The 57,229-nt window shown below is 64.3% G+C and carries 52 protein-coding genes and 1 pseudogene (2 of these 53 cut by a window edge); 29 read left to right on the top strand and 24 right to left on the bottom strand.

Features of this window, described 5'->3' with window-relative positions:
* From HPT29_RS23640 to HPT29_RS23625, 4 genes are all read right to left on the bottom strand, one after another.
* Positions 1-126: the start of a sugar phosphate isomerase/epimerase family protein gene (locus HPT29_RS23640; protein ID WP_173949415.1), read on the bottom strand. Its footprint begins 936 nt before the window's first position; 126 of the gene's 1,062 nt are visible here — the first part of the coding sequence; its start codon is at positions 124-126; the stop codon falls past the left edge of the window.
* A gap of 135 nt (positions 127-261) precedes the next feature.
* The gene (locus tag HPT29_RS23635; RefSeq protein ID WP_173949414.1) at positions 262-1,212 is read right to left on the bottom strand and encodes a substrate-binding domain-containing protein; all 951 of its coding nucleotides are present in this window, start codon (positions 1,210-1,212) and stop codon (positions 262-264) included.
* Positions 1,213-1,276: 64 nt separating this feature from the next.
* Positions 1,277-2,275, bottom strand: coding sequence for an ABC transporter permease (locus HPT29_RS23630; RefSeq protein WP_173949413.1), 999 nt, complete (start codon positions 2,273-2,275; stop codon positions 1,277-1,279).
* Positions 2,272-3,792, bottom strand: a complete 1,521-nt coding sequence (locus HPT29_RS23625; protein ID WP_173949412.1) for a sugar ABC transporter ATP-binding protein — start codon at positions 3,790-3,792, stop codon at positions 2,272-2,274. The genes HPT29_RS23630 and HPT29_RS23625 overlap by 4 nt, the downstream gene beginning before the upstream one ends.
* Before the next feature lie 254 nt (positions 3,793-4,046).
* Between HPT29_RS23625 and HPT29_RS23620 the strand changes: the two genes are divergently transcribed.
* Positions 4,047-5,108, top strand: a complete 1,062-nt coding sequence (locus HPT29_RS23620; protein ID WP_173949411.1) for a LacI family DNA-binding transcriptional regulator — start codon at positions 4,047-4,049, stop codon at positions 5,106-5,108.
* A 3-nt stretch (positions 5,109-5,111) separates the two neighbouring features.
* Here the strand turns inward: HPT29_RS23620 and HPT29_RS23615 are convergent, their stop codons facing one another.
* Positions 5,112-5,492, bottom strand: coding sequence for a hypothetical protein (locus HPT29_RS23615; RefSeq protein ID WP_173949410.1), 381 nt, complete (start codon positions 5,490-5,492; stop codon positions 5,112-5,114).
* A gap of 349 nt (positions 5,493-5,841) precedes the next feature.
* On the opposite strand from HPT29_RS23615, the gene HPT29_RS23610 reads away from it, so the two are divergent.
* Positions 5,842-6,255, top strand: a complete 414-nt coding sequence (locus HPT29_RS23610; RefSeq protein WP_173949409.1) for a VOC family protein — start codon at positions 5,842-5,844, stop codon at positions 6,253-6,255.
* A 6-nt stretch (positions 6,256-6,261) separates the two neighbouring features.
* Here the strand turns inward: HPT29_RS23610 and HPT29_RS23605 are convergent, their stop codons facing one another.
* Positions 6,262-7,893 (bottom strand): alpha-D-glucose phosphate-specific phosphoglucomutase, encoded by a 1,632-nt coding sequence (locus tag HPT29_RS23605; protein WP_173949408.1) that lies wholly within the window; start codon positions 7,891-7,893, stop codon positions 6,262-6,264.
* A gap of 220 nt (positions 7,894-8,113) precedes the next feature.
* A complete protein-coding gene (locus tag HPT29_RS23600) occupies positions 8,114-8,371 on the bottom strand; it encodes a hypothetical protein (RefSeq protein WP_173949407.1) in 258 nt (85 codons plus the stop codon).
* A 213-nt stretch (positions 8,372-8,584) separates the two neighbouring features.
* On the opposite strand from HPT29_RS23600, the gene HPT29_RS23595 reads away from it, so the two are divergent.
* Positions 8,585-9,571 (top strand): Bug family tripartite tricarboxylate transporter substrate binding protein, encoded by a 987-nt coding sequence (locus HPT29_RS23595; protein ID WP_173949406.1) that lies wholly within the window; start codon positions 8,585-8,587, stop codon positions 9,569-9,571.
* 24 nt (positions 9,572-9,595) lie between these two features.
* Here HPT29_RS23595 and HPT29_RS23590 read toward each other — a convergent pair whose 3' ends face one another.
* Complete coding sequence (locus HPT29_RS23590; protein WP_173949405.1) at positions 9,596-10,393, bottom strand: DUF1194 domain-containing protein; 798 nt, start codon at positions 10,391-10,393, stop codon at positions 9,596-9,598.
* A 250-nt stretch (positions 10,394-10,643) separates the two neighbouring features.
* Between HPT29_RS23590 and HPT29_RS23585 the strand changes: the two genes are divergently transcribed.
* From HPT29_RS23585 to HPT29_RS23565, 5 genes are all read left to right on the top strand, one after another.
* Positions 10,644-11,063, top strand: coding sequence for a DoxX family protein (locus HPT29_RS23585; protein WP_173949404.1), 420 nt, complete (start codon positions 10,644-10,646; stop codon positions 11,061-11,063).
* 246 nt (positions 11,064-11,309) lie between these two features.
* Positions 11,310-11,600 carry a hypothetical protein gene (locus HPT29_RS23580; RefSeq protein WP_173949403.1) on the top strand — a complete coding sequence of 97 codons (291 nt, stop codon included), beginning with the start codon at positions 11,310-11,312 and terminating at the stop codon, positions 11,598-11,600.
* Positions 11,601-11,971: 371 nt separating this feature from the next.
* Positions 11,972-14,272, top strand: coding sequence for a putative bifunctional diguanylate cyclase/phosphodiesterase (locus HPT29_RS23575; RefSeq protein WP_173949402.1), 2,301 nt, complete (start codon positions 11,972-11,974; stop codon positions 14,270-14,272).
* Positions 14,273-14,553: 281 nt separating this feature from the next.
* A complete protein-coding gene (locus HPT29_RS23570) occupies positions 14,554-15,318 on the top strand; it encodes a LuxR C-terminal-related transcriptional regulator (protein ID WP_173949401.1) in 765 nt (254 codons plus the stop codon).
* 245 nt (positions 15,319-15,563) lie between these two features.
* Positions 15,564-15,779 carry a hypothetical protein gene (locus HPT29_RS23565; protein ID WP_173949400.1) on the top strand — a complete coding sequence of 72 codons (216 nt, stop codon included), beginning with the start codon at positions 15,564-15,566 and terminating at the stop codon, positions 15,777-15,779.
* A gap of 103 nt (positions 15,780-15,882) precedes the next feature.
* Here HPT29_RS23565 and HPT29_RS23560 read toward each other — a convergent pair whose 3' ends face one another.
* From HPT29_RS23560 to HPT29_RS23545, 4 genes are all read right to left on the bottom strand, one after another.
* The gene (locus tag HPT29_RS23560; protein WP_173949399.1) at positions 15,883-16,083 is read right to left on the bottom strand and encodes a hypothetical protein; all 201 of its coding nucleotides are present in this window, start codon (positions 16,081-16,083) and stop codon (positions 15,883-15,885) included.
* A gap of 96 nt (positions 16,084-16,179) precedes the next feature.
* Positions 16,180-17,070, bottom strand: a complete 891-nt coding sequence (locus HPT29_RS23555) for a LysR family transcriptional regulator (RefSeq protein WP_173949398.1) — start codon at positions 17,068-17,070, stop codon at positions 16,180-16,182.
* Between the two features lie 76 nt (positions 17,071-17,146).
* On the bottom strand, positions 17,147-20,764 hold the full coding sequence (locus tag HPT29_RS23550; protein ID WP_173949466.1) for a CheR family methyltransferase: 3,618 nt from the start codon (positions 20,762-20,764) through the stop codon (positions 17,147-17,149).
* A gap of 120 nt (positions 20,765-20,884) precedes the next feature.
* Positions 20,885-21,913 (bottom strand): chemotaxis protein CheB, encoded by a 1,029-nt coding sequence (locus tag HPT29_RS23545; RefSeq protein ID WP_173949397.1) that lies wholly within the window; start codon positions 21,911-21,913, stop codon positions 20,885-20,887.
* A gap of 142 nt (positions 21,914-22,055) precedes the next feature.
* Here HPT29_RS23545 and HPT29_RS23540 point away from each other — a divergent pair, with 142 nt between their 5' ends.
* Together HPT29_RS23540 and HPT29_RS23535 are read left to right on the top strand one after the other, a co-directional pair.
* Positions 22,056-22,343, top strand: coding sequence for a hypothetical protein (locus HPT29_RS23540; protein WP_173949396.1), 288 nt, complete (start codon positions 22,056-22,058; stop codon positions 22,341-22,343).
* 85 nt (positions 22,344-22,428) lie between these two features.
* The gene (locus HPT29_RS23535) at positions 22,429-23,169 is read left to right on the top strand and encodes a Crp/Fnr family transcriptional regulator (protein ID WP_349774707.1); all 741 of its coding nucleotides are present in this window, start codon (positions 22,429-22,431) and stop codon (positions 23,167-23,169) included.
* Positions 23,170-23,196: 27 nt separating this feature from the next.
* On the opposite strand, the gene HPT29_RS23530 is transcribed toward HPT29_RS23535, so the two are convergent.
* Entirely contained in the window at positions 23,197-24,384 is a 1,188-nt protein-coding gene (locus HPT29_RS23530; protein ID WP_173949394.1) for a hypothetical protein, read from the bottom strand.
* A gap of 190 nt (positions 24,385-24,574) precedes the next feature.
* Positions 24,575-25,369 (bottom strand): response regulator transcription factor, encoded by a 795-nt coding sequence (locus HPT29_RS23525; protein ID WP_173949393.1) that lies wholly within the window; start codon positions 25,367-25,369, stop codon positions 24,575-24,577.
* A 790-nt stretch (positions 25,370-26,159) separates the two neighbouring features.
* Here HPT29_RS23525 and HPT29_RS23520 point away from each other — a divergent pair.
* From HPT29_RS23520 to HPT29_RS23510, 3 genes are all read left to right on the top strand, one after another.
* Positions 26,160-27,500, top strand: a complete 1,341-nt coding sequence (locus HPT29_RS23520) for a hypothetical protein (protein WP_173949392.1) — start codon at positions 26,160-26,162, stop codon at positions 27,498-27,500.
* A gap of 119 nt (positions 27,501-27,619) precedes the next feature.
* Positions 27,620-29,428, top strand: a complete 1,809-nt coding sequence (locus tag HPT29_RS23515; RefSeq protein WP_247654740.1) for a type I secretion system permease/ATPase — start codon at positions 27,620-27,622, stop codon at positions 29,426-29,428.
* Positions 29,428-30,777 carry an HlyD family type I secretion periplasmic adaptor subunit gene (locus HPT29_RS23510; protein ID WP_259060318.1) on the top strand — a complete coding sequence of 450 codons (1,350 nt, stop codon included), beginning with the start codon at positions 29,428-29,430 and terminating at the stop codon, positions 30,775-30,777. Before HPT29_RS23515 ends, HPT29_RS23510 begins: the two co-directional genes overlap by 1 nt.
* An 84-nt stretch (positions 30,778-30,861) precedes the next feature.
* Here HPT29_RS23510 and HPT29_RS28950 read toward each other — a convergent pair whose 3' ends face one another.
* A complete protein-coding gene (locus tag HPT29_RS28950; RefSeq protein ID WP_432807311.1) occupies positions 30,862-31,230 on the bottom strand; it encodes a ClpB D2-like domain containing protein in 369 nt (122 codons plus the stop codon).
* A gap of 72 nt (positions 31,231-31,302) precedes the next feature.
* Positions 31,303-31,850, bottom strand: a pseudogene (locus HPT29_RS28945) (AAA family ATPase); the annotation flags it as partial.
* 466 nt (positions 31,851-32,316) lie between these two features.
* Here HPT29_RS28945 and HPT29_RS23495 point away from each other — a divergent pair.
* On the top strand, positions 32,317-33,429 hold the full coding sequence (locus HPT29_RS23495) for an NADH:flavin oxidoreductase/NADH oxidase (RefSeq protein WP_173949390.1): 1,113 nt from the start codon (positions 32,317-32,319) through the stop codon (positions 33,427-33,429).
* 46 nt (positions 33,430-33,475) lie between these two features.
* On the opposite strand, the gene HPT29_RS23490 is transcribed toward HPT29_RS23495, so the two are convergent.
* From HPT29_RS23490 to HPT29_RS23455, 8 genes are all read right to left on the bottom strand, one after another.
* On the bottom strand, positions 33,476-34,837 hold the full coding sequence (locus HPT29_RS23490; protein ID WP_173949389.1) for an NAD(P)/FAD-dependent oxidoreductase: 1,362 nt from the start codon (positions 34,835-34,837) through the stop codon (positions 33,476-33,478).
* 245 nt (positions 34,838-35,082) lie between these two features.
* Entirely contained in the window at positions 35,083-36,033 is a 951-nt protein-coding gene (gene rocF, locus HPT29_RS23485; protein WP_173949388.1) for an arginase, read from the bottom strand.
* Positions 36,034-36,165: 132 nt separating this feature from the next.
* The gene (locus HPT29_RS23480) at positions 36,166-37,581 is read right to left on the bottom strand and encodes an adenylate/guanylate cyclase domain-containing protein (protein ID WP_173949387.1); all 1,416 of its coding nucleotides are present in this window, start codon (positions 37,579-37,581) and stop codon (positions 36,166-36,168) included.
* Between the two features lie 212 nt (positions 37,582-37,793).
* On the bottom strand, positions 37,794-38,615 hold the full coding sequence (locus HPT29_RS23475; RefSeq protein WP_173949386.1) for an alpha/beta fold hydrolase: 822 nt from the start codon (positions 38,613-38,615) through the stop codon (positions 37,794-37,796).
* A gap of 24 nt (positions 38,616-38,639) precedes the next feature.
* Positions 38,640-40,271, bottom strand: a complete 1,632-nt coding sequence (locus tag HPT29_RS23470; RefSeq protein WP_173949385.1) for an MFS transporter — start codon at positions 40,269-40,271, stop codon at positions 38,640-38,642.
* Positions 40,268-40,717 carry a DoxX family protein gene (locus HPT29_RS23465; protein ID WP_173949384.1) on the bottom strand — a complete coding sequence of 150 codons (450 nt, stop codon included), beginning with the start codon at positions 40,715-40,717 and terminating at the stop codon, positions 40,268-40,270. Before HPT29_RS23465 ends, HPT29_RS23470 begins: the two co-directional genes overlap by 4 nt.
* A 10-nt stretch (positions 40,718-40,727) precedes the next feature.
* Positions 40,728-42,698, bottom strand: coding sequence for an amidohydrolase (locus HPT29_RS23460; protein WP_210272326.1), 1,971 nt, complete (start codon positions 42,696-42,698; stop codon positions 40,728-40,730).
* A gap of 100 nt (positions 42,699-42,798) precedes the next feature.
* On the bottom strand, positions 42,799-43,482 hold the full coding sequence (locus HPT29_RS23455; RefSeq protein ID WP_173949382.1) for a hydrolase: 684 nt from the start codon (positions 43,480-43,482) through the stop codon (positions 42,799-42,801).
* Between the two features lie 194 nt (positions 43,483-43,676).
* Between HPT29_RS23455 and HPT29_RS23450 the strand changes: the two genes are divergently transcribed.
* From HPT29_RS23450 to ctaD, 15 genes are all read left to right on the top strand, one after another.
* Positions 43,677-44,645: a VOC family protein gene (locus HPT29_RS23450; protein WP_173949381.1), complete on the top strand. Its 969-nt coding sequence runs from the start codon at positions 43,677-43,679 to the stop codon at positions 44,643-44,645.
* Between the two features lie 87 nt (positions 44,646-44,732).
* Complete coding sequence (locus tag HPT29_RS23445; protein ID WP_173949380.1) at positions 44,733-45,656, top strand: helix-turn-helix transcriptional regulator; 924 nt, start codon at positions 44,733-44,735, stop codon at positions 45,654-45,656.
* A gap of 112 nt (positions 45,657-45,768) precedes the next feature.
* Positions 45,769-46,743, top strand: coding sequence for an ABC transporter substrate-binding protein (locus tag HPT29_RS23440; RefSeq protein ID WP_173949379.1), 975 nt, complete (start codon positions 45,769-45,771; stop codon positions 46,741-46,743).
* 8 nt (positions 46,744-46,751) lie between these two features.
* The gene (locus HPT29_RS23435) at positions 46,752-47,513 is read left to right on the top strand and encodes an ABC transporter permease (RefSeq protein WP_173949378.1); all 762 of its coding nucleotides are present in this window, start codon (positions 46,752-46,754) and stop codon (positions 47,511-47,513) included.
* Entirely contained in the window at positions 47,510-48,154 is a 645-nt protein-coding gene (locus HPT29_RS23430; RefSeq protein ID WP_173949377.1) for an ABC transporter ATP-binding protein, read from the top strand. Before HPT29_RS23435 ends, HPT29_RS23430 begins: the two co-directional genes overlap by 4 nt.
* Positions 48,151-49,323, top strand: coding sequence for an ABC transporter substrate-binding protein (locus HPT29_RS23425; protein WP_173949376.1), 1,173 nt, complete (start codon positions 48,151-48,153; stop codon positions 49,321-49,323). The genes HPT29_RS23430 and HPT29_RS23425 overlap by 4 nt, the downstream gene beginning before the upstream one ends.
* Positions 49,311-50,273 carry a PQQ-dependent catabolism-associated beta-propeller protein gene (locus HPT29_RS23420; RefSeq protein ID WP_173949375.1) on the top strand — a complete coding sequence of 321 codons (963 nt, stop codon included), beginning with the start codon at positions 49,311-49,313 and terminating at the stop codon, positions 50,271-50,273. Before HPT29_RS23425 ends, HPT29_RS23420 begins: the two co-directional genes overlap by 13 nt.
* Positions 50,270-50,986: an ABC transporter ATP-binding protein gene (locus HPT29_RS23415; RefSeq protein ID WP_173949374.1), complete on the top strand. Its 717-nt coding sequence runs from the start codon at positions 50,270-50,272 to the stop codon at positions 50,984-50,986. The genes HPT29_RS23420 and HPT29_RS23415 overlap by 4 nt, the downstream gene beginning before the upstream one ends.
* Positions 50,983-51,792, top strand: a complete 810-nt coding sequence (locus HPT29_RS23410) for an ABC transporter permease (RefSeq protein ID WP_173949373.1) — start codon at positions 50,983-50,985, stop codon at positions 51,790-51,792. The genes HPT29_RS23415 and HPT29_RS23410 overlap by 4 nt, the downstream gene beginning before the upstream one ends.
* 70 nt (positions 51,793-51,862) lie before the next feature.
* The gene (locus tag HPT29_RS23405) at positions 51,863-52,030 is read left to right on the top strand and encodes a hypothetical protein (protein ID WP_173949372.1); all 168 of its coding nucleotides are present in this window, start codon (positions 51,863-51,865) and stop codon (positions 52,028-52,030) included.
* Positions 52,031-52,146: 116 nt separating this feature from the next.
* Positions 52,147-53,955: a methanol/ethanol family PQQ-dependent dehydrogenase gene (locus HPT29_RS23400; protein WP_173949371.1), complete on the top strand. Its 1,809-nt coding sequence runs from the start codon at positions 52,147-52,149 to the stop codon at positions 53,953-53,955.
* The gene (locus HPT29_RS23395) at positions 53,936-54,760 is read left to right on the top strand and encodes a substrate-binding domain-containing protein (protein WP_173949370.1); all 825 of its coding nucleotides are present in this window, start codon (positions 53,936-53,938) and stop codon (positions 54,758-54,760) included. Before HPT29_RS23400 ends, HPT29_RS23395 begins: the two co-directional genes overlap by 20 nt.
* Positions 54,757-55,317 carry a c-type cytochrome gene (locus HPT29_RS23390; RefSeq protein ID WP_173949369.1) on the top strand — a complete coding sequence of 187 codons (561 nt, stop codon included), beginning with the start codon at positions 54,757-54,759 and terminating at the stop codon, positions 55,315-55,317. The genes HPT29_RS23395 and HPT29_RS23390 overlap by 4 nt, the downstream gene beginning before the upstream one ends.
* Positions 55,318-55,324: 7 nt before the next feature.
* Positions 55,325-56,329, top strand: a complete 1,005-nt coding sequence (gene coxB, locus HPT29_RS23385) for a cytochrome c oxidase subunit II (RefSeq protein ID WP_173949368.1) — start codon at positions 55,325-55,327, stop codon at positions 56,327-56,329.
* Positions 56,330-56,412: 83 nt separating this feature from the next.
* Positions 56,413-57,229: the start of a cytochrome c oxidase subunit I gene (gene ctaD, locus HPT29_RS23380; protein WP_432807310.1), read on the top strand. It continues 1,109 nt past the right edge of the window; only the first 817 of its 1,926 coding nucleotides appear in the window; the start codon lies at positions 56,413-56,415; its stop codon lies beyond the right edge, outside the window.

Below are 57,229 nucleotides of genomic sequence, written 5' to 3'. Positions count from 1 at the left end.
GGGGATCTGAACGCCCTTGTAGCCGAGGGACGCGGCCCAGCCGCAGATCGCGTCGAGCGAGTTGAATGGAGCCTCGTCGCCTGCGAACTGCGCAAGGAAGAGGCCGGGGCCCTTCATGGTCTTCATGGGTGAACTCCCGATATGGCGTGAGTGAAGGCGGAAAACCGGCAAGGATCGGCAAGGGAAAGCCGCGCGGCGGTCGAGCGGCTTGCCGTTGCCTCGCCTCTCCCGGGCAGGAGAGGCGAGAGCCACGTCGCTTTGTTAGAACGGCGAGTTCGGGAAGTAGTGCTCCTTGGCGTTGTCCTTCGTGATCAGCTGGGCGTTGAGCACGTAGGTGCCGCGCATGGGAGCGTTGGTGTAGAAATGCGCCGCGGTGACGCCCATGGCGGTAGAGATCATGGACGGCGGATAGGACACGTCGGCCGGGATCATCTTGTCGCCGTCCATCACCTTCTTGATCATGTCCTTCATGCCGGCGCCTCCGAGGACGAACTTGATGTCCTCGCGCTTGGCCTGCCGGATCGCCTCCATGATGCCGAGAGCCATGTCGTCGTCAGACGCCCAGACCGCGTCGATCTTCGGGTGCTTGGACAGGAAGTCCTGCATCACCTTGAAGGCATCGTCCCGGTTCCAGTTGGCATATTGCTTGTCGATCACCTTCACGCCCGAGCCTTCGAGAGCCTTCTCGAAGTTCGTCACGCGCTCCTCGTCGATCACGGTCGGGATGCCGCGGAACACCACGACGTTGCCCTGCTTCAGGTTGTCCACGAAGTACTTGCCGGCGACGCGGCCGAATTCCGGGTTGTTGCCGGCCACGTAGATGTCCTGGATCGACGGGTCCTTGAGGCCGCGGTCGACCACGGTGATGAGGGTACCGCGCTTCTTGATCTCGCGGACGGGGTTCGTCAGCTCGTCCGAGTTGAAGGGCAGGACCACCAGGGCATCGACCTTCTGCGAGGTCAGGTCGTCGAGGGCGTTCGCCTGCGCGGCGCCGTCCGGCGAGGTCTTCACGATCACCTTGAGGCCCGGATAGCCCTTCTCGAGCTGCTTGGCCGTCTCCTGCGCGTGGTAGACGACGCCGCCGGTCCAGCCATGGGTGGCGGCCGGGATCGAGACGCCGATCGTCACGTTCTTCTGCTGGGCCATCGCCCCGGTGGCGACGCCGGCCATGAGGCCCGCCGCGACCGCGATCTTCAGTACCGTTGCTTTCATCTCATTCCTCCCTGAAGGGTTGATTAAGCCTTTTCTCCCTCGTCCGGTGGGCTTGGCACCGGTTTCATCGCCCTCGGTGGACTGACCTCTGCACGAGCATGGCGATAATGATGATGGCACCCTGAACCGCGCCCACGAGGAACTCGGAGACGAAATTCGACAGCACCATGATGTTGGCGACGAGCTCGAGGATCACGGCTCCCACCACCGTGCCCCAGATGCGGCCGATGCCGCCCTTCAGGGCGGTGCCGCCGATGACCACGGCCGTGATGGCCTGTAATTCCCACAGAAGGCCCGTGGTCGGCGTGGCCGAGCCGAGGCGCGGCACGTAGACCAGAACCGCGATGCCGACGCAGATGCCCTGGATGATGTAGGTCAGCGTGCGCACCCGCCAGATCGGCACGCCCGAGTAGCGTGCCACGTCCTCGTTGGACCCGAGCGCCACCACGTGGCGGCCGAAGGAGGTGCGATAAAGGATCAGCGCACCGATGGCGGCCACCACGAGGAACGCGATGATCGGGATCGGAATGCCGAGAATGCTGTCGAAATAGATCGGCCGGTAGAGCTCGCGCAGCTCGAAATTGCGCATGGTGATCGTGCCGCCGGCCGCAAGCCAGATCACGAGCGAACGATAGATGCCCATGGTGCCGAGCGTCACGATGAAGGGCTCGATGCGCCCGAAGGTGACGATGAGGCCGTTCGCCAGGCCACAGGCTGCGCTCAAGGCAATCGCCGCGAGCATGCCGAGCGCCAGGGTGCCCACGTCCCCGCCACCCAGATTGTTCAGGGTCAGGATCATGACACCGGCCGTCAGCGCCGCCATGGACCCGACGGAGAGATCAAGCCCGCCGCCGGCGATCACGAAGGTCGCACCCACGGCGATGATGGCGATGAAGGCCGAGCGCGTCACCACGTTGAGCAGGTTCGACGCGGTCAGGAAATCCGGGTTGATCAGCGCGCCCGCGATGATGAGCACCACGAGCGCGATGAAGGGGGAGAGAGCCCGCATGTCGATGTTGAACCGGCGCTTTTCAGCGCTCGAGCGAAGCACGGTTTCGGTCATGCGTGGCCTGCGGCGATTTCCGCCGCCCTTTCCTCATGGACGCCGGTGGCGAGATAAACGATGGAATCTTCCGACAGATCGCCCTGAGCAACCTCGCCTGCGACGCGCCCGTTGCGCATCACCACGACGCGATGGCACAGGCCGATCAGTTCCTGCATTTCGGACGAGATGACGACGACCGCGCGGCCTTCGGCGGCGAGGGAAGCGATGAAGCGGTAGATCTGCTCCTTGGTGCCGATGTCGACGCCACGGGTCGGCTCGTCGATGATGACGATGCGGGGCTCGACCAGCATCATCTTGGCGAGCAGCAGCTTCTGCTGATTGCCGCCAGACAGCTGCCCGGCGAGAAGATCGCGCCGCCGGGTGCGGATGTCGAAGTCCTTGATCGCCCTGTCGAGCGCCTTCTCCTCGCCGCCGCCATCAATGAAGGACCCATGGCTGAACTTTTCGAGGGCTGCCAGGGTCAGGTTGACCCGGAGGTTCTGCTGGAGCAGCAGGCCTTTGCCCTTCCGGTCCTCGGAGAGATAGACGATGCCCGCTGCCATCGCTTCGCGCGCATCGCGGAAATGAACCTGCTTGCCGTCGAGGGTGATCGTGCCATGGCCCGGACGAAGCCCCACGAGCGCTTCGAACAGTTCGGTACGGCCGGCGCCGATCAGGCCGCCGAAGCCGAGGATCTCGCCGCGATGCAGGGTGAAGGACGCGTTCTCCACATAGCCGGGCACCACCATGTCGCGAACGCCAAGAAGGGGCTGGTCGGAGGCGGTCGCCGGCTTGTCCGGATAGAGCTTGGACATGTCGCGGCCGACCATGAGACGAGCCATCTCGAGCGGCTCCAGGCCTTCGATGTCGCGGGTCGCGATGTGGCGCCCGTCGCGCAGCACGGTGACACGGTCGGCAACCGCCTTCACCTCATTCAGGCGGTGCGAGATGTAGAGGACGGAGACGCCCTGGGAGCGCAGCTTCCGGATGATCTCGAACAGACTCTCGGCCTCGACCGGCGTGAGAACCGCGGTCGGCTCGTCGAAGGCCACCACCTTGTGCGGCACCAGCAGCGCTCGGGCGATCTGCACCAGCTGCCGGTCGGCGATGGACAGGCGACTGACCTCACGGTCGGGATCAATGCCGGTGCCAAGTTCACGCAGGATCGCCCGTGTCCGATCGCGCATCACCTTGTCGTCGACGAAGCCGAAGCGCCGGATCTCGCGGCCGAGGAAGAGGTTCTGCGCAACCGTCAGGTCGGGCGCAAGAAGGATTTCCTGGTGCACGAGAACGATGCCGTGGCTCTCCGCATCCACGGGCCCAGAGAAGGTGATCGGCTGGCCGTTCAGATGCAGGCTGCCTTTCGTGGGCGCGATGTGGCCTGACAGGATCCGCATCAGAGTCGATTTGCCGGCTCCGTTCTCGCCGATGACGGCATGGACCTCGCCGGGCTTCAGATCCAGTGAAATGCCGCTCAGGACCTCGATCGGTCCGAAGGATTTCGAGATGTTCTCTGCGCGAAGAACGGATTCCATGAACGGCTCCGGATGAGCGGCATCGCTCGCCTCCCCTCGGAAGACGGGCGTCAGGGGCTTGTGCGGGCGAGGATCAACTGGACGGCGCGTGAGCTGGCATTCGTTTCCTCCTGGTATGTCGGCCTGTCCTCTGCCGGGACATTGGGCGATGTAGAGCTGACATGGGGGTCGGCAACGCCCCTATGTAATCGTTTACATAAAACTTTACCGAAACCTCAGCTTCTGTCAAACAGAACCATGGTAGGGGGAGGTCGATGGACGACGTCGGGCAGAAGGACGAACCGGAGCAGTCAGGGTTTTCGGCCCGCGCTGCGCGAATTCAGGACGTCGCCAAACTCGCCGATGTCTCGACAGCCACGGTCAGCCGGGCTCTCGCCACGCCGGAACGGGTTTCTCCCGAGGCTCGGGCGCGGGTTCTGGAGGCCATCGCCAAGACCGGATACGTGCCCAACCCTGCCGCGCGCACCCTTCGGTCACAGAAAACCTACATGGTGCTGGTCGTTTTGCCGGACCTTGCAAACACCTTCTTCTCAAAGATCCTGCGGGGCATCGAGGAAACGCTCTTCGAAGCCGGATACGGTATGATCATCAGCGATCTCGACGGCTCGCCCGAGAAGGAGGCGCATTTCGCGGCCTTTACGGCGGCGGGACGGGTCGATGGCGCCATTCTCCTCAACGGCCACCTGTTCGGGCAGAGCCGCGACGGGGAGGGAAGTCCGGCTCGCCTGTCGATCCCGCTCGTTGCCCTCTGCGAAGCAATCCCGAACGCCGATATTCCTCAGATCGAGATCGACAATCGCGCGGCAGCCTCCCGCATGACGCAGCATCTGGCCGCGTTGGGCCACAAGCGCATCGCCTATGTGAGCGGTCCGGCCGGCAACATCCTCGAGCGTGAACGCTTTCAGGGATATATGGGCGGGTTGGAAAGTGCCGGCCTGCCGTTCGATCCCGCCCTCGTCATCCCAGGGGACTACACCATCGAGGCGGGCGTCAGGGCAGGGCAGTCCCTGGTGGGGCGGACCACCCGGCCGACAGCCGTGTTCTGCACCAGCGATGAAATGGCCATCGGTTTGATGCGCACCGTCTTCTCGGCTGGGCTGAAAGTCCCCGACGACATCTCGGTGGCCGGCTTCGACGACATCGAGTTTGCCGCCGTGGCCGAGCCGTCCCTGACCACGATCCATCAGCCGCGCCGGGAACTGGGACAGGCCGCGGCCTCGGCCCTGATCGATCTGCTGCAGGGGCGGCCTTCGCCCAAGCGGATCCGTCTGGAGACCGACCTGGTGATCCGGGACAGCGTCGTGCCGCTTCGATGATGATCAGAACATCGAGAAGGCGCCCACGAACAGGACGAGCACCAGGCCGATGAAGCCGACGAAGGCATAAAGAGCCTTGCGGGAATCCTGATGGGCGTAGCTGTCCTTCTCGGCGCCGTCTTTCCAGCGCACGGAGGATTCCTGGTGACGGGCCTGATCGACCTGCTCCGGCGTGGGCGGCGTGCCGCCAGCCTCGTCGTCGGTGCCGAGCGGGGAGAGGCCCGGATCGAACACCGCGTTCTTGTCACCTGTGCGGCCGCTGTTGATGTCACCCTTCAGCTGCGCCGTGGTCGAGCCCTCGGTCAGGGGCGGCGCGTCCATCGGCTTGACCGTGCGCGTCGGAGGAATGTCGGCGTTGCGTGGGGTATCTGGACGGGTGGACATCGGTGTCTCCGGGGCTCCGCTGAGGGAAAACCGTCGGGGTCACCCGATGTTCCGGGTTTCACGGCCGGTGCAGAATCCACCTGCTGCGCCCAAGAAAAAAGGCCGTTGTTGCCAACGGCCCGAAGTTTAGGGAGGAAACGCCCAAGAAGGGCAGCAACGCTGCGACGCCAATCGCCGTGTTGCATTGCAATAATTAAGCGCCCCGCCGCCCTGTTTCAAGACTAAAAGGTCAGCACCATTGCCCAATTTTTCGCCGCCGTGAAATGACGGACTTTCAAGGCGAACGGGCGGTGAAAAACGGCGCAGGAGGACAAAATACAGGCAGGCGAGGATCCTCAAGAGGCCAGAGATGCCCCAGCTGAATGCCATTCTCGAGACTGCGCTTTATGTGGACGACCTGTCGCGGGCCTTGGCCTTCTACGAGGACGACCTCGGCCTGAGGCTGCTGTTCAGCAACCGGCGCATGTGCGCCTTCGACGTGGGCGGCAGGAGCGTGCTGCTCCTGTTCCTGCGCGGCGGCTCCAACGAGCCGATGCCCACCCCGGGCGGGACGATCCCGGCCCATGATGGCGCGGGACCACTCCATATCGGCTTCGCCGTTTCCGTCGATGAACTGGGCGCATGGGAGGCGCGGCTGCAGGAGCGGGGGATACCGATCGAGAGCCGCACCACCTGGTCCCGTGGTGGGACCAGCGTGTATTTCCGCGATCCCGACGGGCACCTGCTCGAACTGGCGACGCCGGGGCTTTGGGAAACCTACTAGGCGGCGTCAGGTGACGACGCTGGGCTCGGTGCGGCCGGTGCGGCTCGCGATCTCGGCAATCTCGTTGGCTGCCTGGACGACGGGCGCCAGAACCTCGGCGGTCGTTAGGTCGTGCCGGTCGGCATGCGGCTCGAAGCGCTCGAGATAGACCCGCAGCGTCGCGCCCGACGTGCCCGTTCCCGACAGGCGGAACACCGCGCGGGCATCCTCGGCGAAGAGGATGCGGATGCCCTGCTTCGGCGTCACGGAACCGTCGACGGGATCCGTGTAGGCGAAATCGTCGGCCGCCTGGACCGTGAGACCGCCGAAGCGCTGCCCGGGCAGGGTGGAGAGCTTCGCCCGGAGAGCATCCATCAATGCGTTGGCCGGCGCGGTCTCGAGCTCCTCGTAATCGTGGCGCGTGTAGTAATCGCGCCCGAACGTGGCCCAATGCTCACGCACGATCTGATCGGCCGGCTTGCGGGCGACGGCCAGGATGTTGAGCCACAGCAGCACGGCCCACAAGCCATCCTTCTCGCGGATGTGGTTGGAGCCCGTGCCGGCGCTCTCCTCGCCGCAGAGTGTGATGAGGCCCGCATCCAGGAGGTTGGCGAAGAACTTCCAGCCTGTGGGCGTCTCGAAGCAGTTGATGCCGAGCTTCGCGGCCACCCGGTCGGCGGCCCGGCTCGTCGGCATGGAGCGCGCCACCCCGGCAAGGCCCTTCGCATAGCCGGGGGCGAGATGAGCATGGTTTGTCAGGATGGCGAGACTGTCGCTCGGCGTCACGAACAGCTTCGGCGCCACGATCATGTTGCGGTCGCCGTCGCCGTCGGAGGCGGCTCCGAAATCGGGCGCGTCGGGCCCGTACATCAGCTCCATGAGGTCATGGGCGTGGACGGGGTTCGGATCGGGATGGTGGCCGCCGAAATCCGGCTTCGGCTCGCCGTTGACGACCGTTCCCGCCGGCGCGCCGAGGCGGTCCTCGAGAATGGCCTTCGCATAGGGGCCCGTGATGGCGCTCAGGGCATCGAAACGCATGCGGAAGCCCGACCGGAACAGCTCGGCGATCTTCTCGAAATCGATGAGCTGCTCCATCAGCTCCGTATAGTCGGCCACGGGATCGATCACCTCGACGGCCATGTCGCCGACCCTGGTCGACCCGATGCGGCCGAGGTCGATGTCGGCCCCCTCGACGATTGCGTATTCCGTGATCGCGCTGGCGCGCTTGAACACGGCCTCCGTGAAGGATTCCGGCGCCGGCCCCCCGTGGGCCATGTTGAACTTGATCCCGAAGTCCCCGTCGGGGCCGCCCGGATTGTGGCTGGCCGAGAGCACGAGGCCGCCGATGGCCTTGTGCTTGCGGATCACGCAGGAGGCGGCCGGCGTGGACAGGAGGCCTTTCTGTCCGACCAGAACGCGCCCGAAGCCGTTCGCCGCCGCCATCCGGATCGCGGTTTCGACCACGGATTCATTGAAGAAGCGCCCGTCGCCGCCGATCACCAGGGTTGAGCCATCCTTGTTCTCGACGGTGTCGAAGATCGCCTGGATGAAGTTCTCCACGTACCGGGGCTGCTGGAAGACGGTGACCTTCTTGCGCAGACCGGACGTGCCGGGGCGCTGGTCGGAGAACGGGGTCGTCGGAATGCGGGTGGTCGCCATCGGTGCAGATCACTTCCTTGAGGCGGGCCCTGACAGGCCTCTTGTCGAATGCTTCGCCGATCCCGGGCGGGATCAAGGACCATTTTAGGGTCACCTCGTGCAGATGCCACTGCCAAGATGAAGGCCGCATGAAAGTGTGAGAATCGGCTGGTGGAATCCACCATGATCTCCGGCATGCGCCGTCACCAGGAGCATGCCGGAGACCTGTCGCATGCGCAGGTCAGGGATTGTTGCCGCCGGAGTGCTTCTTCGGCGCGGCGCCGGACTGGGCAGGATCCGTGCCCTCAGGGGCATCGCAGACCGGCTTCACCTCGTCCGGATCGGACACCGCCTTGGTGACGGGCTCCCGCGCCGGCTCCTTCTGCGGCGGAGGGCCGGCGACGGCCGAGCCGCCCATATAGGAGGGCGGATCGCTGGCCGGGAACGAGTATTCCGAGCCGGCATCGACCAGGTCGTCTTCTTCCTTTTTCACGCCCATGCGTCATCTCCTGTCATGGAGGGTTTTTCGTCGCTCAGGGGGAGAATGCAGGGAATGCCGCCATGTTCAGTCGGGACGGCAAAAAACTGAGCGGGACCGCCGGTCTGGCGAGCCAATCCTCAACCTAAGTCGACCTTGGTCACGGACATCGGGTCCGCTATCTGCAGCCCGAGGCCCGAACCCTATAACAGGACCCATGTCCGGGAGAACGCCATGAATCCGACCCGCCGCAGCATCCTCAGGACCCTGGCCGCCGCACCGGCGGCCGCGGCTCTGGCACCCTGGTCCGCCTCCGCACAATCGGCCTATCCCACCCGGCCGGTTCGGGTCATCGTCCCCTACGCGGCCGGCGGCGGAACGGACTTTTTCGCCCGTCTCGCCTTCGGGGCCATGGGCGAGCAGCTCGGCCAGCAATTCGTCATCGAGAACAAGCCCGGAGCCGGCACCAATATCGGGGCCGAGTCGGCCGCGCGAGCCGAGCCCGACGGCTACACGCTGCTCCTGGGCGATACGGCGACCTTCGCGACCAACCGCACCCTGTACCGGAAGCTGTCCTTCGATCCCACCAAGGATTTCACCCCCATCTCGCTGACCGGACGCTTCGCCCTCGTGCTCCTCGTCAACACCAACAAGCTGCCGGTGAAATCGATCCGCGAGCTCGTGGCCGAGGCGAAGAAGAATCCGGGCCGCATCAACTATGCGACGCCGGGCCTCGGCAGCCCGTTCCACCTCGCCACCGAGCTGCTCTCGCAGGCGGCCGGGATCAAGCTCACCCACGTGCCCTACCGGGGCGCCGCCCCGGCCGTGCAGGATTTGGTCGCCGGGCAGGTGGACATGATGTTCATCGACTTCGCAACGGCGCGTTCACAGCTCTCCGGTCCGATCCAGGCCATCGCGGTTGCCTCGCCTAAGGAGTTTTCCGGGCTTCCCGGCGTGCCGCCGGTGGCGGCCGATCACCCGGGCTTCGAGGCCTGGGCCTGGCAGGGCTTCGTCGCGCCGGCCAACACCCCGGCCGAGATCGTCTCCAAGCTCAACGACACCTATCGCCGTGTCGTGGCCAATGCGGAGATCCGCGACAAGCTGATCGGCGCCGGCATCGACGTGCTCCAGAGCTCTCCGGCTGAAATGGCCGCCTACATGCAGGATGAAGGCGCGAAGTGGGAGAAGGTCATCCGGACCGCCAATATCACGCTCGAGTAGGGCCTCTGCTGGGACGCAGATCCGTCAGTTCCGGTCCCAGCGATACATCCCGCGCTCGCCATCCAGGCAGTTGGCCGGCACCTCCGCCTGGATCGTCCGGATCAGGGAACGGTCGGGAAGAGCCGCGATCTCGCGGATGATCTTGGTGCGGATGGCGTCGGCGAATTGCTGGCGCTCGCGAACGGGGACAAGGAAAGCGCCTTCGCCTCCGATGACGCAGCCCTTGTAGTAGAGATCGAGGTTCTCCATGTCGCCGAACCCGCTCGGGCGTTTGAGCATGATGGGAAGCCCGTTGATGGTGATCCCTTTCGCGACGGCCTCGTCTCGGGCCGCAGCGACGCCTCGCCCGCTGCTGTTGGGACCATCGCCCGAAATGTCGATCACGCGCCGGACGGGCTCGACCCCGGTCTGCTCCAGCAGCTTCGCCCCGAAATCGATCGCGCCCGAGATCGATGTCCGCCGCAGTCGTCCGATCGGATTGTCGTGCAGACCGTCGGCGAATTTCAGGGCCGTCTCCGGGCTGTCGATGATCGTCCATGGGACGATGACGTTCTGGTAGTCGACGCCGGACCATTCGAAATAGGTGACGATGATCCGGCCGAGCATGCCATTGCGGATGGCGTCATGCACCTGGGGTGAGCGGAAGGCCTCGATGAAGCCCTGGCGCTGGAGCTCCTGCTCGTCGGGGTCCATGGAGCGCGAAACATCCACCGCTAGGACCAGAGCAACGTCCACCTCCGTCTCCGCCCGCGCGTCGGGGATCGGCAGCCAGAGCCATGCCGCCATGAGAGCCGCGACCATACCCAGACGCCTGACACCCATCCCGACCTCCATTCGTTTGAACAGAAGCTGACACGAATCCACCCCTCGGCAAGGTTAGATCGTCTCAGGAACCGACGGGGAGGCCTCACTTTAGCGTGAAGGCTCGGTAATCATGTTGCGGTTACCGGAATCTTTGAGGAGGGGCGCCGCTGCGAGGCGGTGGCCCTCCTTCCTGACTGCGTTATAACCCGGACGGCGAAACCCTGGCTCGCCTCGACGGGCCGATCACAAGCAGAAGGTTCTGATCCGCATGTCCGCTACTCTCGATCGTTGGTCGCCCTACGCACTCGCAATCCTGAGGATCGTCACGGCGCTGATCTTCATGGAGCACGGAACGCAGAAGCTCTTCGGCTTCCCGGCCCCTCCCGAGGGCGGGATGCCGCCGCTCCTCTCCCTCTTCGGGATCGGAGCCGTACTGGAACTGGCCGGAGGCTTTCTGATCCTGATCGGGTGGTTCACCCGGCCCGTCGCCTTCGTCCTGGCCGGCGAAATGGCTGTGGCGTACTGGATGTTTCATGCGCCCCAGAGCCCATACCCGGCCCTGAACGGCGGCGATGCGGCCATCCTGTATTGCTTCGTGTTCCTGCTGTTCGTCTTTACCGGCCCGGGCGCTTGGAGCGTCGACAGGGCAAGGCAGCCGACAGGGCCGCGTCATTCGTGGGAGCGCTGACGGGCACGAGGGCCGCCATGGCGTCGGGCCCTTTCTGCGGTGCCGGCAACGGAGCGGCGCCGTTCAGACGCATCCGGCATGATGCGGGCTCAAAGATCGTAACCCGGAAGAGAAAGGTCACATTGCCGGCGCCTGCGATTATTCTTGGGAACGGTTTTCATGAACCGCCCGTTTTTCGGATAAGCCCCATGACCTCTGCATCAGAAGAGGATAAGGCGGGGCCCCGTGTATTGCGTGGAGTAGGAAATGGCCGAGATCATCGCGTTCAAGGATCTCAAGAAGATTGCCGATCGGTGTGAAGTGTTGACGCTGTTCGAGCCCAAGCGCCCATCACGATCCGAGCCCCGATCCGAGGCCAAGGCCTTCGATTTTCCGAGCGCCCGTCCCTTCATCTCCGGAAACCTGACCGATCTGTTCGAGCAGGCGAATGCCGTCGCCATGCGCCACTACCACGGCGACCCGAAGGTCTCTGCCATCGTGGCGGAGAAGTGCATGGAGCTCATCCAAGCCCTGGAAGATCACGCGCAGCCCGAGTGAGCTGAGCCCGGCGAGCCTTGAAGCCACGGCCTTCCGATGATCCTTCCGCCACCGGCATGATGGGGTCCGAAGCTCCGGGCGAGCCATACCACGCCGGGCCAGGTGCGAAATTTAACCATACAATCCAAGTCTTCTGGCGGCTTGCCCCCGTTCATGACATCGTAGGGTCGCCGTAGAAGACTACGATTGCCGGCATGATACCCGTGGCAGGTTGAGTCGCTGTCCGCACAGCGCGCGGCTCAAAGGCATGATGCCCTCCTGCCAGGTCGGTGAGAATCCGACGGTTTCCGTTCCTCAGAAATTCTTTCAACGCGATCCCGTCGCGACCTTTTGGTCGAGCAAGCGCCGGCGATCGCTCTGGTGCCGACGTGTTGAAGAGTATTCTTTCGATTCTTTCCGTTCATCGTGCGGGCCTGCCTTTCATCCGCAGCGTCATCCTGCCCGTTCTGCTCGTTGCCGCGGCGACCCTTTCCCTCGGAGCCGCTTCGATCCTCTGGGCGGTCAACAAGAGCAACGACGTCTCCGCCGAGCGCCAGCTTCGTGTGATGGACCGCAGCATCCGCGCCGTGGTCCATCAGCTCGCGCGAGAGCAGGAGATGGTTGCCATCTGGGACGATGCCATCATCGAGCTCGCCAAGAGCCCGATGGATCTGAAATGGATCGACGCCAATATCGGGGTCTGGCTCAGCCGCACGTTCGGGCAGGAGGAGGTCTACATCCTCGACGGCCGCAACGAGCCGGTCAATGCGGTCATCGATGGAACGCGTATTTCGAACCACGAATTCGAGCGCGTCCGGGACAGTCTCGGCAGCCTCGTCGCGGGAATTCGCGGGGCCCCGGAGTCTCCGCACCGGGATCATGTCGCGGAGAACGCCGAGGCGCCGCACCTGATCACCGGAAAGGCCGTTTACGACGCCCATCTTCTCGAACTGCTCGGCCGGCCTGCGGCCGTCAGCATCATGAAGATCGTTCCCGAGTCGGATGCCGTGGCCTATCCTCAGGACAAGGAGTTCCTCCTGGTGGGAATCCGGTATCTCGACGGGAACTTCATCAAGCGGATCTCCGAGCAGAACCTGATCGAAGGGTTGCGTTTCTCCGTCGTCGATAATCCGGGACAGAGTGAGATATCGGTGCCGGTCCGATCGGACGTGGGCGATCTCATCGGCTACTTCGTCTGGAAGCCGGAACTTCCGGGGAACCGGCTCCTCAAAGCTGTCGAACCCGCCATGGCCGTTGCGGCGACGATCATTCTCCTCCTGCTCGGCGCGCTCGTGCGACGTCTGAGACAATCGATGTCGGCGCTGGAAAGAACTGTTCTCGAACTGAAGGCCAGTGAGGCTCAGGCTCATCATCTGGCCTTCCATGACGTGCTGACCGGACTGCCCAACCGGGCGCTGTTCGAGGACCGGCTCAACCATGCCATCGCACGCCGGCAGGATGGCGAGAGGATCGCCGTGCTGATGCTGGATCTTGATCGCTTCAAGCATGTCAACGACACCCTTGGACACCCTGCGGGTGACAGCCTCATCCGGGAGTTTTCGATCCGCCTGTCCAGACTGGTCGGAAGGAACGACACCATTACCCGCCTGGGAGGCGACGAGTTTGCCATCGTGCAGGTCTGTGCCCCGGGAATGGAGGGACCGGAAACCCTGTGCGAGCGGATCCTTGCGCTGGCTCATGAGCACTATGACATCATGGGCAACCAGATCTTCGTCGGGACGAGCATCGGTCTCGTGCTCGCTCCCGACGCTGGAACGGACCGCAGTGAACTTCTGCGAAAGGCGGATATCGCGCTCTACCGCGCCAAGGCCGAAGGGCGAAACTGTTATCGGGTCTTCACGCCTGAGATGGATGAGACCGTCACTCTGCGCCGGATCGTCGAAGAGGAGCTTCGCGTTGCGCTTGCGACCGGTGAAGGGCTTGAGGTTGCTTATCAGCCGCAGATCGCCCTCAGCGGAGATACGATTGTCGGCGTGGAGGCTCTTGCCCGCTGGCGGCATCCCACGCGTGGATACATCCAGCCGAGCCAGTTCATCCCGGTCGCGGAGCAAACAGGCTTGATTGTCCAACTGGGGGATTGGATCCTGCGTGAGGCCTGCCTCGCCTCGAGGCGCTGGCCCGATGTCTTCGTGTCGGTCAATCTTTCGCCGGTTCAATTCCGATCCTGCGGCTTTGCCAATCACGTGATCTCGATCGTCCGCGAATGTGGAGCGGATCCAGGACGGATCGAGCTTGAAGTCACCGAGAGCGTTCTGCTGGACGAGGAATGTGGGTCGACCGACACGCTCCGCGCGCTGAGAGATGCCGGGTTCCGCATCGCTCTCGACGATTTCGGCACGGGCTACTCGAGCCTGGGTTATCTTCACCGCTTCGAGGTGGACAAGATCAAGATCGATCGCTCCTTCATCCAGAGCCTGGGACAGGGAACCAGGGCCGCAGCCGTCATCAAGGCGATCGTATCGCTCGGGCATGCGATGTCCCTGACCGTCACGGCTGAAGGTGTGGAAACGGAGATCCAAAAGAAGTTCCTGCACACGGCAGGCTGCAACGAGATGCAAGGACATCTGTTCTCCAGGGCGCTCTCGCAGGAACAGATAACGCGATTGCTGAACCGTCCTGACGCGAAGGCGCTGCAATGTTACTTCGACTCTTCGGCCTTCACGGCCGGCTGAACAGCGGATCGCCGGGAGAATGCAGCAACCTCGTTCGATGGACAGAAGGCAGCACGCCTCCGCCGCCATGCTTCGACATGCGGAGAGTTACCCCTTTGGGGACGATCGCCTCAAGGAACTAATGCCTCTACCGAATGTTGTCGCCACGCTTGATCCGATCACGGATCGGCTACCTGGATCCGACACCTTTCGACCAAGGCTCACTCGCCCCACGTCACATGTGAACGGCGAAACGATCCGACATGGTACATCGCAGAACGTTACTCGGGGGCATAGCAAGTATGAGACACGATGTTGTCTACAAGGAGCAGATTCTTCCCATTGCTCAGGACCCTTTCCAAAATGTCGCTACTGTCCTGATCTGTCAGAATCTCCTCCTGCGCACCGGCATCAGCCATATCCTTTCAGGGACGCGCTTTACCCTTTCGCGAGAGTCATTTGAGGATCTCTCGAACCTGCCAGCCTTCGCCGACGACGAGCCCGCGCTGTTCATCATCTGCGACAGCCGGTCGATAGCCGAGTATGCTTCCGCCGCGGAGGAACTGAAGGCACGCCACCCATCCGCCAAGGTGGTCGTTCTGGCGGACGCGATGGAACCTGAATCGGTCATGGAACTCTGCCGCGCCGGTCTGGATGGCTTCTGCCCGACGAGCATGGATCGGCACGCCCTGGTCAAGGCTCTTGAGATCGTGATCCTCGGCGAGACTTACATCCCGGCCTCGATCGGGCTCACGCTCCTCGAACAGGTCCGACAGGGTCGGGCCCGTTTCAGCCACAGCAGCGCCCCCGCACCCGCCAATGATCCCGCAGCGCTCCAGAACAAGCTGTCGGATCGGGAGGCCCAGATCCTCCGCTGCCTCACTCAGGGGGCGTCGAACAAGATAATCGCGCGGGAGCTCGGTGTCGCCGAGGCCACGGTGAAGGTCCACATCAAAGCCATCCTGAGGAAGGTCAAGGCCTCCAACCGCACTCAGGCGGCCATGTGGGCGACCGGAAATCTCGACTTCGCACAGGAAAATTCACGCTCCCTGGTTCCGCGGGAGTAAAGATAATTCGCCGACCCCTGACTTCTTTCTGGCTGAATTCCGCGAATCGCCTCATGGACTTAGGTCGTCGCCGCGCACGCTACTCCCAAGGGGGTAGCCCATGTGGCGAGTTGCGGATCAGTCGAGCCCGGCTGTAAGCCTGATCTCGTCCTGACGGCGGACCACGCGGCCAACGATGTAAAAGCGTATTGGCGCCGCAGGATCAGACTGAAAACAAATCACCAGAACGGTGCAGTGGGGCATACATGGATTATCAGGTCGAGCTGGTCGCTCGTGCGTTTTACGATGCCGAGCATGAAGACTTCCTTTGGGATGGCGAAGCTGAAGTCATCAAAGACGAGTTTCGCGAATACGCTCGCAACGCTATCAATCTTCTTCATGAAGACATCGGAGTTCTTTTGATGGCGCTTGAGCGCGCGGTGGCGGAAGAGCACCCGGATCGATCGCGCGCCGCGGCCTAACTCATTCCCCTATCGAAGTAGAAGACCTGAGGATCGCGCGTTGAACGCCCGGTCCTCTTTTCATTTGGGCCGGGTTCCCCCTGGCGGCCGGCGGAACCGGAACTCAATGGGCATCCGGGGGCAGATCGGCGATCCGCTTGATCTCGAAGACGACCAGCATCAGGACCACCGACATGACCACGAGGCCAAGCGCGTTCGTGAGCACGCTCGCGCTGACCCCTGAAGCCGAGGAGACGAGGGCCAGGAGAATGAGAAACGGAAGGCCAAGGGCAATGCTGAGAACAGCAACGAAAGACCGTGACATGGGAATGGAGCCCCGAGAATATCTGGAAAGGTTCAAGTAGCCTAAGAATCGTGGAGAAAATGAGGTTGAGCCTTTCCTCCGCTCGAACCGCTCGGGTCAGAAGTCCCAGCGCTGGGCCTTCGAGACGAGAAAGTCGCGGAAGACCTGGACGCGCGCCACCGAACGCATCTCTTCCGGATAGACGAGATAGCTGTCGAGGGTCGGCATCTGCTCGTCACGAAGAACCTGCTTGACCCGTGGGTTGTTGCTCATGGCGTAGTCGGGAGCCATGCCGATCCCCGCTCCGTTCTCGATCGCCTGCCGGAGCGCCAGGCTGTCATTGACCACGAACCGGCTGGGACGAGGATCCTTGGGGTTTCGGCCCAGGCTCGTCAGATGATGCAGGTTGAGGATGAAGGGTGGCTGATCGCCGCCGAGGCAGACGATGGAGTGCCGGTCGAGGTCGTCGATGCTCTCGGGCTCCCCGAAACGCTCGATATAAGTGTGGGCCGCGTAGGCGTGATACTGGATGGTGAAAAGGCGGCGCTGGATCAGATCGGGCTGAGCCGGCAGGCGCAGGCGAATCGCGATGTCCGCCTCCCGCATCGCAAGATCCAGTTCATCGTTGGTGAGAATGAGCTGGATGTGCACTTCCGGGTAGAGATCGAGGAATTCCGCAATGCGCCGCGCGAGCCAGATGCCGCCGATGCCGACGGTCGCCGTGACCTTGAGTTCCCCTGCCGGACGCTCGCTCGTCTCGGTCAGACGCTGGCGTGTTTCGTCCAGGCGGACGCGGATGTCCTGAGCGGCCCGGAAGAGCACGTCGCCGTGCTCCGTCAGGACGAGGCCACGGGGGTGCCGATGAAAGAGCGGGACCTTCAGTTCATGCTCGAGAGCGCTGATCTGCCGGCTGATCGACGACTGGTTGACACCGAGCTTCTCGCCGGCGCGGGTGAAATTCCCGGCGCTGACGACCTCGTAGAACAGTCTGATCTTGTCCCAGTCCAATGCGGATCCCTTAGGCTGGCGGCGCGACGTGCGGCCAAATGGAGAACACGGTAGCCTGTCAGGTCAAGCCCAATCTTCAAGAGGGATGGTGCGGGGCATCGGTCTGATCGTCCTCGGGGCGCCGACGCGATGAGGATGGGGCATCCGGAACCGCAGTCCGCTGGTTGAGCGGAAACTCGATCACGCAGCGAACGCCGCCTGGTGTGAATTCAAGTTCCGTCGTCGCGTCGACCTCGTAGGGGAGGGTGCGCTCGATCAGCTCGGTGCCGAAGCCGCGCCGGCGCGGGGCCGAGGCTGCCACGCGAACACCGCTTTCCCGCCATTCCAGCCGCAGCTTGCGGTCGCCGTCGACCGCCTCGATGCGCCAGGTGATGTCGATATGGCCATCGGTCTCCGAAAGAGCCCCGTATTTGACCGCATTGGTGGCGAGCTCGTGGATCGCCATTCCCAGCTTCTCCGCTACGGCCGTCTGGAGCCGGACGGGCGGTCCGTCCACATGAGCCTTCTCGTCGTCCCGAACCGCATGGGCGAGCAACTCGTCCCTGACCAGCTCTTCCAGATTGATTCCGGCATCGGCCGTCCGGGTGGCCATGGTCTGGGTGCGGGCGAAGGCTTCGATGCGCCCTTCGAGATGCATGGCGTAGTCGTCGACCGTCTCGCTGTTCGCGGCCGTTCGCCGTGTGATCGATCGCACGACGGCCAGGGTGTTGCGGACGCGGTGCTGGAGTTCGGCGAGCAGGAGCTTGGTATGCTTCTCGCTCGCCCGCAGCGCCTCCTCTGCACGAACCCGCTCGGTGAGGTCGATTGCCACGGTCAGGCCGCCGACCACCTGTCCTGCGGCGTCGCGTCGAGCGCTGACGTTGTTCCGCACCCAGACGAGCGAGCCATCCGGGCGAAGGTGGCGGCCCTCCTGCACGAACGATTCCCCGCTGGAGACCGCACGCTCGAGCAGCCCTCCGTTGCGTCCCGCTTCCTCCGGATTCGTCAGCTCCTGAACCGTGCGGCCGACGATCTGCTCACGCGTCATGCCGAGGATCGTGCAATAGCGATCGTTGACATAGATGACACGGCTCTCGCGATCCGTCATGACGATGCCCACCTCGGCCTGCTCGGCCATGGCGCGGAAACGCTCCTCGCTTTCGCGCAGGGCCTGCTGCGCCCGGGTGAGCGGCGTGACGTCCATGAAGGTGACCACCGCGCCCCCGATATAGTTATCGACGCTGCGATAGGGCAGGACGCGGATCATGTAGCGGGTGCCCGTCGTCGGATCCTCGATCTCGCGATCGACACTGCCGAGCGTCCGTATCACGCGCCGGGCATCGTCCTGAAGCTCGTCATAGGCCACACGCGACTTGATATGCGCGATCGGACGCCCGACATCCGTCTCGACGAGGTGGAAGATCTCGGTGACAGCCGGTGTGTAGTTCATCACCCGGATGTCATTGTCGAGAAAGATCGTTGCGATCTGCGTGCTCTCCAACAGGTTCTTCAGATCGCTGTTCGAGCGACCGAGTTCCTGAACCCTGTGTGCGAGCTCGCCGTTGACGGTGGTCAGTTCCTCGTTGACGGATTGCAGCTCCTCTTTCGAGGTCTCAAGCTCCTCATTGGCGGATTGGAGCTCCTCATTCAGGGACTGGTATTCCTCGTTCGATGATTTCAGTTCCTCGTTGGTGCTCTCGAGCTCCTCGATGGTGGCCTGAAGCCTTTCGCGGGTCACGCGCAGTTCGGTCTCAAGACGCTGCACATGCTCGTCACGGAGGAAGGAACTGCCAGCCGTGGTGCTGGCCTCCTCGGCGACGGGAGCGGCGCTGTCCTTGAACACGACGACGAAGCCCGGTGCCGCGTTGGGCTGATCGCGCAGGGGCTCGACGACGATGTCGACGATCAGGCTCTTGCCGTTCGAGCCCATCCGGAGACCGTCGATCTGGATCGTCTTGTGGTCTTCGGCCGCCTTGGTCAAGGCTGCGCGGAGGTCCAGGCGCAGGTCGCTGTGAACGAGGTTCAACAGGTTGAGCGTCGCCGTGCCGCCGGCCGGCTCGATGTAGCGCCCGGTTCGCCCTGAGAAATGCATGACGTCGAAGTTCTCGTCCGTCACCACATAGGCCGGGGCGTAGCGCTCCGCGATCATCTCGGCCTGACGCGCGAAGCTGCCTTCGATCCGCCGCGGCCGCAGGAGCGACGGGCCCTCGGCGGGCTTGCGGTCGACCGCCGTGAAGGGGAAGTCCGGTAGGATCCGGGCACTCGTTTCCAGGCGTTGGAAGATGCGATAGCCGCGATCGATCGGTGCAAAGAGCCTCGTATGGCGCGAGATGTTCTCGGAGTTGCCGAGGAACAGGTAGCCTCCCGGCCTGAGCGCGAAATGGAAGAGGGGGATGACCCGGTCCTGAAGATCCGCATTGAGGTAGATCAGCAGGTTGCGGCAGGAGATCATGTCGAGGCGCGAGAACGGAGCGTCCTTGATGACGCTGTGCTGCGAGAAGATGCACATCTCCCGCAATTCCTTCACCACGCAATAGGTGTTGCCCTCCTTGACGAACCAGCGGGCCAGCCGTTCGGGGCTTACGTCCTTCGTGATGGCTTCCGTGTACCGGCCAACCCGGGCGGACGCGAGGGCGCGGCCGTCGATATCGCTCGCAAAGATCTGCACATGCGGCACGGCGTCCAGCCCCGCCATGTATTCGCGCAGCAGAATGCCGATGGAGTAGGCCTCCTCGCCCGTGGAACAGCCAAGCACCCAGATCCGGATCTGATCGCTGCGGGTCTTGCCCTCGAAGAGCTTGGGGACCACCTGCGATTCCAGAAGCTCGAATTCCCGGCGATCCCGGAAAAATTGCGTGACGCCGATGAGAAGATCGTTGAAGAGGCTCTGAGCCTCCTCGGCATGGACGCGCAGAAACTCCACGTAAGCGTCGATCGTCTCGGCCTGGACGACCTGCATGCGGCGTTGGACGCGGCGGAGGAAGGTGTTCGGCTTGTAGCCGTGGAAGTCGTGGCCGGTCTGGTTGCGCAGGATCGTGGCGATGCTGGCCAGGGCGCCCGAGATCTCGGCGGCCTCCGCCTCGAGATGGGCCGCCTCGCTGTAGCGCGCGAGATGGCTCACATAGAGCTGCACCCTCTCCGCCAGTTCCTCCGGAGGCAGGACGAAATCGACGAGAGCCGCGGGGCTGTGGTTGGGGACGATCCCTTCTCCGGCCAGTTCAGGGCTTTCTTCCGCGAGCGTGAGGCCGCCCGCTTCCTTGAGAGCCGTGACGCCGAGCGTCCCGTCCCCGTCCGTCCCGGAGAAGATGACCCCGATGGCCTTTTCTTCCTGATCCTGGGCAACCGAGATGAGGAAGCTGTCGATGGTGCCCCGCTCGCCCGGTGGCTCCTGCGCGGCACGGATATGGAAGCGACCGTCCTCGACCGTCAGGATCGTGTTGGGAGCCGACCAATAGATCTTTCCGGGTTCGACGAGGGCTCCGTGAGCCGCCGAGGTCAGGGTCAGCCCCTGCTCCGAGAGCGCTGATCTGAATCGCTCTTCGTTCAACGCCTCCCGCTGCTGGAAGACGAGAACGACCGACATCTCCTCGCCCACCTTCAGCCCGGTGAGGAAGCGCTCAAGGGAATGGCTGTCGGCCCCGGACGCTCCTGCTGCAACGACCGAGAAGACGCCCCGCCGCCCGGCTTCGCCAGTTCGGACGGATTCTGAGGAGATTGTCTTGTTGTTCTTGGCGTTGTTCTTAGCGGCCACGGTGACGATTCCCAGCTCGGGGAGGGGTTTGCCATACTATAGAGGATTGCACCACCTCTCAAAGTTCTGTCATGACGCTGCAGCCTATTCCTGGTTGTCCTGTCCGCCTTCGTCGACGCGCGGCGCGAGGGGGGTCATCGACTGGAGGACGGCCTGGCGCAAGGTGTCGGCGTAACCACGGTATTCGAGAGCCCTCTCATCGTACATCTCTGCCACCGCCTTGCGACCGCTTCGGCGTCCGTCCTCGGCCATGCGGGCGACCAGCTCGGCCCGCTCCTCGATGATGCGCAGAGCGACCCGCAGGGCTTCATCCACGGCGTTCTCCTGCTCCTTCGCGACCAGGTCGGCCGTGAAGCCGTGGCCGACCTGACAGCGGAACCGGAGCGGCTTTCCTCCGCGCACCTTGGACAGGACCCCACCGCAGGAGGGGCAGGTGAGCGCCGCAGGATCGGCGAACTTTCCGATGACCTCGCTGTCGACCCGTTCCCCGGCCGCGATGTCGACCTCCAGGCGGATGTCCGGCGGAACGGGCAGGCTTGGGCCGGCGGGCTCCCGGACCAGATCGGAGAGCACGTCGCCGATCCGGATGCTCGGCACCGACAGATCCACCGACGTCGCCTCCAAGGCGCTCCGCGGCATCTCCTCGGCGATGGCCTCGGTCGGATCCTGCACGATGGCGACGCCGCCGCAGCGCTTCACGGCCTCAAGACCCGAGGCCCCGTCGTTGAGCAATCCGCTCAGGATGATCCCGATGACCCGGGATCCGTAGGCGGCGGCGGCGGAGCGAAACAGCGGGTCGATGGCGGGGCGGGCCAGGTTTTCCCGCGGTCCCCGGCCCAGCTTGATGCACCCTTTGGTCAGGATGAGGTGATGATCCGGAACGGCCAGGTAGACATGGCCGGACGTGATCGGCATGCCATCGGCGGCGGCATGCACGGGCAGGGGCCCGGCCGCCGATGCGACCGTCGACAGGATTCCGATGCTCCGGGCCGGGATGTGCAGCACGATGAACACGGCGGCGGGCAGATCCGGGGAAAGCGCGCCCAGGATCGTCTTGAGGGGGGCCGTCGCTCCCGAGGATCCGCCGATAACGATGATGTCGCGATTGCTCATAGACGGCTCTCGGATTGTTCTCAGGGAGTGAACATCCGGTCGACGCGTCTGTTCCCGAAGGGCAGGGTGGGATGCAGATTTTTCCAGTGTTGACGGGAACTTAAGTCTTGGGAGCCGCGTCGGTAGGTGGGACGCCAACACAATGGACGCGAGCGTGGCCATGCTGGGTCGTTCAGCCGAACAGGAGGCTCTCGCCAGGGCCGAGCGCGATATTGCCGATGGGGAAAGGCGAGTGACCGACCAGATCGTCTTGATCGAAGCCTTGCGTCGTGACGGCCACGATGTGAGCGAAGCAGAGAAGCTGCTGCAAACATTTCTTGAAACGCTGGTGGCGTGGCATGGCCACCGGGACGAGATCCTGGTCGAGCTGGCGCGGCAAGGAGCATTACCCTCGACCCATGTCCAGCAAAGCCCCATGACGAAGGAATGAGGGGGAGCGATATCGCACGGGGGAGGGGCGTTTCCCGAGCCCCGAACTGGGCAATATCGTTCTGCAAAGAAGGTCTGGAGGTGCTATGATGAACCTTGCCATGCACAAACAGGCCAGTCTCAATCCTCTTCTCTGGAAGCTGGACGCCATTGCGGATCTGTCCGATCAGGACAAGCAGGCGATCTTGGACCTGCCGATGAGCGTCAAGGTTTTCGAAGCGGACAGTGACATCGTCCGTGACGGTGACCGGCCTTCGGAATGCTGCCTGGTCCTGAGCGGGTTCACCTGCCGATACAAGATCCTTTCGGACGGCAAGCGGCAGATCATGGGCTTCTATATTCCGGGCGACATTCCGGATCTGCAGAGCCTTCATCTGAAGGTGATGGACCACAGCATCGGGGCTCTCGCGACGAGCAGCATCGCGTTGATCCCGCACGAGAGCCTTCACGCCGTTCTGGAGCGGCACCCTGGCCTCGATGCTGTCATGTGGCGGGACACACTCATCGACGCGGCCATGTTTCGCGCATGGATGATCGGCATCGGGCGGCGTTCGGCTTATCAGCGCATCGCCCATCTCTTGTGCGAACTGCAGATGCGCCTCAAGGCGGTCGGGCTTGCCGGTGAGAACGGTTACGACCTGCCGGTCACCCAGAATGAGCTCGGCGATGCCCTGGGACTGTCCACGGTCCATGTCAACCGGGTGCTTCAGGATCTCAGAGGCGAGGGACTGATCGTCCTGCGCGGAGGCACGCTTCACATTCCCGACTGGGAAGCCCTTCAAGTGGCCGGCGACTTCGACCCCGCTTATCTTCACCTCAAGCGCTGATACGGCTGTCTGGGTCTGCACGACGCGCTATACGACAGAGAAGTCGATCCTGAGCGTAGTATCCTGGTCGATCGTCGCCGTCTGTACTGCGTCGACATCGACACCGATAGCACCATCGGCATAGCTGACATCGATGTCGGCGTCCTGGTCCACATCGATGGCCTGTTTCACGCCAATCGCGACCTTGATCGCGAACTTCTCCTCGAGTTCATCGTCGATATCGACATCCACATCGACGTCCTGCCGGATATCGAGATGATTGTTGACGACGAACTGGCTCTTGCCGTGCCAGCCGTCCATCATCAGGTCGAGTTCCGTATCCTGGACGATATCAACCTCGTTCTTGAGGTACAGGTCGACATAGAGAACGCCCTTGACCTCGTAGATGTCGAGATCGATCTCGGTGTTCTGGTCGATCGTCATCGACTGGTCGAGGCGCAGGAAAACACGATTGTTGGCGTCGACATCGAGCCGAATATCGGCGTCCTGCTCCATGTCCGCATCGTTGTCCATGAAGACACGGATCTTGCTTTCACCCATCCAGCCGTTGAGCAGAACGTCCGCGTCCTGGTCCACGAAGGCGGTCTGGACGATGTGGATGTCGTCGCTGTCGGGAACGGCTATCGGAATGCCGGCCGGGGTCGGCGGATCCGACGGGAGCCCGGCTCCCGGGACCGTTGCAGTTCCTGCGGCGGTCTCGGGAAGCGGCGTATGCACGCCCCCGCTCTCCAGGGCAGGCCCTGGATCCTTCTGTCCCTCGTCGGTCGCAGCCTCCTCCGGCATGCGATGCGAGGCGCCGCTCGAGGCGCCTGCTGCCGCATGAGGAGCTGCTGTGGGAGATCCGACAGAAGATCCAAAGACTGAAGACTGACCTGACTCGGTTCCGTTGTCGTCGATCTCCACGCCGGACCGGGCATGTCCGCTGATGCCATCCGTTGAACCCTTTGGCCCCGGGGACGAGAACGCATGCGAGGCCGAATCGTGTACCGCCGGAGCCAGGTCCGTTCCAAAGGGCGACGTGGCAGGCTGATGGGCCGGCTCGATGCGGGACGGTGCCGGATCGCTGGTCGGATTGGACGAATGGGAGGCCGATAGCCCAGGATCCGAGGCCGGACGGACTGGGCTGCCCTCGTCCTCGGCCGCCTGAACGATTCCATCCTGCTTGTCAGCCAGGAGCGGGAGCAGGTTTCGTGTTCCCTTGTCGGGAGGCAGCATCAGGATCGACCTCGCGCGGCCACTAAGGAAAAGACAGTGTAGAGCGCCGGTGGACCGCTGCGCCAGTCACCCATTCAGGCGCCTTACCCATCTGCCTAGACGATCCTGCATCCTTCGGCTGGTGCTCAAGCGCACAGGGACTCCGTCTCATTCTCATTCAAATGGACGACACCAGATGGGATTACGAGCCTCAGCTCAAGCCGTTGAGCTGACGGTGCCGGATGACCGCCTCCGTCCTGTTGGTGGCGTGCAGCTTTCGCATGATACGCTGGATATGCACTTTGATCGTGTTCTCGGAGATGTTGAGTGAATGGGCAATCCATTTGTTGGACCATCCCTTCTGAAGGGCCTCCAGGACATCCAGCTCCCGCGCCGTGAAGATGACCCCTGATCCGTTCGCCTCTGTCTTGAGCACGTCTCCGGTTTGCTCCACGATCTCGAAATAGGATCGCTGACCGGTATGGGGCAGGACAAGCCGTGTGGGCACCTCCGGATGTAAGTCGTGCCCATCCTTGGTTTCGGGGACGACAGGCAAGTCTCCGTTCGCGAAACGAGGGAAATATGTACCGCCAACCATCACGAGCTGAAGGGCCGCGACCGCAACCTTGAAGGAGGTGGTCATCGGGATGATGCCGCGGACGCCCATGGCAATCGCATCCCGGACATCCTTCGTCTTCATGCACATGGAGAGGATGACGATGGGCACGTCCGGACGGTTCTGGAGGATGTCTCTGGTGTCATCATTCAGCTGGCTTCCTGAGGGTGAATGCTGCTGAGACCTCAGCAGCACCAAGCCGACTGCCAACTCACCAGCATGAGCAAATTCGCTGGCCGATGAAAATCCTACGACGGGGGTGCGCGGGAACGCACTGCCGATCGCGTGGACGAGACATTCCTGCGAGAACGGCTCGTCATCGATGATGACGAGAGCCTCCTGCCTCATACCATTCGGGTCACCATCGGGCGTTGCGTACGAAAAATGCATCACAACCCTCCTTCATGTGAGGCCAATCTCATTGAATGGGTTCCCAAGAATTTTTGTGTTCCCTAGGGCGATTGATATCTACGCAACGATGGGGCACCACGATCAGGCAGGCACTATTAACAGGCCTATCCTGCCATTGATCTTCCAAACGGCGGAACTTGGCACTCGACGCTCAAGACGCAAACGGCGCGCGCTGGATATTCTCCAATAATCGTGTGCCTAGTTTAACCGTTTTTCATGGCAGTTTCTAGTAATCGAACTGCCAGGCTTAGCTTCAATTCGATCATCCCTTGAAGCATCAGCCGAGATTATTGCTCACGCTCCCTCAGGTCAGAAATCTCCAGAGCCACTCTGAATAGGTCAATTGTCACAGGTGCCTCTCCGGCATGATGAGAAAGGAAGCTTTCCCATCCTCCAACTGCCTCGGCATTCACACGGATCAAGTGAATGGCATGCACCGGGAGGCAAATTAGCGGTACGTCCTACGAGCCGCCGACGTGGAGTGCCGAAGGCGATGGTTTGCGTAAACAAATCATTGTCCTAGCCAATCCAAGACGTTCCTACCTCTTAGGGGTTACCCCATCAAAAGAGCTACCGGTTCGGCTGATCCGGCAGGTGCTCTGATGCATGTGAAAGGAGACGCGTCACCCGAATGGGCGACCGGAACCTTCTCCTCACCCATTCTGCGGCATGCAAATCGGCAACTTTCTCTCATGCCGTGCATGCAGGACTCTCTGCCAAACCGCCTCGCAACTCCACGAGGCGGCTGCAACTACTGAGGAGCGCGAGAATGGCAGACCTATCAGACCTGCTCAGCGGATTCGGGTTCGATTTCGATCTCGACGTTGAGTTGAACAACACCCTGGATCAACTGCAGAGGCAGAACACGGAGACGAATGCCAGTCAGACCTCGGCCATTGACCAGGACAACGACAACGAAGCCGCGGTCGACTACAATCCGGTTCAGCTGGCCTACAACGATGCCAGCGCCAACAACACTGCCGATACGAATGTCACCACGGACAACGACTCGGGCGTCGACTCGACCGTGACGACCGGTGGCGATTCGATTGCCACAGCCGCCAACAGCGCCAATGGCGGCGCCGCCACGGGCGGCACGACGACCGGCGGGTCCGCCACAGGCGGCGACACCGTAGGCGGTTGGACCGATAGCGGCGACTCCACGTCCGGAGACACGGCAGGAAGCAATGCGGGCGCCGTGGGCGGCGCAGGCGGATATGGGACCGGCGGGGACGGCACGAGCGGGCCGATTTATTCCGGAGACGCGGACACTGGCGATGGATCGGGTGGCAATGGTCCTGGCGGTGATGGGTACTCGGGCGATGCGGCAAGCGGCGACTCTGCCGCGACCGGCGGCGCCGGAGGCGATGGTGGCGACGGCACGGGCGGCTATGGCCGTGGCGGCTACGCGTCTGGTGGCGATGGCACTGGCGGTGACGGAGACTACGGTGCAGGCGGCGCCGGAACAGGCGGTGACGGGACGGGCGGCGCCGGCACCGGCGGTGACGGCACCGGTGGAGCGGGCGGCTATGGTGGCGCCGGCACAAGCGCCAGCGGCGACGGCACCTCAGGGGCCGGCACCGGCGGTGCCGGTTCAGGCGGCGCCGGCACGAGCGGTGCGGCGACATCCGGCGCTGCTACGGGCGGCGACGGCACGGGCGGCGCCGGCGTGGGCGGTGCGGGCGGCGCAGCTACGGCGGCTTCCGGCGATACCACGGGCGGCAGCTCCACGTCCGGTGCAGCCACGGGCGGTGACACGGCCGGCGGTGCCACGACTGCCGGGTCCGCTATGGGCGGGAATGCTTCCGCCAATGGCGGCACGGCCGCGGGCAATGCCGGGGCTCACAGCGACAACGATGCCGTGGCCGACATCGACTCCACGGCCAGCGGCAATGCCGGGGCCAGCGTGAACCAGGGCGGCGGTGGAACCGCAGCCTCCGATCAGGACATCGGTGACTTCAACTTTGGCCAGAACAACGACTCCGACGCCACGTCCACCCAGGATCAGGCGGTGACGGTCGACCTCGACCAGACGATGGATGCCACGCAGGATGCGAGCCTGGCCTTCACCTTCGACTTCGGCGACTTTGACTTCGGCTTCGTCGTCTGAGCCCCGATAACGGCGGTCCGGGGCTGCGGCACTCCCGCGGCCCCGGAGTGGCGCATGCGCGATCTTCCCCGGACGTGCGAGCGCCAGCCCGACTCCCCTGATGGTTCCGGAGATCGCGTATGGCCCTGAACTGGATGAAGGCCCGCCATCAGACAGAGGTGGAGCACGCCTTCCGGCTTTGTCGCTACTCGCTGGCCCTCGTCGCGGGCTTGAGCTTCTTCGTCAATCTGCTCGCCCTGACCATGCCGCTCTACCTGCTGCAGGTCTACGACCACGTCTTGTCGAGCCAGAGTCTCGACACGCTCTTCATGCTCACCCTCATCGTCATCTTCGCGCTGGCGCTCCATGCGGTTATCGAGGCCCTGCGCCGCGAGATGCTCGCCCGCGTCGGTGGCTGGCTCGAGGAACGCCTGCAGGCTCCCGTGCTCACCGCAGCCGTGCAGGCCGCGCTGCGGGCCGATCCCGCGGGAGCCGCGCAGGCATGGCGCGATCTCGGCACCCTGCGCCAGTTCTTCGGCGGATCGGCATGCACGGCGCTGTTCGACCTGCCGTGGACCCCGATCTTCCTGCTCGCCATGACCCTCGTTCACCCGCTGCTGGGTGCCATTGGGATCGTGGCTTCCCTCATCCTGTTCGGCTTCGCATGGCTCAACGAGACCGTAACCCGGGCTCCTTTCGCGCGGGCGTCCGCAGCCTCATCCGAAAGCCAGCACCGCTTCGAGTCGCTGATGCGCAACGTGGAGGCGATCACCGCCATGGGCATGCTGCCTGGCGTGGCACGGATCCTGGCCGACGAGCAGGCGCATGCCAAGGCCGCCCAGCTGACGGCCGGCTCGCGGGCTTCGGCGATCCAGGCGCTAGCCCGCTTCGTCCGTTTCCTCGCGCAGGTGCTGGTGATGGCGGCAGCCTCCTTCCTCGTCATCAGGCACGATGTCAGCCCGGCCGCGATCTTCGCCGCCTCGATCCTGCTCGGCCGCTCCCTCGGCCCCGTCGAGGGAGCCATCGGCACCTGGAAGGCCGTCACCAACGTGCGGCTCGCCTATGACCGCATCCGGCGCATCATGCAGGCCGCCCCGCCGCCCGTGAAAGGCATGGAGCTGCCCCCACCCAGCGGCCTCCTCGAAGTTGAGCAGCTCACCTACGTGCCGCCTGGATCGACCGAGCCTGTCGTGCGCCGCCTCTCGATGATGGTCTGCGCCGGCAAGGTGCTCGGTGTCGTCGGGCCCTCAGGAGCCGGAAAGTCGACCCTTGGTCGCCTGATCGCCGGCACCGTGCCGCCGACCACGGGGCATGTGCGCCTCGACGGGGCCGATGTCGGGGTGTGGATGGCCTCCGGGGGACATCGTTACTTCGGCTATCTGCCCCAGGACGTCGAGCTCTTCGCCGGGACCGTCGCGGAGAACATCTCCCGCCTGTCCGAGGCGAGTTCCACGGATGTCATTGCGGCGGCGCGGTTGGTGGATCTTCACGATACCGTCATGCGGCTGCCCAGGGGCTATGACACTCATATCGGCGAGGGCGGGGCGCGGCTCTCCGGCGGCCAGCGCCAAAAGCTCGGGCTCGCGCGTGCGTTTTTCGGCGACCCTCGTTTGATCGTTCTCGACGAGCCGAATGCAAGCCTCGACCCCGAAGGCGAGGAGGCGCTCCGTCGAGCCATCGACGAGATGAAGTCCCGCGGCGCAACAATCATCGTCATTGCCCAGCGCCTCGGCATTTTGTCCGTTGCCGATAACGTGCTCGTACTCGACAACGGCCTGGTCAACGCCTATGGCGAGCGCCGCGAGATCGCCGAGAAAATCGCACAGGGACGGACGGCGATCAGGGTCGCGCAGCAGGCGAGGGCGAAGCCTGAAACGCGCATGCCGAAGGTCAACGAAGGACCGATGATCACCGCACCCGGTCAGCAGGCCGGCAAGGGAGCCGCATGATGGCCAGAACATCGCCCGTCATCGATCTCTCCGATGTCCTGCCCCCGCCACCCCCCACTCCGTTCCATCGGATCCGGTGGTTGACGGCCTTCGCGTTCGGGCTCGTGGTCGTGTTCATCGGCGGCTTCGGCATTTGGTCTGTCACGGCGCCGCTCGAAAGCGCCGCCATCGCAATCGGCTCGGTCGAGGCCGAAACGAGCCGCAAGACGGTGCAGCACTTGGAAGGCGGCATCGTCGCCAGGATTCTGGTGAAGGACGGTGATGCCGTGACGACCGGCCAGCCGCTGATTCAGCTCGACGATACGCGGGCCAGATCCAGCGCCGAGGCGCTTCGGGGACAGCTGCGCGAGGCTCAGGCCCGCGAGGCGCGGCTGCTCGCCGAGCGAGACGGGAATGACACGATCCAGTTCCCGCTGCCCCTGCGCCAAGCGGCCGAGACGGATGCAGCGCTCGATGAGATGCTCGCCGGACAGCAGCGAATCTTCAACAGCCGCCGCCAGCTCTACCAGTCGCAGCTCGCTGTGCTGATCCAGCGGCAGCAGCAGATCTCGCGCCAGATGCTGGGCCTGAGGTACCAGGTGAGCGCTGCGGCGAAGCGTGCGGAGATCATCAAGAAGGAGATGGAATCGATTGCGCCCCTCGTCGCCAGGGGTGTCATCGCGCAGCCGCGCAAGCTGGCGCTTGAGCGCGAACAGGCCGAGATCGACGGGCGGCAGGGCCAGGCGCAGGAGGAAATGGCGCGTGCCGAACAGGGTGTCGGCGAAGCCAACGCTCAGATCCTCAAGCTGCGCAGCGACCGGGAGGCCGAGATCGCTCAGAGCCTCCGCGAGGTGCAGGCGCTCCTCTTCCAGCTCTCCGAACGGGCCGAGGCCGCTCAGGACGTGCTCGCCCGCACCCAGGTGCGCGCGCCCGAGGACGGGGTCGTGACGGATCTCCGAATTCGGACGCCCGGCGGGGTCGTAGGGGAGGGCCAGCCATTGCTCGACCTCGTGCCGAAGCACGATCGCCTCATCATCACCGCCCAGGTGAGACCCGACGACATCGATGTCGTCCACCCCGGGTTACCGGCGCAGGTGCGGCTCATGCCCTACAAGCACCGCCGCGTTCCTCCCGTGGAGGGAACGCTCACCTATGTGTCGGCCGACCGCATGACCGACAAGACCACGGAGCGCTCGTTCTACACGGCGCGCATCCGTCTCGACGAGCATTCGCTGTCATCCTTGCCGGGGGTCGAGGTGATGGCCGGTATGCCCGTCGAGGTTCTGATCAAGACCGGCAAATTCACCGCAGCCGGCTACATGCTGCGCCCTGTGATGGACAGCTTCAATCGCGCGTTCCGCGAGGACTGAGGCACGCCGCGAGAGTGTATATCGAAGTCTAGGCCGATCATCCGAATAGCATCGGTGGTGAATGGGAGCCCGATGCTACGAGGTTCACTCAGCGGCCGTGCGTCCCTCGTCCCCGGTTCCTCGCTGAGCGTCCCATTGCATCTCGACCGCGTTGCGATGCTCGCCCTCGGCGTCGGCCGGAACTTGCTCTGTCCCTGGTGGTCGAGGCTGCGGCTCCAGAACGATCTTCTGCCGCTCGGGGTCCCAGCGTGCGGTCACCCGGTCGCTTTCATGGACCTCGTCCGCCAGCATCGCCCGGGCCGATTGCGTCTCGAACTCCGTGCGGATCAGTCGCCGCAGCTCGCGCGCTCCGAACTCGGGCCGGAAGCCGGCAGCGGCAAGATGATCGACGACGCTGTCATCGATCGCAAGATCGAGTCCCTGGCCATGAGCCGTCCGCCTGACGCGCTCCAGCTGAAGCTCGACGATGGAGCGGCTTTCGCTGCGGGTTAGGGCATGAAAGACGATGATCTCGTCGATGCGGTTGATGAATTTCGGCCGGAAATGGCTACGAAGGACGTCCATCAGCTCCGTGATGGTGACCTTGTGGTGCGCTTCGGGAGTATCGCGCAAGCCCCGCAGGATCATGATGGTCCGGGCAACCGTCGGCTCGGGGACGAAGACCGGCTGGAAGCGACGCTCCAGGGCAGCATCCTTCTCAATGTGTTTCTGGTATTCGTTGAGTGTCGTGGCACCGATCAGGTTGAGCTCGCCACGGGCCAGCGTCGGCTTGAACACGTTGTCGTGTCGAGCCCGCTTTCGCCGCCGCCGTGGCCAGCCCCCACGATGGTGTGGATTCCGTCGATGAACAGAATGAGCTCGTTGTTCCGCTCCGTGACCTCCTTGAGGATCTGCTGGGCGCGCTCCTCGAACTCGCCCCGATATTTCGAGCCGGCCACCATCGAGTTGATCGAGAGTTCGACGCGGCGTTTGTCCCGGAGGCTCTCGGGCACCTCGCCGGCGACGATGCGCTGCGCGAGCCCCTCGACGATGGCCGTCTTGCCGACACCCGGCTCGCCGATGAGAACCGGATGCCACAGATGTCACAAATTCCGTCCGCCACGGCTTTCCTCCATGCTGTCGATTCTGCCTGACGGGTGTCGTGATCCGGCAGATGTCGGCCTTGCGTGCGACTTCGGCGCGGTTGTTCCTCATCGGCGGCTGCCATGTTCGGTACGCAGATCTGTCGATCCCCGAGCGAGAATACAATTTCGCTGGGCGGTTGCTCTGGAGCGGCCATTCTTGTTCAGAACATCACGAAATCTGGATCGGCAGCGGGCAGCCCGACGAATAATGGAGGGCTGCCATGACCAAGCTTGGGCTTGAAGACAACTCACAGAAGAGCAAGTGATGATAATCCGAATGATCGCGGTCAGCAAAAGAGCGGCTGGATCGGTCACAAAGATACCGTGACCTGTCAGACCTTTCCGGCTGCCGACGCGTTTCAATGCCACTGTACTCCTCACAAGCCTGAACCATCCGCAATCGACGAGGCAACCCATGTCGCACGCGAAACTCTTCACACCCTTCCGGGTCGGGGATCTGGAACTCGCCAACCGAATCGTCATCGCTCCCATGTGCCAATACTCGGCCGAGGACGGCTGCATGAACGATTGGCACATGATTCATCTGGGTCAGCTTGCTCTCTCGGGGGCAGCGCTGCTCACCATCGAGGCGACGGCGGTCACGCCCGAAGGCCGGATCACCTACGGGGACGTCGGGCTCTATTCGGACGCATGCGAGGCTGCGATGGGCCGCGTTCTGGACGGCATCCGGCGCTGGTCCGACATGCCTGTCGCGATCCAGCTCGGCCATGCCGGGCGAAAGGCCTCGACCGAAGTGCCCTGGAAGGGGGGCCGGCAGATCGCCCCCGATCATGCCAATGGTTGGAAGACGGAGGCGCCTTCCGCGATCCCGCAGGAGAGCGGCGAGGCTTCTCCGGCGGCTCTGGACCGGGATGGTCTTGCGCGGGTACGGAACGCCTTTGCCGAGGCGGCCGTGCGGGCTGCGAGGCTCGGCCTCGAGGCCGTTCAGATTCATGCGGCTCATGGCTACCTGCTTCACCAGTTTCTGTCGCCGCTCTCCAACCAGCGGGACGACAGCTATGGCGGATCGCTCGAAAACCGGATGCGCTTCCCGCTCGAGGTGTTCGATGCCGTTCGGGCCGTGTTCCCGGCCGGGCGCCCGGTGACGGTGCGGGTGTCTGGCACGGACTGGGCGCCGGGCGGCTGGACCATCGAGGAGACGGTGGAATTTGCCAGGGCCCTCGAGGCGCGCGGCTGCAGTGCGATCCATGTCTCGAGCGGAGGCTTGACACCAGCACAAAAGATCCCCGTGGGACCGAGCTACCAAGTGCCTCTGGCCCGCGCGGTGAAACCGGTCGGCATGCCCGTCATCGCCGTCGGTCTCATCACGGATTTCGTGCAGGCGGAATCCATCCTCGTCACCGGGGACGCCGATCTGATCGCCCTTGCCCGTGCGATCCTCTACGATCCTCGCTGGCCCTGGCATGCGGCTGCGCATTTCGGCGCGGCGGTCCGGGCGCCAAGCCAGTACCTGCGCTCCCAGCCGCGGCAATATCCGGATCTCTTCAAGATGCGCGCAGACGATTGAGGGCGGCGCGCGTGACGAAGCCGGCTGCTGCGGGTTACCTGCTGACCTACCGCCAGTCCGTTGCGCCTGATCGCGCCTGATCCCGACCGGACCGGGCGCCCCCTTCGGCGGTTTCGGGTAAGGCTCGTGTCTTCTCATCGCGGGCCATCATCTGCATGGCCGGACCGTCGGTGATGAGGCGCGCTCCACGCTGGTAGGTCAGATAGTTCCACAACCAGCTGAACGCCACGACGGCACGGTTCCGCAGGCCGATCAGGAAGTAGACGTGCGCGAAGCCCCAGAACAGCCAGCCGATAAAGCCCGTGAGATGAACCGACTTGAGCTTCACCACGGCGGCCTTGCGCCCGATCGTGGCGAGATCGCCCTGATGGCGGTACCGGAACGGCCCCGGTAAGGGTCTGCTCTCGACCTTCGCGGCGATCATGTCGGCCACATAGCGGCCCATCTGCTTGGCCGCCGGCGCGATTCCCGGCACCGGCTTGCCGGCCGCGTCGGTCACAGTCGCGGTGTCGCCGATCACAAAAATCTCCGGCCTGCCCGGAACGGTCAGATCAGGCCCGACCTTGACCCGCCCGGCGCGATCCTGCTCCACCCCGAGCCACGCGCCGGCCGGAGAAGCCACGACGCCTGCGGCCCATATGACCGTGCCGGCCTCGATCCGCGCCTCCTCGAGGTCGACCCCGGCCTCATCGCAGTTCGTGACCCGCGCGAGCGTCCTGACCTCCACGCCCATCCGCTCGAGCGCCCGATGGGCATAGGTTGAAAGATCCTCTGGAAACGTCGGCAGCAGGCGGGGCCCCGCCTCGATCAGGATCACCCGGGCCGCATGCGGGTCGATGCGCCGGAATTCGGCCGGAAGGGCATGATGAGCCACCTCCGCAATGGCGCCGGCCATCTCGACGCCGGTGGGGCCGCCGCCCACGACCACAAATGTCAGAAGACGGCGCTGTTCGTCAGGATCGTCGGTCAGTTCGGCGTGCTCGAAGGCGAGAAGAACCTTCCGGCGGATGGAGGTCGCATCCTCGATCTGCTTCAGCCCTGGAGCGACAGTGGCCCATTCCGGGTGTCCGAAATAGGAATGGGTCGCGCCTGTCGCGAGGACGAGAAAGTCGTAAGGGACGTCCACCGGTCCCGCCCTGACACTGCACGCATCCACATCGATGCCGGTGACATTCGCCAGGAGAACCGTCGTGTTCCTCTGCCGCCTGAGGATGCCGCGGATCGGCCAGGCTATGTCGGCCGGCGACAGGGCCGCCGTGGCGACCTGGTAGAGGAGTGGTTGGAAGTAGTGGTAGTTGTGACGGTCGATGACCGTCACGTCGACCGGCACCCGCGCCAGGGATTGAGCGACCGTCAGCCCTCCGAAGCCCGCCCCGACGATCACGACCTTTGGTCTATCAGCGGTCATTCCGCCTCTCGCTTGCTGTTGGGTGGAAAGGGATGCCCTTCATCGGAAGGCCCCAACCCTCGCAATGGGCGGAAACCCCGATGTTTCGCCCTTATGGCAATTTTATTGCATGTCCTTCCAGATATCCAGACATCTGCGGGCGCAGGGACTTACCATAGGGAGCGCCAGGATCGCCCATCCGAGTCGGGCTTCTTCCAGGGTCGTCTGCCGCCTTTCGGTTCCTTGTTCCCCAGGGTTCGAGTGGCTTACCCGATCTTTGGAGTATAGCGATAGCTCTGGGTCGGGCGGTCCAGCACCCGCCGTCCCATCAGGCTCGCCACGAGATCCACCATGAGCAGGGCTGTCCGGCCGCGCTCATCGAGGAACGGGTTGAGTTCGACAAGGTCGAGGCTCCCCACGAGGCCGCTGTCGTGGAGGATCTCCATGATGAGGTGCGCCTCGCGGAAGGTCGCGCCGCCAGGAACGGTGGTGCCGACCCCAGGCGCGATCGCCGGATCGAGGAAATCCACGTCGAGGCTCACGTGGAGAACCCCATTGGCCGCTGCGACACGCTTCAGGAAGGCGTCGAGGAGCGACACGACGCCGTTCTCGTCGATGGACCGCATGTCGTGAACCGTCACGCCCGCCGTCTGCAGCGCCGAGCGCTCTGCCGGATCGACGCTGCGGATGCCCATCATGCAGACGTTCTGAGGCTTGATGGGGGCGGCGAGGGCGGGAAAATAGCCTTCGAACCCGCTGCGCCCGGTTGCATAGGCCATGGGCACCCCATGGAGGTTTCCGCTCGTGGTGGTGGTAAGGGTATGGAAATCCGGATGCGAGTCGAGCCACAGGACGAAGAACTCGCGACCTTCCTCCGCGGCCCGGCGCGCAAGCCCCGTCATGGAGCCGGCCGAGAGGCTGTGGTCTCCGCCGGCAAAGATCGGCATGCCGTCGCGGCTTGCCTGATAGGCTGCCTCGGCGATGGCTTCGGTCCAGGCGACGGTTTCTGGGAGCGCCTTGATGGCGAGATTCGGATGCTGCAGATCGCGGAGCGGCCTGGGTGCGATGTTGCCCCGATCCTCCACGATATAGCCGAGATTCTGCAACTCGCTGATCAAGCCGGCGGTCCGGAAGGCGCTCGGCCCCATATCGCAGCCGAGCCGGCCGGCGCCCTCCTGAACCGGTACGCCCAGAACGATACACGGCTTCGATGTCATTCCGTTCTCCCTTCGGATTTCGCGGGATCAACCTGCGGCGACCGTGAATTGAGCAGTAAAGTTTGACAAAAGGATAATGCGGGCTGGGCGTATGCATACCTCGGATCGCACGGTGTGTTGGCGCTTTCGGTTCTAGGTGGGCTTCTGTGATGCGTGAGGAGCAGCAGGCACATGGCCATCGCTGGCCGCCGCGGCTGGAATCGGCGCGAAGATCGGGATCGGTTCCCTGCGCCCAGCGAGAGGTTCAAGCCCGATTTCCCGCCATGCCGTGCGATCGGGCGAGCCCTCGACGGCTGCCCCCGAGGCCAGGATCATCTCACCATACCGCTTCGTCGCCTGCTCGAGACGCGAGGCGACGTTCACCGCATCGCCCAGGACCGTGAACTCCATCCGCTCCTCGTCGCCGACGATCCCGCAGAACACCTCGCCGACGTGGATCCCGATGCCGATCCGCACGGTATGGGGCAGTTCACGGGTCGCGTTCCAGGCGGCCACGATGCGGACGAGATCATGCGCGAAGGCGAGGGCTCGCGCCGCGTCGTCGCCGGTCTCGTCCGGCACGCCGAACAGGATCAGCGCCCCGTCCCCGATAAACTTGTCGACGAAGCCGCGGTGGTTGCGGACGGCTCCCAGGATCCGGGTTCTGAAAGCCGTGAAGAACTGAGACAGGCGCTCCGGGTCCATGCCTTCGGCCAGACCGGTGGAGTCGCGGATATCGACGAAGACGATCACGGCTTTCTGACGACGCCCGCGGCGCAGGTTGACGTCGCCGGCCGCCACCCGGGGGGCGATCTCGGCCGGGAGAAAGCGCGACAGGCTCGCCCGCCCGATGGCATCCCTGACGGCGGAGGCCAGGAGGCGCCGCGACCGGATGATGCCGAAGGCCGTCGCTGCGCCCGCAAGGAGAAGCAGTTCGAGCCGCATCACGTTGACCGGCATCGAGAACAGGCGATGCCATGCGGGCGCCGCCATGGCGGCAGGATCCAGGACCAGACGGTGGTCCAACGCGACGGCAATCCCGATCAGACCGATCGCCAGGAGCGCGATGGCACAGAGCTGGACTTTCACGTCGTAGCGGAGGGCCCCGACGGCGAGAACGAGCGGCGCCGCCCAGGTGATTGGCGCGGACGGCAGGGCGTTGCCGGGCAGTCCGCGTTCGCCGACGGCAAAGAACGCGATGACGAGGACAAGCCCCACATCCATCACCATGAACAGGTAGGCGAAACCGTGGCGCCAGCGCTGCGGCACCGCGAGCACGATGCTGACGGCCCCGACGAGGAGGAAGCCGAAGGAGGCGATCCAGGCGTTCCGCTCGAACATGTCGAGGGTCATTCCCGTCAAACGAAGCAGAATGCGATCAGCGAGGATCACGGTCGTGAAGACGCACAGGCCGATGGCCACGCGCAGCCATCCGATCAGCCGCTCCGCGGCAACCTCATGACGCCTCATCAGGGCCGCGACGAGGTCCCCCTCGAGGGGGCGATCCGGCAGGTTGATGAACGGCTCTGCTTCCCGGGATGGATCCTTCGCGCGCAGATCTGGCCGCATGATGGCCTCCCGGCTCCTCGGCTCCATAGCTCAGGCTATGGCCCGATTAGAACACGAACCGCCCCTGCGCGGCCAGAGGGGGCACATGGATGTCCCCTCTTCCATTCTCCTCAGACAATCGGGATGACCCCGCCCGGCGACCGCGTCATCCGACCGGCAGCGATTTCGTCCGGCCGACTGCGCTGACGCGGCTCTCCAAGGCCAGTGATCCGCTAGCCTTTGATGAAGGCGAGCACGTCGGCGTTGAACCGGTCCGCCTCGGTCTGCGCCAACCCGTGGGGAGCCCCTAGGTAGACCTTGAGCTCGGCGCCCTTGACGATCTTCGCGGTCTTTTCCGCCGATGCCTTGATCGGCACGATCTGGTCGTCGTCGCCGTGGATCACGAGCGTCGGCTTGTCGATCTTCTTGAGATCTTCGGTGTAGTCGACCTCCGAGAACTCGTGGACGCAGTCGTATTCGCCCTTGATGCCGCCCATCATGCCCTGGAGCCAGAAGGACTCGCGCAGGCCCTCATTGGCCTTCGCGCCGTCACGGTTGAACCCGTAGAACGGCATGGTGAGGTCCTTGAAGAATTGCGAGCGGTCACCGGCAGTGTTCTGGCGGATGCCGTCGAAGACGTCGATCGGCGTGCCTTCCGGATTGGCCTCGGTCTTCAGCATGAGCGGCGGCACGGCACCGACGAGGACGACCTTCGCAACTCGCCCGGTGCCGTGGCGGCCGATGTAGTGCGCAACCTCGCCGCCACCGGTGGAATGGCCGATCATGATGACGTCTCTGAGATCGAGCGTCTCGATCAGTTCGGCCAGGTCGTCCGCATACTGATCCATGTGGTTGCCGTCCCAGGTCTGGTCCGAGCGACCATGGCTGCGGCGGTCATGCGCGATGACGCGGTAGCCCTGCTGGCCAAAGAACAGCATCTGGCCGTCCCAGGCATCGGCCGAAAGCGGCCAGCCATGGGAGAACAGGATCGGCTGTCCCGCTCCCCAGTCCTTGTAGAATATCTTCGTCCCGTCCTTCGTCGTGATCGTCCCCATGGGGTGCTCTCCTTGCTAAGTGCTTCAACGTGGCTGTCGGCTTGGCCTTTCGACGGCCAGGAAGTGCTGAACCAGGGGCGGCTCGGCGCCCTGGTGAAATTGCCGGGCCTCGGCCTGGATGTCCGCGTCGGCCTTCGAGATCCGCTTGTGCTGGCGCAGGTGCTCGGCCCAGGATTCGACGAAGAACCATTCGACGATGTGCTCGGGATCGGCCGCATCCTCGGAGATGCCCCAGGAATAGGCGCCGTCGCGCCAGCGTTCCTCGGAGAGGCGCTCGAGCGCAGCCAAGAAGGCGGCACGGTCGGCCTGCAGGATTCGATAGGTCACCATGATCATCACCGGCCCCCGGTCATGCGCAACGGGTTCGGCCATGGCCGGCTCGGGCCAGTGCAGGGATGGCGTCAGATCGCTCTCGCCGGCCGGCAGAGGCGCGCGATGCGCGAGCAGGGCAACCACGACGAGGCTGAGGCCGGCCGCGACCAGGGCGGTGTCTGTGCCGATCTCCTGCGCGAGGAAGCCCCAGCCCAGGCTGCCCGCCGTCATAGCGCCGTTGAAGGCGGTGAGATAGATCGCGAGGCCCCGGCCCCGGATCCAGTTCGGCAGAATGGCCTGCATGGTGCTGTTAAGGGTGGTCAGCATGGCGATCCACGCGATGCCGAGAACGAAGGTCGCGACGATGGCGACGATCTCCAGGTTGGTGAGGGCGAGCAGGATGGTCGCGGCCGCCGTCACGAGGGTTGCGGCGAGCACCAGGCCGTCCTGCCCAAGCCGGGCGCGGGCCCGCGGCATCAGGACGGCGCCCGCGATGGCGCCTGCTCCGACGCTGCCGAGCAGCAGTCCGTAGAAGCCCGGCCCGCCGCCGATCTCCTGCCGGGCGACGATCGGGAGCAGGGCCCAGACGGCGCTGGCGAAGGCGAAGAACACAACGGCCCGCCACAGGATGCGATGGAGGTCGCGGCTCGCCCGGGCATAGCGCAGGGCGGCGCGCAAGGCTCCGCCGAAATTCTCCCGCAGCCCGTCATCATGATCGGCCTCGCGGCGCCACCACAGCAGGGCACCGCCGACAAGGACATAGGTCAGGACGTCGAGGCCGTAGACGGCGGCGGCCCCGAGAAGCGCCAGCAGAAATCCGCCCAGGGCGGGCCCGATGGAGCGGGCGATGTTGATGCCGAGGGAGTTGAGCGCCACGGCGCCCTTCAGGTCTGACCGTGGAACGAGCTCCGGCGTAATGGCCTGCCAGGCCGGGGTCGCCAGGGCCGCCCCCACGCCGCCGAGGAAGGTGAGGACGATGAGGCCTTCGACCGAGACGGAGCCCGTCCAGGCCAGGACGGCGAGCAGGGAGCTCACGCTTCCGAGAACGATCTGCAGGGCGATGAGAAGGCGCCGCCGGTCGAGGATGTCGGACAGGACGCCGGCCGGAATCGCGAGCAGGAAGAACGGCAGCGTGCCGGCGGCCTGGATCATGGCGACCGACGCGGGCGAGGCGGAAAGCCCCGTGACCAGCCAGGCGGACGACACGTCCCGCATGAAGGTGCCGATATTGCCGAGCACCGTCGCGGTCCAGATCACCGCAAAGAGGCGGTGGCGGAGGGGCGCGAAGGTGCCGGGCGGCGGTGACGCCGGCGCCTGCGCGAGGCCGGCCGGGGTCTCGCTCATAAGCGTGTGCCCCGACCGTTGGCCAGCAAGGCCGCGAGACCAAGACCGCCGACGATGGCCACGTGTTCGAAGAACGTGGCGGTCTGGCGGCCGCGATCGGGCCCCTCGAAAGCCCAGAAGGGATGTGCGAGAAGGGTGGCCAGAGCGGTGAACACCGCCAGGATCCCGGCGCCGAGCCAGCAGGTCCGGCGGGCGCCGAGCCAGCAGGTCCGGCGGGCGAGGAAGAGAATGGACCCGCCGAGCTGCGTGGCGATGACCAGCCCTGCGATCGGCGCGGCCGGTTGGAGGCCGAGCCCCACGACTTCATTCACCGCTCCGCCGAAATCGGCGAGCTTCACGACCCCGCTGATCAGAAAGGGCGACGCCAGCGCGAGGCGCGCCAGATAGTCGAGTCCAGGCAGGGCCAGCATTCGGGTGACGGGGCGGGGAGCCGCGATATCGGTCATGGTGCTTCTCTCAGAAGGCCCAGCAGGAGCAGCCGAGCGCTCCCCAGAAAGAGCGTGAATCCGACGTCGGTGATGCGGATCCCCAGGCCGCGGCATGGGAATGGCCATGCACACCGCAGGAATTGACGCAGCCGCAGGCAGCCGCTGCCGCGAAGGTGTATTTTCGGTCGGATTCAGGACCGGCCCGGCGCTGCTGGTAGCCACCGAACGTGCGGACAGGGGACCAGTCCGGCATCGGGGGTGGCAGAGGCGGCGCGAAATCCTTGAACTCGGCATCGCCGTAGACCGGCCGGCCGCCGAGAAGGGTGAGAACCGACGCGATGTCCTGGATCGCGTCCTCCGGAACGGAGAAGAAATCGTCGGACAGAACCGCCAGGTCCGCCAGCTGGCCCGCCTTGATCTGACCCTTCTTGCCTTCTTCCGTCGAGAACCAAGTGTTGGCTTCGGTCCACAGGCGAAGGGCGGTTTCGCGGTCGAGGCGGTTCGCCGCCGGATAGAGCGTCAGCCCTCCGAGGGTCTTGCCCGTCACGAGCCAGGACAGGGAGACCCAGGGATTGTAGGAGGCCACCCGGGTGGCATCGGTGCCTGCGCCCACGGGAACGCCGGCCTCCAGCATGCGCCGGACCGGGGGCGTGTGCTCGGCCGCCCTGTCGCCGTAACGCTCCACGAAATCCTCGCCCTGGAACGCCATCCGGTGCTGGACCGCGATACCGCCGCCGAGAGCCGCGATCCGGTCGATGTTGCGCTCATCGACGGTCTCGGCGTGATCGATGAACCAGTGCAGGCCCTCGAGCGGCACGTCCCTGTTTACCCTCTCGAACACATCGAGCGCCCGGGTGATCGTCTCGTTGTAGGTGGCGTGCAGGCGCCACGGCCAGCGGTTCTGGGCGAGCAGGCGCACGACGGGCTCGAGATCGGCCTCCATCGAGGGCGGCATCTCGGGCCGTTCGACCTTGAAATCCTCGAAGTCGGCAGCCGAATAGACCAGCATCTCCCCGGCGCCGTTATGGCGGTAGAGATCGTCGCCCTGGCCCGGCTTGACCTGCTTGGACCAGGTGTCGAAATCCGTCAGTTCTTCCTTCGGCCTCTGCGTGAAGAGGTTGTAGGCGAGACGCACCGTGAGCTGGCCCTCCCGATGCAGCTCCTCGATGATCCGGTAATCGTCCGGATAGTTCTGGAAGCCGCCTCCGGCATCGATGACGCCGGTCACTCCGAGGCGGTTCACCTCGCGCATGAAATGGCGCGAGGAGTTCTTCTGGTACTCGGGCGGAAGCTTCGGGCCCTTGGCGAGGGTGGCGTACAGGATCGTGGCATTGGGCCTGGCGATCAGCAGGCCCGTGGGATTGCCCTGCGCGTCCCGCTGGATCTCGCCGCCGGGAGGATTGGGCGTGTCCTTGGTATAGCCAACGGCCCGCAGGGCGGCGCCGTTCAACAACGCACGGTCGTAAAGGTGCAGGATGAAGACTGGCGTGTCGGGCGAGACGGCGTTGATCTCGTCTAGGGTCGGCAGCCTCTTCTCGGCGAATTGATGCTCCGTGAAGCCGCCGACCACCCGCACCCATTGCGGGGCGGGTGTGCGGTCCACCTGTTTCTTCAGCATCCTCATGGCGTCGGCCAGGGAGCGGACACCGTCCCAACGGAGCTCCATGTTGTAGTTGAGGCCGCCACGGATGATGTGCATGTGGCTGTCGATCAGGCCGGGGATGACCCGGCGGCCGTTTAGATCCACGCGTCGCGTGTCGGGGCCGGCAAGGGTCATGATCTCCCGTTCGGCGCCGACGGCGACGAAGCGCCCGTCCCGGATAGCCACAGCGGATGCTTCGGGAGCCTGACGATCGAGTGTCGTGATCCTGCCGTTGAACAGGATCAGGTCGGCGGACGTCTTCATCGTCTGAGCCTCCAGGCCTTTGGGAAGAGCAAAGCCCGCCCCGAATGCACCAAGGCCGGCGAGCACGGTACGACGATCATGGGGCATGGACATAGCCGGCTTTCGCTCGCGTCTGCCGGGCATGGCAGTCGACGGGACATCGAAGAGGATGGAGCGGATGCAGGGATGGTCCTGCACCCGCCGGGGGAGCCGGCTATTCCGCCGCGACCGCCGAGTCGCCGTGGGCGCCTTCGCTCGCGCCGAACATGGTCTTGGCGTAGATGATGCCGAGACCGTAGGCGCCGCCGTACTTCTTCGCGATTCCCGTCGTCAGGTCGTAGGTTTCGGTCCGGGCCCAGTCGCGCTGCAGTTCGAGCAGATATTGCAGAGCGGTCATCGGCCGGACGCCGGCCTGGATCATGCGTTCCACGGCGCGCTCGTGCGCCTCGGTCGAGACATCGCCGCACGCATCGGTCACCACATAGACCTCGAAGCCCTGATCGAGCGCCGACAACGTCGGGCCGACGATGCAGACCGACGTCCAAAGGCCCGCGAAAACCAGGCGGCTCTTGCCGATCCGATTCACCTCGTCGATGACGGCCGCATCCTCCCAGGTGTTCATCGACGTGCGGTCGAGAAGGCTCTGGCCCGGAAAGGCGTCCGTGACCTCGGAGAACATCGGGCCCGAGAAGCTCTTCTCCGCGACGGTCGTCAGGATCGTCGGAACCCTGAAGCCGGCCGCAGCCTGGGCGATCATGGCTGCATTGTTGCGCAGGTTCACGGCATCGATCGACTTCGTCGCAAACGACATCTGCGACTGGAAGTCGATGAGGATCAAAGCGTGATCGGCGGGGTTGATGAGGTTCGAGCCGGGCGTAGGGGATGCTTTGACGGACATGGTCGATCCTGTTCGGGTGAGGGCTGGCGGGGGAACAATCGAGCCATTGGTCTTGAGAATCTTGTCGAAAATGAAACGAACTTGGACGATCTGGGCTTGGCGTTCGGGAAAGTGTCGGTCTCTGGCAAAAGAGGACGAGACAAACGCGATTTCCAGCCGATAGGGTGGCGGAAACGATACACCGGAGTGCAGCCATGGCCGGACGCGGCCTTCATCACGTGACGCTGATCTCGAGCGACGCTGAGCGGAGCTGCCGCTTCTACGCGTGTCTTCTCGGCATGAGGCTCGTCAAGCGGACGGTGTCTCACGAGGATCCAGGGACGTTCCACCTCTGCTTCGGTGACGAGGTCGGCCGGCCAGGCACCCTGTTTACCCTGTTCCCGTGGCAGCGGGTGCCTCGCGGCAGGCGCGGGGCCTGCGAGGCATGGCAGACGGCGTTCCGCATTCCCCTGGGAGCGCTGGACTGGTGGAAGCGTCGCTTTCAGGAGGCCGATGTTCCCTGCGGGATCGGATGGACGGGATTCGGTGAGCCGTGCCTCATGTTCGAAGATCCCGACGGCGCGATGCTGGCCCTCGTGGAGGCGGCCGCGCCCGTGGCGCCTGAACCTCGGAATCGTTCCGACGTTCCCGCGGCCTATGCAATCCAGGGACTTCACGATCTTGTGTTGAAGGTGCGCTTGGCCGATCCGCTGAGCGAGTTGTTTCGAGAGATCCTGGACTTTAACGAGATTGGCCGCCGGGGCCAACTTGTCCGCCTCGCGGCGCATGACCAACCGGGCGGCACCATCACGCTCGACGAGGCCGGCCTTCTCCCGCGAGGTCAGCTTGGAGCAGGGAGCATTCATCATGTTGCCATCCGGGCCCGCGACGCCCTCGACCAGGATTCCCTTGTGCGCGCGCTTCACGACAGGTACGGAATCGTTGCAACTGAGTCCAAAGACCGAATCTATTACCGGTCTGTCAATTTCCGTTCGACCTGCGGCCTTCTCCTGGAACTCGCGACGGACGGGCCGGGGTTCGATATCGATGAAAATTCTGAAAGACTGGGCATGAGCTTGAAGCTTCCTCCCTCCCTCGAGGAGAGGCGCGGCGAGCTCGAACTGCTTCTGCCGTCTCTGCCGCTTCCGACATCCAGGCGACATGAATCCGAGGAGATAACATAAACCCGGATGCCTCCGTCGTACGAGGAACGTGAAGAGCGAAGGATTCAACCGTAAGGCCAGGATCTCCATCGATTGAAGCGAGTTGACATGCCAGCCGTTCAGGAAAACACACAATCCGGGTTGTTCGGCCGGCGGCTCGGACGTCATGTCGAGATGGTCAGCCAGAGCATCCTGCAGGTCTCGAAGGACAACCGTCTCTCCCTCGCCGTCACGCGGCTGACCTGCATGCGCCAGGATCGGGATCGGACGGTTCTGATCGAGCCCGAGGCCGCCTTCAGCGCGACCTACAAATTGAAGGACGTGGAGGAGCACGAGTTCTGGCTCAACGGCCGCATGCGGTACGCGCGAGGCTTCGCGGCAGGGACGGTCAGCGCGGCCGACCTGTCGGAAGATCCTCGCAGCCGAATTCGTGGGCCGTTCGACGGCGTGCAGTTCTACATGCGCAAGGAGGCTCTGGACGATCTCGCCTATGAGCGCGGCGCGTCGCCGATATCGACTCTGCGCGCCCTGCCCGATGCCAATGATCCCATCCTGGGATCGATGTGCGCATTCCTTCTCTCGGCACCGCCGGAACTGTCACAGACCAATCCGCTGTTCGTCGATCAGATGGCTCTGAGCCTGCTGACCTATTTCGCAGAAGGCTATGGGGGCATGCATCTCCCGGCTATTCCCGACAACGGCAAGCTCGCATCGTGGCAGGAGCGACGCGCCAAGGAAATCATGCACTCCCGTCTTGCAGCCCGTCTGACCATCGCCGACATCGCGCGCGAATGCCGTCTCACGCCAAGCTATTTCGCCAAGGCCTTCCGCCGCACGACAGGAATGAGCCCGCATCACTATCTGACGCATATCCGCGTGCAGGAAGCCAAAAGCCTCCTCATGTCCTCGACCTTGCCCTTGGCCGACATCGCGCTCATCTGCGGCTTCGGCGATCAGAGCTATTTCACCCGCGTCTTCACGCGCTGCGTTGGCGCGAGCCCCGGAAAATGGCGCCGGGCGATGCATCGTTGATTGAAGGCCCTGGCCCTGTCGACCCGGCGGGCGGCCCGCGCATCGGATTGGATTCGGAACCAATCCAAAGCTTGACCGTTGACTGGGGCTGTCGTTTGCCCCGAGTTCGGCCATGCGTGTCAGAATTGCCTGGTTCATCCTCGTCCTGCTCGCCCTCGGACCCGCGCAGGCCCAGGAAGACCGCACGGTCCGGGCCGGACTGCTCAGGTTCGGCACCGTCGCCTGGGAAATCGACACCCTCCGCCATTACGGGCTCGACCGGAAGCACGGGATCACCGTGGTGCCGGTCGAGTTTGCATCCAACGAAGCGGCCAAGGTCGCCCTGCAGGCGGGCGCGGTGGACGTGATCGTCACGGACTGGCCCTGGGTGGCCCGCCAGCGGAGCGAGGGAGCCGACTTCAGCTTCGTTCCCTATTCACGGGCCGTCGGCGCGCTCATGCTTCCGCCCGCTTCCAAGGTCGGGAGCCTCCGTGACCTCAAGGGCAAGCGCATCGGCGTTGCAGGCGGACCTCTCGACAAGAGCTGGCTTCTCCTCCGGGCCTTTGCCCAGCAGGAACTCGGTGTCGATGTCGCGGAGTCCGTCGAGCCCGTCTTCGGAGCCCCGCCGCTGCTCAACGAGGAGCTGTCCCGCGGCCGCATCGACGCCGTCTTGACCTATTGGCATTATGCGGCCCGTCTGGAGGCCGACGGGGCCAGAGCGCTCCTGTCTGTCGACGACATGATCCGCGGCCTCGGCATCGATCACGAGGTGCCGATGCTGGGCTATGCCTTTCGGGAGAGCTGGGCCGTCCGTGCGGATGCGACCCTTCAGGGTTTCGTCGCAGCTTCCCGGGATGCGAAGGCGCTGCTTGCCGGCGCGAAGGACGAGTGGATCCGTCTGGCCCCGCAGATCGGAACCGACGACCCGGTAGCCCTGGCGGCCCTCCAGCATGGTTTTCGCAGCGGAATTCCGGATCGGTGGTCTGAAGCCGAGAGACAGGCTTGCGCCGAACTGTATGCTATTCTTGCAAAGATAGGGGGCGACAAGCTGGTCGGATCGTCGAGCGTGCTGGATGCGAAGACCTTCTGGCCCGCAATCTCCTATTGAGGCCGCCGATGCGTGCTGCTGAGGTCGAGGGCAGGGGGGCGTGGCAGGGCATTGCCTCTGTCCTGCTCTTCCTGTGCCTGTGGCAGATTGGGGCCAGCTGGGTCGGGAGCAGGCTGTTTCCCGGTCCCCTCGCGGTGCTGCAGGGCCTCGTCCATGAGGCGGTCGACGGACCCTTGCTTCATCATCTCGGAATCACCATGGCGCGGGTCGGCATCAGCTTTGCGATCGCCATGGTCGCCGGCACGGCCCTGGGCGTCGCCCTCGGACGCCTGGGATGGCTCGACCGCTGGCTCAATCCGTGGCTCGTCATCCTGCTCAATGTGCCGGCGCTGGTGATCATCATCCTGACCTATGTGTGGCTCGGCCTGGTCGAGACCGCGCTTCTGGTGGCAGTGGCGCTCAACAAGATCCCCAACGTCGCCGTGACGCTTCGGGAAGGTGCGAGAGCCCTCGACCGGGACTACATGGACGTCGCGCAGGTCTACCGCTTCGGCCCATGGACGACGCTGCGCGAGGTCATTGCGCCTCAGCTGGCGCCCTATGCCCTGGCCGCAGCCCGCAACGGACTCGCGCTGGTGTGGAAGATCGTTCTCGTGGTCGAGTTGCTCGGACGCTCCAACGGGGTCGGGTTCCAGCTGCAGAGCTATTTTCAGCTCTTCGACGTGCCGCGGGTCATGGCCTACGCGGCTGCCTTCGTCCTGTGTGTCATGCTCATCGAGGCCGTGCTGTTCGCGCCGCTCGAACGCCGCTCTGGGCGGTGGCGTCGATGACGATTCGGATCATGATCGACCGGAAGATTCATCCGGCGCGAGGCGGTGCTCCCCCTCGCGTGCTGTTCGACAACCTGACCCTCGAACTCGCCGACGGCGAGGTTTGTGCCATCGTGGGGCCATCGGGCATCGGCAAGTCCAGCCTCCTGCAGATCGTGGCCGGGCTGGACACGGATTTCGAGGGATCCATCACGGGCTTGCGGCAGCCCGTCGGCTATCTCTTCCAGACGCCGCGCCTTCTCCCGTGGCGAACCGCGCGCAGGAATCTCGAGCTTGCTCTTCCAGACCAGCCCGCAAAGGCCGGAGACTGGCTGCGTCAGATCGGTTTGGCAGGCTCGGAAGACGTCTACCCGCATCAGCTTTCGCTCGGCATGGCGCGGCGCGTGGCCCTGGCCCGTGCGCTGGCGGTGGAGCCGAAGCTGCTCCTCCTGGACGAGCCCTTCGCGTCTCTCGACGACGATACGTCTCGCGAGATGCAGGATCTTGTGGCGTCCCATGTGCGCCGTCTGCGCCCAACGACACTGCTCGTCACACATCACTGGCACGAGGCGGCCCTCGCTCATCGCGCCATCACCTTGGGCGGGTCCCCGGCCCGGATCGTCGAGGACCGGCCCCTTCACGAGGCGAGAGCCGCTGAATGAAGATCATTCTGGTCCTGATCGCGATGGTCCTGTCCGCGCCTGCTCTGGCCGAGGAAGGCGTCATCACCATCGCAGTCATCACGCAGGAGCGCGATCCGGTCGAGCCGGTCTCTCCGATCGACCGGCCGATCCGGGACGAGGGGATCGCAGGGGCTCGGCTGGGTCTCTCCGACAACGCGACCACCGGCCGGTTCACCGGACAGAGCTTCACGCTCGTGGAGCGGACCGTCAAGAATGACGGCAAGCCCGAGGACCTCATCCGGGAACTGGTGCGGGAAGGCGTCCGGCTTGTTGTCTCGGATCTCGATGCGTCGCTCCTGTTGGCCGCGGCTTCCGCGCCCGACGCCCGTGAGATGCTGCTCATCAATGCCCGCGCACCGGATGATGCGCTTCGCAACGAGTCCTGCCGCGCCAACGTGCTTCATACCATCCCGAGCCGCGCCATGCTGGCCGACGCGCTCGCGCAATATCTGATGTCCAAGCGTTGGCGGCGCTGGTTTCTCGTGACCGGCGGCACGTCCGGCGACAGGCTGCAGGCCGACGCCTTCCGCCGGGCGGCTGCGCGATTCGGAGCCGAGATCGCTGTCGAGAAGGACTGGACCTTCAAGCCGGGTCATGCGCGCTCGGATACCGGCCATGTGACGTTGCAGACCGAAATCCCGGCTTTGACTCAGGTTACGGATCACGACGTGCTCGTCGTCGCCGATGAGGCGAACGAGTTCGGCGAGTTCCTCTCCTACCGCACGGCGCGGCCTCGTCCCGTCGCCGGCACGCACGGGCTCGTCACCACGGGCTGGAGTCCGGTGTCGGAGCAATGGGGGGCAACGCAGCTTCAGTCCCGTTTCGAGAAATCCGCCGGCCGCCGGATGAGCCCCGTCGACTACGCTGCCTGGGCGGCGGTGCGCGCCATCGGGGAAGCCGCTGTCAGATCCCGCAGTGCCGACCCGGCCGGGATTGCATCGTTCCTGCGCGGCCCGGATTTCATCCTCTCCGGCTTCAAAGGGCAGGGGCAGAGCTTCCGTGCCTGGGACGGGCAGATGCGACAGCCGATCCTCATCGCGGGGCCTCGGCTTCTCGTCTCCGTCTCACCGCAGGCGGGTTATCTGCACCGCGGATCCGAACTCGATACGCTGGGAACAGACCGGGAGGAGAGCCGATGCAAGCTTTGATCTTAGCGTTGCTGTCAATCGCGCTCAGCCTCCAGGTGGTTTTCGCCGAGACGGTGTATGTATCGAACGAGCAGGACAACACCATCTCGGTCATCGATGGAACCACCTTGGACCAGACGGGTACGATTCCTGTCGGGCGCCGACCGCGAGGCATCGGGCTGAGCGCGGACAGGCAGAAGCTCTATGTGGCGGTGGGCGACGACAACCGGATCGATGTGGTGGATCTCAAATCCCGAAGAGTGGAAGGCTCGCTGCCGTCCGGCGAGGACCCGGAATTCTTCGTGCTGCATCCGGACGGGCGCCGTCTGTTCGTGGCAAACGAGAATGACAACCTCGTCTCCGTCCTGGACATCCCCGGACGTCGCATCGTGGCCGAAGTGCAGGTGGGCGTCGAGCCGGAGGGAATGGGCGTGAGCCCGGACGGACGCTTCGTCGTGAATACCTCAGAGACCACGAGCATGCTCCACGTGATCGATGCGCAGACGCTGGAGCTCGTCGACAACGTACTTGTCGGCACGCGTCCGCGGGTGGCGCAAGTCTCGGGCGACAGCCGTCAGATCTGGGTTTCGTCCGAATTGCGCGGGACCGTGGAGGTGTTCGATGCCGAGACGCGTGAGCCTTTGGCCAGGATCGCCTTCGAGGTGCCGGGTGTTCCACGCGAGCTCGTGCAAGCCGTCGGCATTCAGCTGACGTCCGACGGCTCCCGTGCCTATGTGGCGCTGGGTCCCGCGAACCGGGTCGCCGAGATCGACGCGAAATCCTTCAAGGTGCTGCGCACCTATCTCGTCGGCCAGCGTGTCTGGCACGTCGCCCTCTCACTGGATGGAAAGCGCCTCTACACGGCCAACGGAAATTCGAGCGACGTCTCGGTGATCGATCTCGACGACAGGCAGGTGGTGAAGACCATCGGGGTCGGCCGTTCGCCCTGGGGCCTCGTCGTCGCGCCATGACGGCCCTTGCCATCGACAATCTGAGCCACGGCTTCGGCACGCGTCGTGCGTTGTCCGAGGTGAACCTGTCGGTGGAACCCGGCTCCTTCGCGGTGCTCCTGGGACCCAACGGTGCGGGCAAGACGACGCTCATCGCTCTCGCGACCGGACTCTACAACGCGCAGCACGGCGATATCCGCATCTTCGGCCACTCAATCCGCCGCGACCCTATCCGGGCTCTCGCCCGCCTCGGCGTCGTGTTCCAGATGCCGACACTGGATCTGGATCTCACAGTCGGTCAGAACATGGCCTATCATGGCGCCCTGCACGGGCTCTCGCGCGGGGAGGCTCGGGAGCGTGCAGGAGAGGAACTGGGACGCTTCGGCATCAACGACCGGCGGGACGACAAGGTGCGATCCCTTTCGGGCGGACTGCGCCGGCGTGTGGAAATCGCACGGGCGCTTCTGCATCGGCCCAAGCTCCTGATCGTCGATGAGGCGACGGCCGGTCTCGACATTGCCGCCCGCCAGCTGCTCCTGTCTCACGTGCGCTCCCTCTGCCGCGGCGGCTTGAGTGTTCTTTGGGCCACTCACATGCTCGGGGAGGTCGAGCCTTCGGATCGGCTCGTGATCCTGCATCAGGGGACGGTGCGCTGGGACGGAAGGGCCGGCGACCTCGCCCCGAATGAAGGTCTCGAAGCAGCCTTTCTGCGGATCACGGGTGGGCCGTCATGACGATGCGCTATGCCGTGCGAGCCCTGACCGGCATCATGCATCGGGAAATGTTGCGTCTCGTCGGACAGCGCGGGCGATTGGCTGCGGCGGTCGTGCGGCCTTTGGTCTGGCTCGGAATCTTCGCCGTGGGGTTCCGCTCGGTGCTCGGGCTCTCGATCATTCCGCCGTACCAGACCTACATTCTGTACGAGGTCTACATTGTCCCTGGGCTGGCCGGGATGATGCTGCTGTTCCATGGCATGCAGAGCTCGCTGTCCATGGTCTACGACCGGGAGATGGGATCGATGCGGGTGCTCCTGACCGCCCCGTTGCCGCGCTGGTGGCTGCTGGGCGCCCGCCTGCTTGCCAATACCGTGACGGTGTTGCCCATCGTCTACCTGTTTCTCGTCCTCGCCCGGTTCTGGGACGTCCGGCCGCCCGCACTCGGCTATCTGGCAACGTTGCCGGCCCTCGGCCTCGCCGGCCTCATGCTGGCGGCGTTCGGCCTGGCCTTATCGTCCATGATCCGTCAGCTCGAGAATTTCGCCGGGGTGATGAACTTCGTCATCTTTCCGCTCTTCTTCGCCTCGACGGCGCTTTACCCGCTCTGGCGGCTGGAAGAGGTGAGCCCGATCCTCGCCGCGATCGCCTGGCTCAACCCGTTCTCCCACGCGGTCGAGCTGATCCGCTTCGCCCTCTATCTGCGGTTTGAGCCGGTGGCATTGGCCGTCTGTATTGCCGCCCTCGCGGGCTTCTTCGGGCTCGGGGTCTGGGGCTATGATCCCGGCCGCGGCTTCTGGGCGCGTCGGGTCGCCGAGGGATCTTGACTGTAGCGAGTGGAACAGGGGCGTCGATTCCCAGTTGCATTCACGGCAGTAACCGCACCGGTGATCGATCATGACAGAGCCGCAGACCAGCTCATTGCGGAAGGATTTTCGGGTTTTTCGTGAGCCGGGCTTTCTGGTGACGCTTCTCCTGATCGGGCTCCTGGCAGCCGTGGGCGCCTACATTCTCGTTGCCGCGTCCAATGATTACGGGATACCAGTACGCGAGTACTGGCGTTGAGCTCCTGATCAAAGTTCCCTTACGGAATGATCACATTTTCGGGAACATACCGGAAGCTGTGCGGTTAGAGTCGAGCCGCGACCGACGCGGCGCGTCAAGCGTTCCGGAGAGCTATCTTGGGTGGAGCTCGACTTGCCCTCGTTCTTGCGATCTCGCTGATCCTTCAGCCGGTCTCCTCTGTTCTGGCTCAGCCTGCCTCACCACCGCCCGCGGCTCCCCCTTTTGCAGCCACTCCCGAAGACGGGCAGTGGACGATCCCGCAGAAGAACTACGCATCGACCCGCTATAGCGATCTGTCCGAGATCAACACCGAGACGGTGAAAAATCTCCAGGTGGCCTTCACCTTCTCGACAGGCGTCAACAAGGGACAGGAATCAGCCCCGCTCGTCGTCGGCGGCACGATGTACGTTCTCTCTCCCTATCCCAACATCCTCTATGCCCTGGATCTCACGCAGCCCGGCGCGCCGATGAAATGGCAGTACAACCCGAAGCCGGCCGCCGCCGCCCAGGGTGTCGCCTGCTGCGACGTGGTCAACCGTGGCCCCACCTTCGCCAACGGCCGGATCGTCTTCACGACGCTTGACGCCCATGTGGTGTCCGTGAACGCCGAGACCGGCGAGGAGGTGTGGAAGACCAAGCTTGGCGACATCAACCGGGGCGAGACCATGACCATGGCGCCTCTGGTCGTGAAGGACAAGGTGATCGTCGGCATCTCGGGGGGCGAGTACGGGGTGAGGGGCTGGATTCAGGCCCTCGACATCAATTCCGGGAAGAGCGTCTGGAAGGCCTACAACACCGGCCCGGATCAGGACGTGAAGATCGGACCGACCTTCAAGCCCTTCTACGACAGCGATAAGGGCAAGGATCTCGGTGTCACCACTTGGCCGGCAGACGCCTGGCAGCAGGGCGGCGGCACAGTGTGGGGATGGCTGTCCTACGATCCCGAGCTCAACCTCCTCTATCATGGAACCGGCAATCCGGGTCCCTGGAACCCCAACCAGCGCCCCGGCGACAACAAATGGACGGCGGGCATCTTCGCCCGGGATCCCGACACCGGCGAGGCGCGGTGGTTCTACCAGACCGCACCACACGATCTCCATGACTGGGACAACATCAACGAGTTGATCCTCCTCGACATGGATTGGGAGGGACAGCCCCGCAAGGTGCTCGTTCATCCGGGGCGGACGGGTTTTCTCTACGTGATCGACCGCACCACCGGTGAGGTTCTGTCTGCGAAACCGTTTCATGCGCTGACAGCCGTGACGGGCGTCGACCTCAAGACGGGCCGCATCCAGTATAATGCTGAGAAGGAGCCTGTGAACAACCGCGTGGTGCGCGACATCTGCCCCACCGCTCCCGGCGCGAAGGACTGGAACCCGAGCGCGTTCTCCCACAGGACCGGTCTTCTCTATATCCCGCACATGAACATGTGCATGGACTGGGAGAGCGTCGAGCCGAACTACATCGCCGGAACGCCCTATGTCGGCGCGGAGGTCCGCATGTATCCCGGGCCCGGCGGCCACATGGGCGAGTTCTCCGCGTGGGATCTTCAGGCGGGCAAAGAGCTCTGGACGATCAACGAGCGCTTCCCGCTCTGGAGCGGTGCGCTCGCCACCGCCGGCGACGTGGTGTTCTACGGCACCATGGAGGGCTGGTTCAAAGCCGTGCATGCGCGCACCGGCGAGGTGCTGTGGCAATTCAAAGTCGATTCCGGAATCATCGGTCAGCCGACCACCTATCGCGGGCCCGACGGCAAGCAATATGTCGCCATTCTCTCCGGCGTCGGCGGCTGGGCCGGGGCGATCGTCTCCGGGGATCTCGACCCGCGGGACGGCTCGGCCGCCAAAGGGTTCGTCAACGCCATGCGGGACCTGAAGAACGTCACCACCAAGGGAGGAGCGCTCTATGTGTTCAAGCTTCCTTAAAGGTGCCGCTCTTGCCGCATTGCTGGTGATGGCCGGCGGTGTTCATGCGCGGGAACTTCGCGTCTGCGCCGATCCCAACAATCTCCCGTTCTCCAATGAAGCCGGCGAGGGCTTCGAGAACAAGATCGTTTCCCTGATCGCCCAGGAACTCGGCGCGGAGGTTCGCTATACCTGGTGGGCGCAGCGCCGCGGCTTCCTGCGCAACACGCTCAAGGCCGAGATCTGCGACCTGGTGCCCGGTCTTCCTGCCAATCTGGAAGGCGTGCGAACGACCGCGCCCTATTACCGGTCCTCCTATGTCTTCGTCACCCGTACGGGTGGTCCCGAAATCCAGTCCTTCAACGATCCGGCTCTTCGTGCCGTGAGGATCGGCGTCCATCTCATCGGCGACGACGGCTCGAACACGCCGCCGGCGCACGCCCTCTCCCGCCGCGGCATCGTGGAGAACGTGCGCGGCTTCATGATTTATGGCGACTACAACGAACCCGATCCGCCGGCGCGCATCCTCAGGGCCCTGGCGAACGGCGACATCGACGTCGCCGTCGTCTGGGGGCCTCTCGGAGGCTACTTCGCAGAGCGCGAGGGCGTTCCGCTGACAGTAAACCCCGTGCGCCCGATCTTCGACGGTCCGCAGCTTCCCATGGCGTTCGATATTTCAATGGCCGTCCGAAAGGACGATGAGACGCTGCGCCAGGAGGTCGATGCAGCGCTCGCCCGGCGCCGGCCCGAGGTGGATGCCATTCTTGCAGCCTTCAGGGTCCCGCGTCTCGACACCGGCATGAAGCAGGCAGGGCGCACGCCATGAGAACGCTTCTGATCCTGTCCATTGCCGCCTTAGCCCTCGTGGCCTGCGAGAGGGAGGATCGCGAGTACCGGTCCAACCCGGTCACGGCCGAGACGAACGAGAAGATCGCCCTGGTCCCCTTGTCGGCTGGTCCCGGTGGGCCAACCGAGCAGAGGTCGGGCATTGGCAAGGACTACGAGGAGAACGCCTATCACATCTCGCAGGGGCAACGCCTGTATACCTGGTTCAACTGCAATGGCTGCCACGCCAATGGCGGCGGCGATTCCGGACCGGCGCTCATGGATGACCGCTGGATCTATGGCGGGCAGATCGAGAACATCGTCCAAACGATCCGGGAAGGGCGGCCGAACGGCATGCCGTCGTTCCGCGGGAAGATTCCCGACGATCAGATCTGGCAGATTGCGGCCTATATCCGCTCCATGGGCCGCAACGTGCCGAAGCCGGCGGCGCCGAGCCGCAAGGACGATATGAGTCCCGGGCCTGCCGAGCAGCGCCGCCCGCCGGGCGAGGTGATCGACGGCGGGCAGATTCCACCCTCCGCCCAAATGCCGCAATGAGGCGGGGATGAGAAGGCTCGGCCCCATTCTTCTGTTCTCCACTCTGCCTCTCGGAGGCTGTCAGGGCTGGCAATCGGCGCTCGACGCGCACGGGCCTGCCGCAGGCGTCTTGGCACGCATGTTCTGGACCTTCGTCGCCGTGCTCGCCACGGTGTGGGTCCTGACCATGATCGCCCTTCTCCTGTCGCTGCGCAGACGGCGCCCTGCCGGTGCCGACCCGCTGGCCACGGACCCCGCAACCGAGCGGCGTATGACCATCACGGTCTCGATCGCCATCGCCCTGACGCTCGTGACGGTCGTTTCCCTGACGGGCCTCAGCTATGCGGCCCAGAAAGTGCTGTTCGCCCACAAGGAGGGAGGGCTGACACTCCTGGTCAAGGGGCAGCAATGGTGGTGGCAGGTGACCTACGAGGATCCACAGCCGAACCGTGTCTTCACCACGGCCAACGAAATCCACATCCCGGTCGGCGAGCCCGTGCTGATCAAGCTCGAATCCTCCGACGTGATCCACTCCTTCTGGGTTCCGAGCCTCACCGGCAAGATGGATGCAATTACCGGCCGGCAGAACCAGATCCAGATCCAGGCGGACCGTCCGGGCTTGTACCGCGGACAATGTGCGGAGTATTGCGGCCTGCAGCATGCGCATATGGGTCTGCTCGTGGTCGCGGAGAGCAGGGAGGACTTCGAGCGGTGGCGCGAGCAGCAGATCTCCTCCGCCATTCCGCCGAACGATGACGAGCGGCAGCGCGGCATGGAGATCTTCATGTCGAAGCCCTGCATCATGTGCCACCAGATCCGGGGAACGGATGCCGGCGGCAAGGTCGCCCCGGACCTCACGCATGTGGGAAGCCGTCGCACTATCGGCGCCGGAACCCTGGAGACGACGCGGGGGAATATCGCCGCGTGGATCGTGGACCCGCACGGCGTCAAGCCGGGCGTGAACATGCCAACGATTCAGCTCGATCCCGACGAGGTTCAGCCTCTCGCAACCTATCTGGAGGGGCTGAAGTGACCCGGGCGATCACATCCCACGATCTCGATGCCGTTCCCGAGATCTCGCGCCTTGCGACGGGGGAGCGTGGCGGCATTCCCGGCGTGCAGAGCGAGGCGGATGCGCCTCCGAGCCCCGATGAACTGCGCGACGATCAGGTGGACGGCGCGGAGCTGACGGCACGGCTCGCCAAGACCTGGGGCACCGACAAGGGACTCGTCGGCACTCTCTCCACGGTGGACCACAAGATCATTGGCCGCCGCTACATCATCACGGCGATCCTTTTCCTGTTCCTGGGCGGCCTGTCCGCTGTCGTCATGCGCATGCAGCTGGCCGTCCCTGAGAACAGGCTCGTCGGGCCGGATCTTTACAACCAGCTCTTCACCATGCACGGCACCACGATGATGTTCCTCTTCGGCGTGCCGATCGGCGAGGCCTTCGCGGTCTATCTGGTGCCGCTCATGGTGGGCACCCGCAACATCGCGTTCCCGCGCCTGAACGCCTATTCCTACTATGTCTATCTCTTTGGCGGCCTTATGATCTGGGTCGCGTTCATGCTCAATATCGGCCCGGATGTCGGATGGTTCGCCTATGTTCCGCTCTCGGGTCCTGAGTTCTCTCCCGGCAAGCGGGCGGATTTCTGGGCGCAGATGATCACCTTCACGGAGGTGTCTGGAATCGCGGTGGCGATTTCCATCATCGTGACGGTGTTCAAATTGCGCGCGCCCGGCATGACGCTGGATCGCATTCCGCTCTTCGTCTGGGCTGAACTCGTCAATTCCTTCGTCATCATCTTCGCTCTGCCTGCGGTGGTGACGGCTTCGGCCACCCTGATGATGGATCGGCTCGTTGGAACGCATTTCTTCAACCCGGCGGAAGGCGGCGACGCGCTGCTCTACCAGCACCTGTTCTGGTTTTTCG

The sequence above is a fragment of the Microvirga terrae genome (assembly GCF_013307435.2).
GTDB lineage: Bacteria > Pseudomonadota > Alphaproteobacteria > Rhizobiales > Beijerinckiaceae > Microvirga > Microvirga terrae.
Note: the sequence above shows the minus strand (reverse complement) of the source record. Positions and strands in the feature narration are given on the sequence as shown.

Bases quoted from the DNA above. Each gene is read 5' to 3' on its own strand.
- HPT29_RS23635 (WP_173949414.1), bottom strand. From the start codon at position 1,212: ATGAAAGCAACGGTACTGAAGATCGCGGTCGCGGCGGGCCTCATGGCC.
- HPT29_RS23630 (WP_173949413.1), bottom strand. From the start codon at position 2,275: ATGACCGAAACCGTGCTTCGCTCGAGCGCTGAAAAGCGCCGGTTCAAC.
- HPT29_RS23625 (WP_173949412.1), bottom strand. From the start codon at position 3,792: ATGGAATCCGTTCTTCGCGCAGAGAACATCTCGAAATCCTTCGGACCG.
- HPT29_RS23620 (WP_173949411.1), top strand. From the start codon at position 4,047: ATGGACGACGTCGGGCAGAAGGACGAACCGGAGCAGTCAGGGTTTTCG.
- HPT29_RS23615 (WP_173949410.1), bottom strand. From the start codon at position 5,492: ATGTCCACCCGTCCAGATACCCCACGCAACGCCGACATTCCTCCGACG.
- HPT29_RS23610 (WP_173949409.1), top strand. From the start codon at position 5,842: ATGCCCCAGCTGAATGCCATTCTCGAGACTGCGCTTTATGTGGACGAC.
- HPT29_RS23605 (WP_173949408.1), bottom strand. From the start codon at position 7,893: ATGGCGACCACCCGCATTCCGACGACCCCGTTCTCCGACCAGCGCCCC.
- HPT29_RS23600 (WP_173949407.1), bottom strand. From the start codon at position 8,371: ATGGGCGTGAAAAAGGAAGAAGACGACCTGGTCGATGCCGGCTCGGAA.
- HPT29_RS23595 (WP_173949406.1), top strand. From the start codon at position 8,585: ATGAATCCGACCCGCCGCAGCATCCTCAGGACCCTGGCCGCCGCACCG.
- HPT29_RS23590 (WP_173949405.1), bottom strand. From the start codon at position 10,393: ATGGGTGTCAGGCGTCTGGGTATGGTCGCGGCTCTCATGGCGGCATGG.
- HPT29_RS23585 (WP_173949404.1), top strand. From the start codon at position 10,644: ATGTCCGCTACTCTCGATCGTTGGTCGCCCTACGCACTCGCAATCCTG.
- HPT29_RS23580 (WP_173949403.1), top strand. From the start codon at position 11,310: ATGGCCGAGATCATCGCGTTCAAGGATCTCAAGAAGATTGCCGATCGG.
- HPT29_RS23570 (WP_173949401.1), top strand. From the start codon at position 14,554: ATGAGACACGATGTTGTCTACAAGGAGCAGATTCTTCCCATTGCTCAG.
- HPT29_RS23565 (WP_173949400.1), top strand. From the start codon at position 15,564: ATGGATTATCAGGTCGAGCTGGTCGCTCGTGCGTTTTACGATGCCGAG.
- HPT29_RS23560 (WP_173949399.1), bottom strand. From the start codon at position 16,083: ATGTCACGGTCTTTCGTTGCTGTTCTCAGCATTGCCCTTGGCCTTCCG.
- HPT29_RS23545 (WP_173949397.1), bottom strand. From the start codon at position 21,913: ATGAGCAATCGCGACATCATCGTTATCGGCGGATCCTCGGGAGCGACG.
- HPT29_RS23540 (WP_173949396.1), top strand. From the start codon at position 22,056: ATGGACGCGAGCGTGGCCATGCTGGGTCGTTCAGCCGAACAGGAGGCT.
- HPT29_RS23535 (WP_349774707.1), top strand. From the start codon at position 22,429: ATGATGAACCTTGCCATGCACAAACAGGCCAGTCTCAATCCTCTTCTC.
- HPT29_RS23530 (WP_173949394.1), bottom strand. From the start codon at position 24,384: ATGCTGCCTCCCGACAAGGGAACACGAAACCTGCTCCCGCTCCTGGCT.
- HPT29_RS23525 (WP_173949393.1), bottom strand. From the start codon at position 25,369: ATGCATTTTTCGTACGCAACGCCCGATGGTGACCCGAATGGTATGAGG.
- HPT29_RS23520 (WP_173949392.1), top strand. From the start codon at position 26,160: ATGGCAGACCTATCAGACCTGCTCAGCGGATTCGGGTTCGATTTCGAT.
- HPT29_RS23515 (WP_247654740.1), top strand. From the start codon at position 27,620: ATGGCCCTGAACTGGATGAAGGCCCGCCATCAGACAGAGGTGGAGCAC.
- HPT29_RS23510 (WP_259060318.1), top strand. From the start codon at position 29,428: ATGGCCAGAACATCGCCCGTCATCGATCTCTCCGATGTCCTGCCCCCG.
- HPT29_RS23495 (WP_173949390.1), top strand. From the start codon at position 32,317: ATGTCGCACGCGAAACTCTTCACACCCTTCCGGGTCGGGGATCTGGAA.
- HPT29_RS23490 (WP_173949389.1), bottom strand. From the start codon at position 34,837: ATGACCGCTGATAGACCAAAGGTCGTGATCGTCGGGGCGGGCTTCGGA.
- rocF (WP_173949388.1), bottom strand. From the start codon at position 36,033: ATGACATCGAAGCCGTGTATCGTTCTGGGCGTACCGGTTCAGGAGGGC.
- HPT29_RS23480 (WP_173949387.1), bottom strand. From the start codon at position 37,581: ATGCGGCCAGATCTGCGCGCGAAGGATCCATCCCGGGAAGCAGAGCCG.
- HPT29_RS23475 (WP_173949386.1), bottom strand. From the start codon at position 38,615: ATGGGGACGATCACGACGAAGGACGGGACGAAGATATTCTACAAGGAC.
- HPT29_RS23470 (WP_173949385.1), bottom strand. From the start codon at position 40,271: ATGAGCGAGACCCCGGCCGGCCTCGCGCAGGCGCCGGCGTCACCGCCG.
- HPT29_RS23465 (WP_173949384.1), bottom strand. From the start codon at position 40,717: ATGACCGATATCGCGGCTCCCCGCCCCGTCACCCGAATGCTGGCCCTG.
- HPT29_RS23460 (WP_210272326.1), bottom strand. From the start codon at position 42,698: ATGTCCATGCCCCATGATCGTCGTACCGTGCTCGCCGGCCTTGGTGCA.
- HPT29_RS23455 (WP_173949382.1), bottom strand. From the start codon at position 43,482: ATGTCCGTCAAAGCATCCCCTACGCCCGGCTCGAACCTCATCAACCCC.
- HPT29_RS23450 (WP_173949381.1), top strand. From the start codon at position 43,677: ATGGCCGGACGCGGCCTTCATCACGTGACGCTGATCTCGAGCGACGCT.
- HPT29_RS23445 (WP_173949380.1), top strand. From the start codon at position 44,733: ATGCCAGCCGTTCAGGAAAACACACAATCCGGGTTGTTCGGCCGGCGG.
- HPT29_RS23440 (WP_173949379.1), top strand. From the start codon at position 45,769: ATGCGTGTCAGAATTGCCTGGTTCATCCTCGTCCTGCTCGCCCTCGGA.
- HPT29_RS23435 (WP_173949378.1), top strand. From the start codon at position 46,752: ATGCGTGCTGCTGAGGTCGAGGGCAGGGGGGCGTGGCAGGGCATTGCC.
- HPT29_RS23430 (WP_173949377.1), top strand. From the start codon at position 47,510: ATGACGATTCGGATCATGATCGACCGGAAGATTCATCCGGCGCGAGGC.
- HPT29_RS23425 (WP_173949376.1), top strand. From the start codon at position 48,151: ATGAAGATCATTCTGGTCCTGATCGCGATGGTCCTGTCCGCGCCTGCT.
- HPT29_RS23420 (WP_173949375.1), top strand. From the start codon at position 49,311: ATGCAAGCTTTGATCTTAGCGTTGCTGTCAATCGCGCTCAGCCTCCAG.
- HPT29_RS23415 (WP_173949374.1), top strand. From the start codon at position 50,270: ATGACGGCCCTTGCCATCGACAATCTGAGCCACGGCTTCGGCACGCGT.
- HPT29_RS23410 (WP_173949373.1), top strand. From the start codon at position 50,983: ATGACGATGCGCTATGCCGTGCGAGCCCTGACCGGCATCATGCATCGG.
- HPT29_RS23405 (WP_173949372.1), top strand. From the start codon at position 51,863: ATGACAGAGCCGCAGACCAGCTCATTGCGGAAGGATTTTCGGGTTTTT.
- HPT29_RS23395 (WP_173949370.1), top strand. From the start codon at position 53,936: ATGTGTTCAAGCTTCCTTAAAGGTGCCGCTCTTGCCGCATTGCTGGTG.
- HPT29_RS23390 (WP_173949369.1), top strand. From the start codon at position 54,757: ATGAGAACGCTTCTGATCCTGTCCATTGCCGCCTTAGCCCTCGTGGCC.
- coxB (WP_173949368.1), top strand. From the start codon at position 55,325: ATGAGAAGGCTCGGCCCCATTCTTCTGTTCTCCACTCTGCCTCTCGGA.